The sequence below is a fragment of the Paenibacillus sp. MSJ-34 genome (genome assembly GCF_018918005.1).
Lineage (GTDB): Bacteria > Bacillota > Bacilli > Paenibacillales > Paenibacillaceae > MSJ-34.
The window spans coordinates 1-52,006 of sequence record NZ_JAHLPR010000048.1 but is presented as its reverse complement, the minus strand read 5'-3'; the positions used below and the strand labels follow the sequence as shown (position 1 = coordinate 52,006).

Genomic DNA, 52,006 nt, shown 5'->3' with positions numbered 1-52,006 from the left:
TCGGGTTCTTTAGCATACGCATTTTTGAAAATTGCTTTCAAAAACACGTTTACATCGATAATTTTAACTCAAGCACCCCAAATTGAGCCTCAATCGCCCGGTTTATTCCGAGATCCTATAAATAGTGCTTTTCCCATTCGTCTTTGGTAGAATAGGGGAGTCGAAAAATTACATATTCTAAAGTATCGCTTCACAACCGCAGACGACAAAACTAGGCGAACATCGATGATGTAGGTTTTGCTCGAAGCGATTCGATGGAGCGCAGCTCACAAAACTTTTAGGGGGTTGGCGAATGAGATTACACGGCCGAAAAACGGATCAGCTTCGACCGGTTACCATTATAACGAATCCGAACAAATATGCGGAAGGTTCGGTGCTTATTGAGGTGGGGGACACGAAAGTGCTCTGCACCGCCACAGTGGATGAGAAGGTGCCTCCATTTATGAAAGGGCAAGGCAAAGGATGGGTAACGGCGGAGTATTCGATGCTTCCCCGCGCCACGCAAGTCCGCAACCAACGCGAGGCCGCTCGAGGCAAACTGTCGGGCAGAACGATGGAAATTCAAAGATTGATCGGCAGAGCGCTGCGCTCGGTCGTCGATTTGCACGCGCTCGGCGAGCGGACGATTACGCTTGATTGCGATGTGTTGCAAGCGGACGGAGGAACGAGAACGACATCGATTACCGGTTCGTTCGTGGCGATGGCGATGGCGATCAACAAAATTGCGGAACAGCATCAGTTAGCCCGGTTTCCTATTGCCGATTTTTTGGCGTCGGTCAGCGTTGGCGTTATTCATAACCAAACATTGCTTGACTTGAATTACGAAGAAGATTCGAAAGCCAAAGTCGACATGAATATTGTTATGACAGGCAACGGGAAGTTCGTCGAAGTGCAAGGAACGGGGGAGGAAGCGCCGTTTGCCCGCGAAGAATTAAATCGGTTGCTTGAATTGGCCGAACTGGGCATTCTTGAACTGGTCGAAATCCAAAAAGAAGCTTTAGGCCCGGTCGCCGCAAAAATCGGAGCAAAATAAATATATTTGAAACGAAGAACGACAGTTGAATATCCATGTTAAGGAGTTGGAACGAGCTATGAATTTGCAAAAAGACGTTATTGTAGTCGCGACAAGAAACCAAGGAAAAGTGAAAGAATTCGCGCATGCGTTCGCTCCTTTCGGCAAGCGTGTTGAGAGCATGTTCGACTATCCGGACATCCCCGATGTGGTCGAGGATGGCGAGACCTTTGAAGAGAATGCCATGAAAAAAGCCAAGACGGTAGCCAAGGCGCTGCGGCTTCCCGTATTGGCCGACGATTCCGGTCTATGCGTCGATAAGTTGAACGGCGCGCCGGGCGTCTATTCCGCGCGCTATGCCGGGGAGCATCATAACGATGCCGACAATAACAAAAAGTTATTGGAAGAACTCGGCAAAATGCGCGATGATGAGTCGAACCCGCTGTTAAGCGCGGCTCAATTCGTTTGCACGCTCGTATTGTACGATCCGGATAGCGAAGAATCGATTACGGCAACCGGTTCCGTCGATGGTTATATTACGGTCGAACCGAGAGGAACCGGCGGCTTCGGCTACGATCCGTTGTTTTATTTGCCGGATTTGCACAAGACGATGGCCGAGCTGTCGGTTGAAGAGAAGCAGGCGATCAGCCATCGCGGACAGGCGCTCAAGCAATTGACAGGACTCCTGTCCCGTTAAATCCGTGTCGCCATACCCATGAAAACAAGCATCTCATCCGGAATAAGGATGGGGTGCTTGTTTGGCGTCGAGGCTATTCTTCGTTTCCGGTCCTTCCGCTATACATATGAACATGCGGCGTGCTTCCGTTCACGGTCGTAGTGCCCTCGAAATAATGGATATGCCCCCCGCCGGGCAAAGGCTCGGCAGGGCCGGTCACGCCGCGAATGACATGATGATGTCCCGCATCGAACGAAGTGACGGTATGATACTCGTGGACGTGCGGAACGCCCGAAGGCGCCGGTTCCGTCGTGCCGGCATACCGGTGCTGGTGACCGACGTCGAAGGAAGTCACTCCGGAGAACGAATGGACGTGCACCGGTCTGCCGTCCCAACTTGTAATGTAAAGCGTGTGCGAATGCAACGGGTCGTCTGCGCCGTTATGAACGACGAACCCTGTAACGGGTATTTCCATAAAAACGTTCACTCCTCATTATGATCGCTTGCTACAATCATCATATGTGGCAAGAACGAATAGGAAGCTTGGTGATATTATCTTATTTTCACGCGATACGTTTTCAACCATGTGTCCACTTGCGCCAAATAGGCGAATAACTGCGGTCCGCTCATCAGTTGGCCGAACCATGGCAAATTGGAATTGGCCGCGTCCGAATCGAGCAACTCCCGCACTTTACGCACATTGATCAACGGAAGAAGCGGGGAATTGGAATCGTCCAATATATTGCTCAACCATGTTTTGACGGCCGCCAAATAGTTGGGATGATGCGTTTTCGGATAAGGGCTTTTTTTGCGGTGAAGGACATCCTCCGGCAAGACGCCTTTCAGCGCTTTGCGCAATATTCCTTTTTCCCTGCCGCCCGCCGTTTTGATTTCCCAGGGAATATTCCACACGTACTCCACGAGCCGGTGATCGCAGAACGGAACGCGAACCTCCAGTCCGGCTCCCATGCTCATTCGGTCTTTGCGGTCGAGCAGCGTAGGCATGAAGCGGGTGATGTTCAAATAAGACATTTCGCGCATCCGCTGTTTATTCGCGTCTTCCCCCGGGAGGCGGGGCACTTCATCGAGCGCTTCCGCATACCGCTTCGCAATATATTCTAGCGGGCGAATCCAATCCGCGATTTCCGGCGAGAGCAGGTCGGCGCGATGTTGGGAATAAAGCGCCCAAGGGAACGTATCGGCCCGCAGCGATTCATCCCGGTAAAACCACGGATAACCGCCGAATATTTCATCCGCCGCCTCGCCCGAGATGGCGACGGTCGCGCTCTTTTTAATTTCCCGGCAAAATAATAGGAGGGAAGCGTCGATATCCGCCATCCCCGGCAAATCCCTTGCTTGCATGGCCGGAATAAGAGCCTCGACCAATTCCGGCATATCGAATTGCACGTTGCGATGCTCCGTTCCTAGATAGCCGCTCATCCGCTCGATCCAGGGCGTATCCGAATTCGGTTGAAATACGTTTGCCGTAAAATGCTTATCGTTATCGACGTAATCGACCGAATACGTACTCATCGCCTCTTGTTTCGTTCTGTCGTAATAGCCGACCGCTAGAGCCGTCAGCGCGCTTGAATCCAACCCGCCGGATAACAGCGAACATACCGGCACGTCGGATACCAATTGCCGTTCTACCGTATCTTGCAGCAAATCGCGAACATGCGCTGCGGTTTTCTCTATGTCGTCTTCATGGGGCCTGCTTTCCAATTTCCAATAGGCGTTCATTTTTAAACCGCTTCGACGAAACAACAGGCAGCATCCCGGACGCAATTCGGAAAGCTCCCGGTACACGGCATGGCCGGGCGTACGTGCGGGCCCGACGATGAATATTTCCGCAAGCCCTTCCGGTCCGACCGTCGGTTCCACCTTCGGATGAGCCAAAATCGCCTTCGGCTCGGAGCCGAAGATGAACGCGCCGCCGGCCGTCGCATAGAACAAAGGCTTGACGCCAAGCCTGTCGCGGGCCAGAAACAAATGCTGTTCCGATTCGTCCCAGACGGCAAAGGCGAAAATCCCGTTTAACCGTTCCACGCAAGATGGCCCCCACTCTATATAGGAAACAAGCAGCACTTCCGTATCGCATGACGTGCGGAACCGATGGCCGCGCGCTTCCAACTCCCCTCGAAGCTCCGCCGCGTTATACAATTCTCCGTTATACACGATCGAATAGGTATGATCGCCGGCAAAGCGCACCATCGGTTGAGCTCCGTTCTGCGGATCGATGACGCTTAAGCGGCGATGCCCGAGAGCGCATGATCCGGAGATCCACGTTCCGGAAGCATCCGGTCCCCGTAAAGCCAGCGATTCTGTCATATTCTCCAGGATGGATGAATCTTGCGTCAAATCTCTCTCCCAGTCAATCCAACCTGTTATTCCACACATCGAGCTCATCTCCTTCCCGCATGATTCGACAGACAGTCCACCGAACATATAGCGATGATAAAAGGTATATGCGGAAAAAGGGCATAAAATGTATGTCCGGAGGGGAACCTACGAAAAAGGCAAAAGAGGAGAATGCGATGTATTCCATTGACAGCGTGAAATATAGCGGCATAACGGAACGGGGCGGCAGACGCTGTGCGGCGGTTCAAGTGACGCCGCTCGGCGATGGCGATGTTCCTTTGGTCGCATATTTTGTCAAAACGGGAATCGATCAATACGAAATGGTGGAGGTCGTGCGCAACGACTCCGATTTGGCGATCGACTGGTTTGAGAACAATCTTCATGAAGCATACCAACAAATAAGCGACGAGGCGTTCGCCTCCGGAGGACGAACGGACGCGCGATGGCAGCGGGAAACGTTCAAGCAGGAAATATTGGCGTATAGCGGCATACGCGAGCAACTCAAATCGAATTTGTAACGGAGGATAACGATGGCTGAACGGTATAAACCGAATAAAGGAAATAAATATTCGCATCAGGCCGAATTCGCGGAAGAAGTAATCGCGAAGAACGCCAAACAACCGGCGCAAAACAATCCGAGCGAAAGCGTAAAAAAATAAACCTTTCTTGCAAGCGATCGAGCGGCTCCCCTTTCAAGGGGAGTTTTTTTCGGCAAAAATCAGTCACCCTCTAGGCATTCGCTCAATACTATGAATATGGGTATATGACTAAACGCACATACGGGAGGGGGTGGACTGCAATGGCCGTCATCAATACGAACTCCGAACACGAGAAGCTGCTGGCGCGTTTGATGCGCGCGGAGGCCGAAGGGGAAGGGGAATTAGGGATGCTGATGGTCGGGAATGTCGGCGTCAATCGCGTTCTCTCGAATTGCTTGGATTTTCAGGGCATTCGAAATTTGGAGCAAATGGTGTTTCAGAGCCCGGGAGGCTTTGAAGCGACGCAGAAAGGATATTTCTATCAAAGGGCGAGAGACAGGGATATTCGTCTGGCCCGGAGAGTCATTAGCGGAGAACGGGTATGGCCCGCCAGCAACTCACTATGGTTTTTTCGGCCGGGCGGCGCCTGTCCCGCTACATGGTACGATCAGCAAAATTCCGGCGTTTATAAGAATCATTGTTTTTTTCAACCTACTTATGAAGATTGCCCAGGAGTCTATTAATTCAAAAAACTTGAAGTTTCTGAGGAGGAACCTATGAGTGGAATGAACTATAATTATGGGACGATGACGGGGATGGGAACCCCCTATCCTTATGGCTATCAAATGCAGGCGGCGCCCGGTACGGCGAAATATCCGGAAGGGGTGATCCCATCTTATCCTACGACGGCTCCCGGCACGACCGGAGGCGGCAATGTGCAAGGATTTCCGTTCGCGCCGGGAACGGTGGGCGCACCGAATATTCCGGCAACGCCTTCCGTACCGAATTTGCCTTTTCCGCCTGTCGGGACGTCGCCTGCCGCCGGCGGAGCTTGCCCGCCGCAAGTAACCAGCGGAGGGGTGATCACGCCTCAGGGAACGGTTTTGCCCTCATCCGTACTTACGGGCCAACAATCCTACATTGAAAATATTTTGCGGCTGAACTTGGGAAAAGTCGGTACGTTCTATATGACATACGAGAACAACTGCGAATGGAACGCGAAAGTGTTTCGAGGGGTCGTGGAAGCGGCGGGACGCGATCATATCATTATAAGCGACCCGAATACGGGCATGCGCACGATTCTGCTGATGGTCAATCTCGACTATGCAACGTTCGACGAACCGCTCACATACCTGTATCCCGGCGTGATCGGCAATCCGCCAACCCGCAAGCAGCAATCGAGCTGATGAATCGAAAAGCGGACGAATTCGCGATCGTAACGGCGTAAATTCGTCCGCCTGCGCTTTTATTCGTTTACATAGGTCGAGACGCGGTTTTGAACAGTCAACTTTTGCTTCGCTTCGTCGAACTTTTGTCCGGCAGGCCCTTGATGAATCGGAAAGCCGCTTCATTCCGGGGAAGACTGTCGCAAGACCATGCCGGTTCATCGAATTAAGCCTAGCGGCGGCTTTGGCGTAGGCAGCGTTTCCTTTGCCGGCTAAATTGCGCCGAGAGCGACCGCGGCATAGGACGGAAGCTGTCATCGATCATTGCCGTTGGATTTTGTCCAATATTTTCACCGTTTTTCCCCGGCATAACGTCCTTTCATTGGATTTCATCCAATAGACGATTCCCAAAATGGGGTTGAATAGGGGAAATTGCGGAAATCCATTGGAGGTTTTCCAACGGAATCTTGGCAGAATCTATAAATCCGCCATTTTCGTTGGACATTTTCCAATGGACGCCCAAACGGGGCCGGGAATCGATCCATAACAAATGAAAAAGCCCGAATCGTTCATAGCAACGATCCGGGCTGTATGTACATTTTATACTAAATAAAAACTGGCGTCCCAGGAGGGATTCGAACCCCCGACCGACGGCTTAGAAGGCCGTTGCTCTATCCAGCTGAGCTACTGGGACAAGAGAAAATATTTTTTTGACGAAACATGAATTATAATATCATAGGGAAAATAGAAAATCAACAACTTTTTTTTAGAAACTTTTTGATTCCGGGCGGCGTTGCGTCGGAACCTTCAACTGGTTATAATCTGTAATTAATTGCGGCATACGTGAGCAGACGAAAGTTGGTGTACCTATTACAAAACCTTCTGTACCTCAAAAGGACAATATCATTTTATTTCCGAAGACGCTCGATTATTACCAAATCCGGCTGACGCGCTGTTTGGAAACGGAACGTTACGGGGAAGCGATGGAATTGCTCGAATTTTTGCTGCGTTGCCAAGGCGAGAGCGAGCGGTACAAGGATGAATGGACCGCATTGCTCGAATGGATGCGGGCCGAGTTCCCGGATGCGGCTGCGCCGCCTGTGGAAAGCGACGAAGAGGACGAAGCCGGCGAAGCCGAACTGATGAAGCGGCATATACAGGAGAAGATCGAACGCGACAGCGATTATGTCGCCAAAACGTTGGAATCGGTCACGAGCGGCCCGTTAACCGCTCAGAAACTGCTGGCGCTCGAACAGTTGACATATTTCGACCATCCGCAAATCGACGATACGCTGAAGCGGTGGTTGAAGACGGAAAAGCTGCATCCGCTGCAACAGTTCCACATCCTGCAAACGCTTAAGAAGCGGAGGGCTTCCGGCGTCGTGGAATTTCATCGGGGGGAGGAGCTGGTCAAGCTCGAAATCGAGGCCGTTCCCGTTCGTTTCGAAGAATTTCCCCCGTCGATCTTGACGGTGCCGGAGAGGGTGAGGCTGCAAACCGAAATCAACGATCCTACCGTATCTTTGCTTGCGGAGGAATTGTGGGAACAATTCGCGATGGGGGCGTACGGCACTGCAGTATATGAGACCATGCTCGACGATGACGATCGCTCGATCGACATTTGGGCCGCCGCGCTGCATCAAGCGATGAACGATTCTTTATCCGGCGGGGATCGTTCCGAGCGGGAAGCCGTTCTCGAAGCTTACGGCATTACGGACGAACTGCGTTTTCGTTTTGAACAGGCCTACAGGCATATGCATGATTTTATGAAGAGTACGACGCCGGGAGGGGGGGATTGACCCGGCATGATAACGTTTTTTTCTAAATCCGGTTGACGGGATTGAAAAAACATGCCATGTTGTATATAATGTAATGGTTGTTTGGAACGATTTTTTTCGCTCCGTGCGAGAGCCGGATAAAATCATACATCGTGTTTACTATTGTTGGATCGTGCTATGAGATCATGTTCGCAAGATTCATACGCATGAACCCACGTTAATTATTTGGAGGGGAATGCATAAAATGAAAGCAAGTTGGGAAAAAATAGAGAAGAACGTTGGGGTACTTGAGGTCGAAGTCGATGCGGACCGCGTTGCCGACGCTTTGGACAAGGCTTTCAAAAAAGTCGTCAAAAAAGTAAACGTGCCAGGATTCCGCAAAGGGAAAGTGCCTCGTCCGATTTTCGAAGCAAGATATGGCGTTGAGAGCTTGTACCAAGACGCGATCGATATTTTGCTTCCTGGAGCGTATACCGAAGCGGTGCAAGAAACGAAAATCGAGCCGGTAGATCGTCCCGAAGTCGATGTCGAGCAATTCGGGAAAGGCCAAAGCTTTATCTTCAAAGCGAAAGTCACGGTCAAACCGGAAGTGAAACTTGGGGAATACAAAGGAATCGAAGTTCCTGCGAAGGATGCCGAAGTAACCGAAGAAGAAGTGAACGCCGAACTGGAACGCTTGCAGCAGCGCCATGCGGAATTGACCGTCATTGACGAAGATACCGCGAAATCCGGCGATACGGTTGTGATCGATTTCGAAGGCTCCGTCGACGGCGAGAAGTTCGAAGGAGGGACGGCTGAACGTTATTCGCTGGAATTGGGATCGAACAGCTTTATTCCAGGGTTTGAAGATCAATTGATCGGCTTGGGCACCGGCGACTTTAAAGACGTCGAAGTAACGTTCCCTGAGAACTACCATGCCGAAGAATTGGCCGGCAAAGCTGCGGTATTCAAGGTAAAAGTTCATGAAATCAAACGCAAGCAGCTTCCGGCTCTCGACGACGAGTTTGCCAAAGATGTGAGCGAATTCGATACATTGGAAGAGTACAAGCAAGATTTAACGAAACAAATGAAAGAACGCAAAGAAAAAGAAAATGAAGCGGCCCGCGAAGCGGAAATCGTCGAAAAAGTAGCCGAAGCGGCTGAAATCGATATTCCGGAAGCGATGATCGAGACGGAAACGGATCATATGATGCGCGATTTCGACAACCGCCTTCGTTCGCAGGGAATGAATTTGGACATGTTCCTGAGCTTCTCGGGTCAATCTCAGGACGATATGAAGAACCAAATGCGCGCCGATGCGGAAAAACGCGTTCGCAACAACTTGGTGCTCGAACAAATTGCGAAAGACGAAAATATCGAAGTAACCGAAGAAGATATCAATGAAGAGCTTGAAAAAATGGCCGAGATGTATAAACGTTCGGTGGACGAAATCCGCAATATTTTGGCCGCTAACGGCTCGCTTGACAGCTTGAAGGAAGAAGTTTCGCTGCGCAAAACGATCAAGTTCCTCGTTGACAACAGCAAAAATTAAAAAGTAACCGGCTTCCCATAAGGCACGTATATTAGCTGCGTGCCTTATTTTTTCCTTCGTATATCCATTGCATCTCCCCGTGTGGCATAAGATTGACGCGCATTTCGAATTCTATTTCCGTTTCCATGCTTCATAAACTGTACCACTTGGAAAAATGACATGGCAATCGGAACGTGTTAAAATAGGATGAAACAGCTTATAAAGAAAAGAGGTTGGTTGCATGAATCTGGTACCTATGGTTGTAGAACAGACAAATCGCGGTGAACGGTCATATGATATATATTCAAGATTGCTGAAGGACCGTATCATTTTTTTGGGGAGCGCGATTGATGACGATGTTGCCAATCTCGTGATTGCGCAATTGTTGTTTCTAGACGCGGAAGATCCGGAGAAAGACATCAGCTTGTATATCAATTCACCTGGCGGGTCGGTTACGGCGGGGCTTGGCATTTTAGATACGATGCGTTTCATTAAATCGGACGTGTCGACCATTTGTGTAGGAATGGCGGCCAGTATGGGTTCCTTGTTGCTTACGGCCGGCGCGAAAGGCAAACGATACGTGCTGCCGAACAGCGAAGTGATGATCCATCAGCCTTTGGGCGGCGTACGCGGGCAGGCGGCCGATATTAAAATTCATGCCGACTGGATTCTGAAAACAAAACAGAAGCTGAACCAAATCTACGTGGATTGTACGGGACAGCCCCTTGAGAAAATAGAACGCGATACGGATCGTGACAATTTCATGAGTGCGGAAGAAGCGAAAGCTTACGGCTTGGTCGACGAAATTCTCACTCGTCCCATTATGAATAAGGGGTGATACGAATGTTTAAATTCAATGATGAAAAAGGGCAATTAAAATGCTCCTTCTGCGGCAAATCGCAGGAGCAGGTGCGCAAGCTGGTCGCAGGACCCGGCGTATATATTTGCGACGAATGCATAGAGCTTTGCACGGAAATCGTGGAGGAAGAACTCGGGCACGACGAGGATCTCGATCTGAAGGATATTCCGAAACCGAAAGAAATCCGCAATATTCTGGATCAATACGTGATCGGGCAAGACCAAGCGAAAAAATCGCTTTCCGTAGCGATGTACAATCATTATAAACGGATCAACTCGCAGAGCAAGATCGAAGACGTCGAACTTCAGAAGAGCAATATTTTGCTTGTCGGACCGACCGGTTCGGGGAAAACATTGCTCGCGCAAACGATGGCCAAAATTTTGAACGTGCCGTTCGCCATCGCCGACGCCACCTCGCTCACCGAAGCGGGCTATGTCGGCGAGGACGTCGAGAATATTTTGTTGAAGCTGATTCAGGCTGCCGATTACGATGTGGAGAAGGCGGAACGCGGCATCATCTACATCGATGAAATCGATAAAGTGGCGCGCAAATCGGAGAACCCTTCGATTACGCGCGACGTGTCGGGCGAAGGCGTGCAGCAAGCGCTGCTCAAAATATTGGAAGGGACGGTCGCATCGGTGCCGCCGCAAGGCGGGCGGAAGCATCCGCATCAGGAATTCATCCAGATCGATACGACGAATATTTTGTTCATTTGCGGCGGGGCTTTCGACGGCCTCGAGCAATTGATTAAACGCCGGATCGGCAAAAAAGTGATCGGCTTCAACGCTGCAGGCGACAGCCATAAGGAATTGAAGCCGGGCGAATATTTGTCGATGGTGCTGCCGGAAGATTTGCTCAAATTCGGATTGATTCCCGAATTCGTCGGCCGCTTGCCGATCATTTCGACACTGGAGCCGCTCGACGAGAAGACGTTGGTCCGCATTTTGTCCGAGCCGAAGAACGCGCTTGTGAAGCAGTACCAGAAACTGCTTGAAATGGACAACGTGAAGCTGGAATTCGATATGGAGGCGCTGGAAGCGATCGCGAAGGAAGCGATCAATCGGAACACGGGCGCCCGCGGATTGCGTTCGATAATCGAAGGCATTATGCTAGACGTCATGTACGAAGTGCCTTCCCGCGAAGATGTGACCAGTTGCGTCATTACGGAAAAAGTCGTCAAAGACAAAATCGTTCCGGAATTGATGACCAAAAAAAGCAAGAAAAAAGAAGAGAGCGCCTGATCGAGGCGGCGCCTAAAATAAAAGTATCTGTCAATCACTCCACCCGATCTCTATGCCGAGATGCGGCTTCCCGCCGCTGCATCGGTTGGAGGGGTGGAGCTTTGGCGTTCACGGGAGAGGAAAATCTATGTACCTGAGGAAAGATACAAGACCAGTTAAAGTAGGCAACGTAACGATTGGCGGCAGCGACGAGGTCATCATTCAAAGCATGTGTACGACCAAAACGGCGGATGTAAAGGCGACGGTGGAGGAAATTTTGCGTTTGGAGGAAGCCGGCTGCCAAATTGTCAGGGTCACGGTAAATAACCAGGACGCCGCCGCGGCGATCAAGGAGATCAAGAAGCAGATCCATATTCCGCTTGTGGCCGACATCCATTTCGATTACCGATTGGCATTGGCGGCAATCGAGAACGGCATCGATAAAGTACGCATCAATCCCGGCAATATCGGGCGGCGCGACAGAGTCGAAGCCGTCGTCAAGGCGTGCAAAGAGCGCGGCATTCCGATTCGCATCGGCGTCAATGCGGGATCGCTCGAACATCATTTGATCGAGAAATACGGTTATCCTACGGCAGAGGCGATGGTGGAAAGCGCGTTGTTCCATATCGGCATTTTGGAGGAACTGGATTTTCACGATATTATCGTGTCGTTGAAAGCGTCCGACGTGCCGATGGCAATCAAGGCTTATTCGATGGCGGCCGCCAAATTCAACTATCCGCTGCATTTGGGCATTACAGAGGCGGGTACGCTGTTCTCCGGAACGGTCAAAAGCTCTGCCGGCTTGGGGGCGCTCCTTTCGATGGGCATCGGCTCGACGATTCGGATCTCGTTAAGCGCCGATCCGGTAGAAGAAGTGAAAGTGGCGCGGGAACTGCTCAAAACGTTCGGGCTGATTTCCAATGCGGCTACGCTCGTTTCTTGCCCGACTTGCGGACGGCTTGACATCGATCTGTTCTCGCTCGCCAATGAGGTGGAAGCGTACATTGCGAACGTGAAGGCCCCGATCAAGGTGTCGGTATTAGGCTGCGCCGTCAACGGGCCGGGGGAAGCGCGCGAAGCGGATATCGGCATCGCAGGCGCGCGCGGCGAAGGGCTGCTGTTCCGGCACGGCGAAATCGTGCGCAAAGTACCGGAGGCGGAATTGCTAGACGCGCTTAAACAAGAGATCGACCGGATCGTCGAAGTATACGAAAAAACGGGCGTAATCCCCGGACGCAAGCATTGAGTGCGGGCTTTCCCGCCAAAAACGCGAAAATATTCGTCCCTCACGGTTATCGCAACCGGTAAAAGGCAATACTACCACGTATTAGACTTTTGCCGGTTTTTTTTGCGTTCTGCGGGAAAAACCGGCGTCGAGGAGGAATAGCGGGATGAATTTAAGTATCGTTTTAATGTTGATTCAAGTGTTTTTTGCCATCGTAATCGGTCTGTATTTCTGGAATTTACTGCGTTCGCAGAAAACGAACAGAACGGCCGTGGACCGGGAATCGCGCAAAGAAATGGACAAATTGCGCAAAATGCGCTCGATTTCATTGACGAAACCGCTGGCGGAGAAAACCCGGCCGAATACGATGCAGGATATCGTCGGCCAGAAGGACGGTCTGCGCGCGTTGAAGGCGGCGCTATGCAGCGCCAATCCGCAGCATGTCATCATATACGGCCCCCCGGGCGTCGGCAAAACGGCGGCAGCGCGGGTCGTACTGGAGGAAGCGAAGAAAAATCCGAATTCCCCGTTCACGTCCGAGTCCAAATTCACGGAAATCGACGCGACCACGGCGCGTTTTGACGAGCGGGGCATCGCCGACCCGTTAATCGGTTCTGTTCACGATCCGATCTATCAAGGCGCGGGAGCGATGGGCGTAGCGGGCATACCGCAGCCGAAACCGGGCGCCGTTACGAAAGCGCATGGCGGCATTTTATTTATCGACGAAATCGGGGAATTGCATCCCGTCCAAATGAATAAATTATTAAAGGTGCTGGAAGACCGCAAGGTTTTTTTGGAAAGCGCCTATTACAACTCCGAAGATACGAATATTCCCGTTTACATTCACGATATTTTCCAGAATGGATTGCCGGCCGATTTCCGGCTGGTCGGGGCGACAACGCGCTTGCCGCAAGAAATTTCGCCCGCCCTTCGATCCCGTTGCATGGAAATTTACTTTCGGCCGCTGCTTGCCGAAGAGATCGGCTTGATCGCAACGGACGCCGTAAGGAAAATCGGCTTTCCTCCGTGTCCCGAAGCGGTGGAAGTGGTCAAGCGCTACGCGACGAACGGACGGGAGGCGGTCAACGTCATTCAGTTGGCCGCAGGCTTGGCGTTATCCGAGAAACGGGATACGATTCAAGCGGCCGACATCGAATGGGTCGTCAACAGCAGCCAAATTCCGCCCCGCCCGGATCGCAAAGTGCCGTCCGAGCCGCGCGTCGGCTTCGTCAACGGACTAGCCGTATACGGTCCGAATATGGGCACGCTGCTTGAGATCGAAGTGACGGCGATTCGCGTCAAGCCGGGCCAAGGGAAATATAATATTACGGGCGTGGTCGACGAAGAGGAATTAGGCGGAGGTTCCCGCACCTTGCGGAGAAAAAGCATGGCGAAAGGCTCCGTGGAAAATGTGCTGACGGTCCTGCGCACGATTGGCCTGGATCCGTACAGCTACGATCTTCATATTAATTTCCCCGGCGGGACGCCGATTGACGGCCCCTCCGCGGGCATCGCCATGGCCACGGCGATCGCTTCCGCGATGACCCAGCTGCCGGTGGACAACGAAACGGCGATGACGGGCGAAGCGAGCATTCACGGCAAAGTGAAGCCGGTCGGCGGCATTATCGCCAAGGTCGAAGCGGCGTTTCAATCGGGCGCGACGAAGGTGATCATACCGAAGGAGAACTGGCAGGAAATATTCGCCGATTTGGGCGACTTGCAAGTCATTCCCGTAGAGACGATCGATGAAGTGTTCCGCCATGTGTTCGGCAGCGTTGCGGAACAATTGTTATGCCATGTGCCGAAGGACAAGGAACGATTCGCAGGTTCGCCGTTGCCGCTGCTGCACGCGGATTCGGCGGAGCAGGCGCGGAACGCGGAATCCGGCATGTAGGGCGCATGATACCCCATAGTTGGTTTTTTATTGAAACATTTGATAAAATGTTAGAAACATCTTATTGCGAGCCACTGGAGGTGCCGAAGTATGGGGCCAAAACAAGCGAAAGGCCGCCGATTCCCTTTGCTGCCTTTAAGGGGACTGCTAGTTTATCCGAGCATGGTGCTGCATTTGGACGTAGGGCGGGATAAATCGGTCAAGGCTTTGGAAAAAGCGATGGTTGAAGATAACCTGATCCTTCTTTGCTCCCAATCCGAAGTGAACATCGAAGATCCGGGGCAAGACGATATTTTCCGGTTCGGAACGGTGGCCAAAGTGCGTCAAATGCTGAAGCTGCCGAACGGAACGATCCGGGTACTGATCGAAGGAGTCGTCCGCGCGGAAGTATTGGATTATACGGCAAACGAAGAATTTTACGAAGTGATCGCCAAGGAACTTCCCGAACAGGAGACGAGCGATCCGGAGACCGATGCGCTGATGCGCACCGTATTGAATCAGTTCGAGTATTATATTAGCCTGTCGAAGAAGGTGACCCCGGAGACGCTGGCCGCCGTTGCGGACATTGATGAACCGGGGCGATTGGCCGATGTCATTACGAGCCATCTCTCTCTCAAAATAAAAGACAAGCAGGAAATTCTCGAAACGATCGATGTGACGAAACGGCTGGAGAAGCTGCTTGACATTTTGAACAACGAACGCGAAGTGCTCGAGTTGGAACGGAAAATTAGCCAACGCGTCAAAAAGCAGATGGAAAAGACGCAAAAAGAGTACTACTTGCGCGAACAGATGAAGGCGATCCAAAAAGAGCTGGGCGAAAAAGAAGGACGCACCGGCGAAATCGAAGAATTGCGCGGCCAATTGGAAGACAAGAACGTGCCGGAGAAGGTGCGCGAGAAAATAACGAAAGAAATCGACCGGCTGGAAAAAACGCCGGCCACGTCGGCGGAGAGCGGCGTCATCCGCAACTATATCGATTGGCTGCTCGCCTTGCCGTGGTCCGAGCAAACCGAAGACGACCTGGATATTCAAAAGGCGGAGAACATTCTGAATGAGGATCATTACGGGCTTGAGAAACCGAAGGAACGCGTTCTGGAATATCTCGCCGTCCAGAAGCTGGTCAAGAAGCTGAAAGGGCCGATTCTATGCCTTGTCGGGCCTCCGGGTGTCGGCAAAACGTCGCTCGCCCGTTCGATTGCCAGATCGCTCGGAAGAGAGTTCGTGCGCATATCGCTCGGCGGCGTCCGCGACGAAGCGGAAATTCGCGGCCATCGCCGCACATACGTCGGCGCAATGCCGGGCCGAATCATTCAAGGAATGAAGACGGCAGGAACGCTCAATCCGGTGTTTCTGCTTGATGAAATCGACAAGATGGCGTCCGATTTCCGCGGGGATCCTTCGGCTGCGTTGCTCGAAGTATTGGATCCCGAACAAAACGGCACTTTTAGCGATCATTTTATCGAGCTTCCGTTCGACCTGTCCCGTGTCATGTTCGTCACGACGGCCAATGCGGTGCATAATATTCCCCGCCCGCTGCTGGACCGGATGGAGATGCTCTATATTCCGGGGTATACCGAGCTGGAGAAGCTGCAAATCGCTTCGCGCTATTTGTTGCCGAAGCAGAAGAAAGAACACGGTTTGGAGCCGGATCAGCTGGAAGTCGGCGAAGATACGCTCCTTCGAATCATTCGCGAATATACGCGGGAATCCGGCGTGCGCAATTTGGAGCAGCAGGTGGCGTCTTTATGCCGCAAAGTGGCCAAACAAATCGTGGTCGGGGGCGGCGATAGCATCTCGATCGCTCCGGAAGAGCTGAAAGATTATTTAGGCATCGCGAAATACAGATACGGTTTGGCGGAAAGCGAAGACCAGATCGGAACCGTAACGGGACTTGCGTGGACCGAAGTAGGGGGCGATACGCTGGCTGTGGAGGTAACCGTTGTGCCGGGAAGCGGCAAGCTGACGCTCACGGGCAAACTCGGCGACGTAATGAAAGAATCGGCGCAGGCCGCATTCAGCTATACCCGTTCCAAAGCGGCGGAACTTGGCATCGCGCCCGATTTTCACGAGAAGAACGATATTCATATTCATGTGCCGGAAGGCGCCATTCCGAAAGACGGACCTTCCGCGGGCATAACGATTGCGACCGCGCTCGTCTCCGCCCTCACGAACCGTTACGTTTCGAAGGAAGTCGCGATGACCGGCGAAATTACGCTGCGCGGCCGGGTACTGCCGATCGGCGGGTTGAAAGAGAAGGCGCTCGCCGCGCATCGCGCAGGCATTACCAAAATATTATGTCCGAAAGACAACGAACGCGATTTGCGCGATATTCCGGAAAGCGTCCGAAACGATCTGACGTTTGTGCTTGCTTCCCATATGGATCAAGTGCTGGATCATGCGCTTGTCAAGCCGGTAGAGACGCATTAAGAGGCCGTTTCGGCCTTACGCCTCCGCCGGCGACCTTTGACGGAATTCGCGTACGGGAAAGGGTTAACCGAGTATGAAAATAAATCAAGCTGAATTCGTGATCAGCGCCGTCGGGCCTGACCAATATCCTGAAGATGCCTTGCCGGAAATCGCTCTGGCAGGGCGTTCTAATGTCGGGAAATCGTCGCTCATCAACCGGATGATCAATCGTAAAAATTTGGCGCGAACGAGCGGCCAGCCCGGAAAAACGCAGCATTTGAATTATTACCGCATTAACGGGGAACTGTATTTCGTCGATTTCCCCGGATACGGATTTGCCAAAGTCTCCAAAAGTTTGCGCCAGGAATGGGGCAAAATGATCGAGCGGTATTTGCTGGAACGCGAACCGCTGAAGCTGGTGCTGCTCATCGTCGATGTGCGCCACGCGCCGTCCAAGGACGACGTCATGATGCGTGAATGGCTCGCTCATTATGAAGTGCCTACATGCGTCGTGGCGACAAAAGCGGATAAAATATCGCGCAATCAATGGCCGAAGCATACGAAAGTCATTAAAGAGGCTTTCGGGCTCGATCCGCAAGAGCCTTTCGTCTTATTTTCGTCCGAGCTAGGCATCGGCCGGGACGAGCTTTGGGAGATCGTCGGACGTTATGCCGGAGAGGAAAATGAGGCAGGGAATGCGGAAAATTGATATCGAAATGCGAGTATGGCAAGAAAAAGTTGCGTTTCTTGCGCCATAAATCCGATTTTTTATGAAAAATGGAGAAAAATCATAAAAAAGCCGGGAGGAATAATATAAAGTTATATAGTATAATAAAGTTAAGGTTTAAAATCAACAGGTGGAAATTAAAGAATTGAGGAGATTTTTATGGCTCAGCGGTTAGCCACAGAATATGTCAAAGCCAGTTTGCAGTTAACGGAAGCTCAAATGACCGATTTTTTGCAAAGTTTTGCGAAACAACATGTTCAGCTTCAAGTGAAGGTGCTGGACAACGGAAATCAGGACATCGTTCTTGAGGATGGTACAGGAGAGGAGTTGCATTTGCCGTTTGCAAGAAAGGACGGACAATATGTCTGTGAAATGTCTTGCCGCTTGGTAAACCCTAAGTTGACGGATGTCATGCGCAAAACGGTCGCCGCATTTAAGGGCGACGCTATCGTGAACCGGATCTACTCGGCCTATACGATGGAATACCGTTATGCCAAAGGGGCTGTCAACAAAATTATCGAGCATGCCGCCGGACGGGATAAAACCGTGTTCGAACTTCGGGATACCGCCGGGCAGTTGCAGAGGATGTTCGATCAATTGCAAGTCGAGCAAGAGATTGAGCGTACCCAGTCTGAAGTTGACGCGTTGCTCGATTTACGCAATCTTGCCGACAATCCGGAGCAAGTGGCGCAGATCGACCGGAAGCTGAAAGATTATACGAAGCGCTTGTTTATTCTCGAAGCATAATGGGCATCATTTTGATAAACGCGTTTTCCTATCCAGCCTTCAACCTGCCGCGACTTTAAGCGGCAGGTTTTTTATAAGCGGAAAGCTTGGCGAAGTGAAACAACGTATTAGGCTATGCACAAATGTATAGAATTCGCCATATGTTGTATACGAGTCCGGCAATTTTCGATTTCATTTCTGCTTTCCCAAAAAAAACTATTGCATTTCCGGGCAATAGATGTTATTTTTAGTTTCGTTGAACAAAATATTAGGAACCAGGATTCACTCAGGACATTGAATGTTGCGAGAGATTATTCCCTCGAGAAGTGAATGACGTAGGTCCTAGCGGATGAAATTTTTTCAAACATTTTATTCCTAGGAAGGGGGAACCGAAAGATGGAATACTCAACTTTCGGAAGACACGTTGCTGTTGATACTTGGGGCGTCGATTTTGGATTATTGAACAATGCTGAATTATTAGAAGCGCAATTGGTGGAAGCTGCCGAGGCGTGCGGCGCGACCGTATTGTCTGTGCAATCGAAGCAATTCGAACCGCAAGGTGCAACGGTCCTTGTTTTGTTGTCAGAGAGTCATCTCTCCATCCACACTTATCCTGAAAGAGGTTTTGCTGCGATCGACTGCTATACGTGCGGCGAGACGGTAGACCCGCAATTAGCGATTGACTACCTGGTGTCCGTATTAAAACCGGAAAAAACGTATGCGAAAAAGCTTGTTCGCGGCTTAGGCGAATTAAAGGTTGAAGAACCGGCCATGAAACAAGCGGAACTCGTGTAATTGAACGACAAATACAATTGATGAATGAATGGCCATGGACGATCCATGGTCATTTGTTTTGTCCAACCCCCATAAAATGTTAGAAGAGAAGCATAGGGGGGAGGAGAAGGAATGAGCAGGGGACATCGGCGCGGAAAACCTCTAATCGTTGTGATCGTCGTATTGCTTATCGTTTGGCCGGCCTATCAAATTTACGCTTTTTTGACGCCGGGCGTGCAGAAGGCCGACGCGCAGCGGATGTTGTACGAGGTTTCGCTGTTTCAGATGGGAATCGTGAACAGTTCCTTGAACGAATCCGGTCATGCGCGGGTTACGAAAGAATTGGATTCGTTGAAATTGGCCGTATACTCGGCGGCTTACACCCATGAGCGGCTCGCAAAGACGGTCGGCGGAGGGCGGCTGCAATCGCTCTCTTCGTTAAACAAGATGGTCGAGTTCATTACCGCTTTGCAAATCGGCGGAGACAGGCCGGTATCGGATCAGGAGAGGGAGACGCTGCTTTCGTTTCAACGGCAGTTCGGCGACATGCTGAACGCTTACGGGCAGTTGTTCTCATCGGGCGGTCAGGTCGTCGGCTCGAAGAACAATACGCTGACCAAAACCGATGCCGATCTTGCGAAATTGCTTGAGGAGCAGCTCTCGCCATAATAAAATCGGCATCAGCCTTCGCAGGAACGGAGTATAACAGGCAATCGAACCGCCAACACTAGAGATGGCGGTTCATTTTCATAATATTTTCAAAATTCATCATAATCGGATCATGGAACTGTGATATAATAATCACTGACAAAAAAACGATGAGGCAGGTGAGGAATCATGCACATTATCGTAGTCGGATTAAATTACCGGACGACTCCGCTGGAAGTGAGGGAGAAGTTCGCATTTTCCGAGAAGGTGCTGCCCGAAGCATTGCGTCAATTGAAACAAACGAAGAGCGTTCTGGAATGCGTCATCGTTTCCACCTGCAATCGGACGGAACTGTACGTTGTTGTGGATCGCCTGCATATGTGCGGACATTTCGTGCGAAGCTTTATGGAGCAATGGTTTCAAATTCCGCGCCGGGAGTTCACTCATCATTTATATATATACGAGGACGAACAAGCGATCGAGCATCTGTTTCGCGTCGCAAGCGGCTTGGATTCGATGGTGATCGGCGAAACGCAAATTTTGGGACAGGTGAAGAACGCGCTCGCCCTTGCCCAGCAAAGCCAAACGACCGGCGCCTGGTTTAATACGCTGTTTAAACAGGCCATTACGATGGCGAAGCGCGCGCACGCGGAGACGGCCATCGGCGAAGCGGCCGTATCGGTCAGCTATGCGGCCGTCGAGCTGGGGAAAAGGATTTTCGGCAAATTCGCGGGCAAAAAAGTACTCATCTTGGGCGCAGGCAAAATGAGCGAGTTGACCGTGAAGCATTTATACGCCGGCGGAGCCGAGGAAGTGACCGTGGCGAACCGGACGTTGCCGCGCGCGGAACAGCTTGCGGTCAAATTGGGCGGGAAAGCATGCACCCTCCGCGAAGGGCTGGGGCGATTGCATGAGATGGACATTGTCATCAGCTCGACAGGATCGGAGCAATTCGTTTTAATGCAAGACGAAGTGAAGGCGGCCATGAATAAGCGCAGAGGGCGCCCGCTATTTATGATCGATATCGCGGTGCCGCGCGACCTGGACCCGAACATTTCGCAAATACCGAATGTTTTCCTGTACGATATCGACGATTTGCAAGGCATTGTGGAAAGCAATCTCGAACAACGCCGCAAAGAATCGGCCAAGATCGAGGCAATGATCGCGGCGGAAATGGAAGCGTTCCGGCAATGGCTGAAAACGCTCGGCGTCAGCCCGCTCATTCGCGCGCTGCAGGAGAAGTCGGCCCATATCCATGAAGAAACGATGGAAAGCTTGCTTAACAAACTTCCCGAATTGGACGAGCGTCAAGTCAAAGTGATACGCAAACTAACCAAAAGCATTGTGAACCAGATGATGCGCGACCCGATCGCAAGAGTGAAAGAAATGGCTTCGGAGAAACACGCGGACGAAGCGCTTGACATGTTTGTCAAGCTGTTCGCGCTGGAAGAGCAGCTCGCCGAAGCGGAGCTGGATGCCGAGAAGCATATATCTTCGATGCGCGAGGAAACGCCGTCTTCGCATGCCGTTCGGGAAGACAGAGCCGCAGCCGAAGCGAAAGGCGCTCTATCCTGGGCGGCGGCAACGCTGAATTAGGCGGTGGCCGGCATGGTTTCGCAAAGTTGGATATACGATGTCATTATTTATATGTACGCCCTGAGCCTTCTGTTTTTTTTCCCGGACTTCGTCGGCAGAAATCCGAGATCGAAGCGGATGGGTACAGGGCTGCTTGCTTTCGTATGGGTGCTGCAAACGGCCTTGCTTGTCTGGAGGGTGTTCGGACAGTCGGGGCCTTTTGAATTATCCAGGCTCGAATTTATGTTTGCCTTCTCCTGGGTGCTCGTCACCGTATCGCTGGCGATCACTCTTTTATTTCGCATCGATTACAGCGTTTTTTTAATCAATATCGTAGGGTTTGCCATGTTAGTTTTGAATTTGTTCAGCGGGCCGATCGGCGAAGAAAGGCTGGAAAGTTGGGAAATCGCACAAAATTTCCTTGTTTTTCACGTCGCTTTGGCCGTCTGCAGTTTTGCGGCGTTAACGGTCGGGACGATATTCGCCGGAATGTACGTCTATCTGCACCGGAAATTGAAAGGGAAGCAATGGTCCGACCCGGTGCGCAGGCTGCCCAGCCTGGAGAAGATCGACCGTTATTGCTACTTGTCGCTCGTTATCGGAACGCCGTTATTGATTATGTCGCTCGTCGTAGCCGTCGCTTCCGTCTTTTCGGCAGGCCGGTTGGAGCTGCTGCTCGACCTGAAAGTGTTATCGACCTTGGCGGCACTTATTTTATATCTTTTTTACTTTTTGAAACGGTTTTATTTGCGGCTTCCCGGCAATCGATTAGCCTATTGGACGTTTATCTGTTATGCGGTTATGGTGATGAACGTTGGAATTAACGCGTTGTCGACGTTTCATCATTGGATGGGAGAGTGAGCGAATTGAGCGGTAAATCGGAAAGCGCGCCGTTGTACCCCGTTATGCTGCAGCTCAAGCATCGGCGGTGCGTCGTCGTTGGCGGAGGGGCGGTGGCGGAACGGAAAATCGAAGGGTTGCTTGCCGCGCAAGCCGATATTGTCGTCATTAGTCCCCGGTTCACTGAGCGGATCATTGGCTGGATCGAAGAAGGAGCCGTTCAAGGAATTGCGAAGCGTTACGAATCGAAAGACGTCGCAGGCGCCGCCCTTGTGTTCGCCGCGACCGACGACGGCGAAGTAAACCGGGCCGTTGCGGCGGATAGCCGCGCATCTGGCATTTTCGTCAATGTCGCCAGCGAGGCGGACGACGGCAATTTTACGAATCCGTACGTCATGCGGCGGGGAAAGCTCGTCATTTCCGTCTCCACGTCAGGCGCGAGCCCGATCGCCGCGCGGCGCATTTGCGAAGACTTGGAGGAAAGGGACGCTGCGGATTACGAGACGTACATCGCGGTTGCGGAGCGGTTTCGAACCGTCGCAAGGCGGACGGTGGGCGATGCGCAGCTGCGCAGGCGATTGGCGAGAACGTTTATGCAAATCGATTGGCTTGGCCAAATCCGCGAAGGCCTGTATCGTCCGTGGACGGACGCGGAGATGCGGCGCTGGATTGCGGAACGGCTCGATGAATGATATCGTAAACGAAACAGTACAATGAAGCTATGGCTTTTCAGGAGGAATAGGATGCGGACGATCGTTGTAGGTACAAGGCAAAGCGCCCTGGCGCTTACGCAAACGGGGCAAATGGTGGAGCGATTGCAAGAGATATGCGAGCAGGCGGGACTTTCTTTTCGGTTTGAGACTCGCAAAATCGTAACGAAAGGCGATCGTATTCTGGACGTTACGTTGTCCAAAGTCGGAGGCAAAGGATTGTTCGTGAAAGAAATCGAACAAGCGCTGCTCAGCGGCGAGATCGATATGGCGGTACATAGTATGAAGGATATGCCGTGGGAGCGGCAAGAAGGGCTGACGAACGGAGCGGTGCCGCGGCGCGTCGATCCGCGCGACTGCCTTATCGCCAGAGACGGACGACCGCTCCAGGACCTGCCGCAGGGGGCAAAGGTCGGCACGAGCAGCTTGCGGCGGGCGAGCCAATTGAAGCATTACCGTCCCGATTTGCAGATCGAGTCGATCCGGGGCAACATCGATTCCCGGCTGCGCAAGCTGGAGACGGAAGGATTCGACGCGATCGTGCTTGCGGCGGCAGGGCTGTTGCGCATGGGCTGGCAGGAGCGCATTACGCAATATTTGCCGGAAGATATTTGCCTGCCGGCCGTCGGACAAGGCGCGCTCGGCATCGAATGCCGCAGCGATGATACGGAAGCGCTCGATTTGCTGCATCGCTTGAACGATCCGGTTACGGAACGGACGGTACGGGCGGAAAGAAGCTTTCTCGGCGTGCTGAACGGGGGATGCCAAGTGCCTATCGGCGCGTATGCGACGATCGTAGGCGACTCGGCCGACTCGGCGCTTGAATTGACGGGAATGGTCGGCACGGCGGACGGCGGGATCATCCTGAAAGAAACGCTCCGGGGCGGCGATCCGGAGAAGCTTGGCGAGCAGGTGGCCTCCCGATTGATCGCGCAAGGAGCGGATCGCATATTGGCCGAATTGAGGGGATAACGGGAAATGAATAAGGGGAAAGTTTATCTCGTCGGCGCAGGTCCCGGAGATGCCAAACTGATTACTGTGAAGGGCCTGCAATGTATTGAGCGGGCGGATGTCGTCGTCTATGACCGGTTGGCATCGCCGCGGCTGCTGAAGCATATGAAGCCGGGCGCCGACAAAATTTACGTGGGCAAGCTGCCGGACAGGCATACGATGAAGCAGGAGGAAATTAACCGGCTGCTTGTCGATTTGGCATTGCAAGGGAAGACGGTAACCCGGCTGAAGGGGGGGGACCCGTCGATCTTCGGCCGGGTCGGCGAAGAAGCGGAGTTGCTGGCGGAACATGGCGTGCCCTTCGAAATCGTCCCGGGAGTGACATCGGCCGTCGCCGTTCCCGCCTATGCGGGAATTCCGGTGACGCACCGTGACCTTGCCTCTTCTTTATCGATTATTACTGGGCATGAAAGTCCCGATAAATTGGATCGGTCGATTTATTGGGAGAAAGTGACGAACGCGACCGGGACGCTCGTGTTTCTGATGGGCGTCGCCAAAATCGGATATATAAGCGAACAGCTTATGCGCCACGGAAGGCCGCCGCATACGCCCATAGCGCTTATTCGCTGGGGAACGAGGGCGGAGCAGTCGACGCTCGTCGGAACGCTCGAAACGATCGCGGATCAGGTGAGGGAGGCTCGCTTCCAGCCGCCGGCCGTCATCGTCGTCGGCGATGTCGTACTGCAGCGCGAGAAGATGCAATGGTACGAGCGTATGCCGCTATTCGGCAAGCGCGTGCTTGTCACGCGCGCACGCGAGCAAGCAAGCGAGCTCGCGCAGCTCATCGAAGATTTGGGCGGCGAGCCGGTGGAATATCCGGTCATTGCGACCCGCCCTCCCTCGCGGGAAGAGGCGAGACGTTCGCTGCAAGAGGCGTTGGGGCGTTTGGATCGATATGATTGGGTTATTTTTACTAGCGTTAACGGTGTCGACTATTTTTTCCGCCATTTGCGGGAACAAAGGGCCGATATCCGGGCGCTGCACAAAGCGCGAATCGTTGCGGTCGGTCCCAAAACGGCCGAAGCGCTTGAGGAGCGCGGCTTGACGATCGAGGAGCTGCCGCAGCGGTATCAGGCGGAAGGCATATACGACGCTCTCGCCCCAAACTTGCGTCCGGGGCAGCATGTATTGCTGCCGCGCGGCGATTTGGCGCGGGCATGGTTGCCGGAACGGCTGCGGGAGGCGGGACTATTCCCTGTAGAAGCGCAAACGTACGAAACGGTCATCACGGACGAGAACGACGAGGAAGTATTGGAATTGTTGCGCAACCGCGACATTCATATTATTACGTTTACAAGTTCTTCAACCGTCAAAAATTTGCTTGCCGTATTGAGACGAATGGGCGTCGACCGTCCCGCGGAACTGCTGGCGGGCATCGACATCGCCTGCATCGGGCCGGTTACGGCGCAGACGGCGGCGGAAGCCGGGCTGAGAGTGACGGCAACCGCAAGGGAATCCACCGTGCCGGCGCTTGCGGAAGCGTTATGCGCTATAGGAAGGAACTAAACCATTAGGAGGAATGACAGATATGAGCTTTCCGATTGTGAGACATCGCCGTTTGCGCCAAACGGCGGCCATTCGCCGCATGGTGCGCGAAACGACGCTGACGGTGGACGATTTCGTCGCGCCGTTGTTCGTTACCCATGGCAGCGGCGTTCGAGAAGAAATACCGTCCATGCCCGGAGTGTACCATTGGTCGCTCGACCGGATGGATCAAGAGTTGAAGGAAATTGTCGAATTGGGCATTTCCGCCGTTCTGTTGTTCGGAGTGCCCGAATCGAAAGATGCGCAAGGATCGTCCGCCTTCGCGGAGAACGGCATCGTACAACAGGCGACGCGCCGCATCAAATCGTTGTATCCCGACCTGCTCGTCATCGCGGATACATGCCTGTGCCAGTTTACCGACCACGGTCATTGCGGGCTCGTTCATGTGCATGACGTCAACGGCCGGCCGCACGGCGAAGTGCTTAACGACGCCTCGCTCGAATTGCTGGTTCGGACGGCCGTTTCGCAAGCGAAGGCGGGAGCGGACATCATCGCGCCGTCGAATATGATGGACGGCTTCGTGCAAGCGATACGCGCCGGATTGGACGAAGCCGGCTACGATCATGTGCCGATCATGTCCTACTCGGTGAAGTACGCGTCCGCATTTTACGGCCCGTTTCGCGAAGCGGCTCATTCTGCGCCGCAATTCGGCGATCGGAAATCGTACCAGATGGATCCCGCCAACGCACGCGAAGCGTTGCGCGAATCGGAATCGGATGTGCGGGAGGGCGCGGATTTCCTTATGGTTAAGCCGGCCATGGCTTACATGGACATTATTCGCATGCTTAAGGATCAGTTCGATCTGCCGGTCGTGGCGTATAACGTCAGCGGCGAATATTCCATGGTAAAGGCGGCGGCGCTGCAAGGATGGATCGACGAAGAAGCGGTTGTGCTCGAAATGCTGACCGGCTTGAAACGCGCCGGCGCAGACGTGATCATTACGTATTTCGCGAAAGACGCGGCGAAATGGTTGAACCAATAGACGGACAAGGAGGAGGTAAGGATGAGTATGCAGAAACGGAAAGACGAACGTTCCAAAGCGGCGTTTGCCGAAGCGAAGCGCTATATTCCCGGAGGGGTTAACTCTCCTGTCCGCGCCTTCAAATCGGTCGGCTTAACGCCGGTATATATGGACCGCGGCGAAGGATCGCATGTTTACGATATTGACGGCAACCGATTTATCGATTATATCGCTTCATGGGGCCCGTTGATTATGGGACATGCCCATCCGGAAGTCGTGGAAGCGATCCAGCGGACGGCCGCGAAAGGGACCAGCTTCGGCGCGCCGACCGAATTGGAGACGCTGATGGCGAAGTTAGTCTGCGAGCGGGTGCCTTCGGCCGATATCGTGAGGATGGTAAACTCAGGCACGGAGGCGACGTTAAGCGCGATTCGCCTCGCCCGCGGATATACGGGCCGAAGCAAAATCGTCAAATTCGAAGGCTCGTATCACGGACACTCGGACAGCCTGCTTATAAAAGCGGGCTCGGGCGTAGCAACGCTTGGGCTGCCGGATAGCCCCGGCGTCCCCGAAAGCGTGGCCGCCCAGACGATTACGGTGCCGTATAACGATATAGAAGCCGTCAAGATCGCGTTCGAGCGATTCGGCGAGGAAATCGCCTGCGTCATCGTTGAGCCGATCGCCGGCAATATGGGCGTAGTGCCGCCGCTGCCCGGCTTCCTTGCCGGATTGCGCGACATTACGACGAGATACGGCAGCTTGCTTATTTTTGACGAAGTGATGACAGGGTTCCGCGTGCATATTCATTGCGCGCAAGGATTGTACGGCATAACGCCGGATTTGACCTGTCTCGGCAAGGTAATCGGCGGCGGGCTGCCGGTAGGCGCTTATGGAGGCAAACGCGAGATCATGGAGCAAATCGCTCCGGCCGGGCCGATTTATCAAGCGGGCACGTTAAGCGGCAATCCGCTCGCGATGGTTGCCGGCTATACGACGCTGCAATTGCTTCAGCCGGACGTATACGAACGTTTGGAACGATTGTCGGCAAGATTGCAATTGGGATTCGAACGCAATGCGCGGGAACTCGGCGTTCCTTGCACAATCAACCGCGTCGGTTCCATGGTCTGCCCGTTTTTCACCGATATTCATGTCATCAATTACGATACGGCGAAAACTTCGGATTTGAATCGTTTCCGCGCTTACTTCGCGGGCATGCTCGATGCGGGAATAAGCCTCGCTCCGTCGCAATACGAAGGAATGTTCGTCTCGGCCGCGCATAGCGAGGAAGATATCGATGCTACGATCGAAGCGCATTATTACGCTTTGAAAAACTTATGAAACCGATGAGCGGCGTAAGAAAAGGAGAATGGTTCGAAACGGCCGCGGGGCATACGATCGCGCTGCCGGAACGGCTCCTACATAAACTGCGGCATAACGGCGGAATTCAAACGACGGGAACGCGGACGCGCTATAAGCTGTTTCCGGCGGAATCGGATGGGATTCCGCCGTTTTGGCATGAGCTGGACATTCTGTACGAAGACGATTTTTGTCTGGTTGTCAACAAGCCGGCGAATATGCTCGTTCATCCGGCGGTTCCGGAGCAGCGGCGAACGCTTGCGAACGCAATCGCTTCGTACTACGAGTGCACGGGACAGCAATTGAAAGTGCGGCATATCCACCGGCTTGACGAGAATACGACCGGCCCAGTGCTCTATGCCAAGAACGAATTCGCCCAGCTTCGACTGGACGAGGCGATGCGCTTGAAAGCGGTGGAGCGGATCTATATCGCATTCGTACAAGGGCAAGTCGCCGGCCATCTTCGCACGATTGACGCTCCGATCGGCAAAGATCGGCATCATCGCAATCGGCGCCGCGTCTCGCGGACCGGCGCGCAGGCGGTGACGCATCTGGAAGTGCTGGAGACGTACCGCACCGCTTCGCTTGTCCGGCTGCGGCTGGAAACGGGGCGTACGCACCAGATACGCGTCCATGCAAGCTATATCGGACATCCGATTATCGGCGACGAACTGTACGGCGGCTCCGCCGAGCTTTATCCCGCGCAAGCGCTGCACGGAGAAGCATTGCATTTCGCGCATCCGCTCTCCGGCGAACGGTTGCATGTCGACGCGCCATGGCCGGAATCGCTGCGTACTTTGCAATTGCGGTTGAAAGATTGAAAAAAGATGGCATGCTCCTCCCTTCCGGGCATATAGATAAATAGTAGCGATGATAAGAGGTTGCTCCGTCCGAAAGCGACTCGTCGCTGAAAACGGGCAATATCCAGTTTGATATGCAGAAGGGAGGACTCCGTATTGTTTGATCAATCTTACGGATTGCGATTTGACATTTATGAACGGGTGCATCTGTCGGAAGATGTAGTAGGGATCGAGGAACTCGAAGAGATCGAACTTGTGCCCCACATTCAGGTGGTTCCGCTCGGAGAACAGGCGACATTGCGCGGTAATTTGCTGCTTGCGACCGTTTATAAAGGCAACGACGAGGAGAAGAGTACGCAGACGTTGGAACATTGGATTCCCGTGGAAATAACGCTGCCGATGAATCGTGTGCACCAATTGGAAGATATTTCGGTTGAAATCGAGAACTTCGATGTCGATTTGTTGTCTAACCGAACATTAAACATTACCGGCGTGCTTTCGCTCAAAGGAATCGAGATGATCCAGCACGAAACGCCCGCATGGGCCCCGGAAGAGTTTACCGTATACCATCAAACGGCCCAGACGGATCAGGCGGAACAGGCAGAAAAGGCAGAACAATCCGAACACGCGGAACAGCCCCATTCGCAACCTCCGATCGAGAGCTTTGCCGCGGAGACACGTCCCTCGTTCGAACCGCAATGGGAAACCGAAACTTTCTCCTATTCGGATCAAGCTTTCGTGCAAGAAGAGCCGTCTCAGGCGGAATTCCCGGACCCGTACGCAGCCGTTCAGCGGACCGAGGATCGTATGGAAGAGCAAATCAAGTTCGGATTCGAAGCGGAACCCGAACCCGAACCCGTTCTGCACACGCATTCCTTTCAACCGGACAAGGAATGGCCGAGGGACTTGATCGCGGAGGAGGCCGGCAGAAATGCCGAGGAGCCGGAGGAAGCCGCAGTGGCCGAGTTTGCTGCGATTCCGGAACCCGAGCCGGAACCTGTCGAGATCCGGGAACCGGAACAGGAAGATGCGAAGAGCGAAGCGATCGTGGAAGCCGCTGCGCCGCCGGAAGAAAAGAAAGAAATGAAAGTGGCGCTGAGCGCGAAAAAAGAGCCGCAAGGCGAATCGGAACAACAAATCGGACTGATGACATTGCTGCACTCCAGCAATGCGCAAAAACAGTTGGAAACCCGAAACGCCGTGGAAGAGTTGGAAGCTCAAGCGGAGCAGCTCAAATCCGCTTCTTCAGGGGACGATTTGGAATGGAAAAATTTATTTTTAAGCAAACAAGATGAGAAAAGCGCTTTCCGTAAAGTGAAAATGTGCATCGTCCAGCGGGAAGAAACGCTCGATATGATCGCGAGCCGATATCATCTGAACCCGCGCGAAATTATGCTGTACAATCGTTTAGACGAGCAAAACTTGTCGGAAGGACAAGTAATTTATATTCCGTAACGAAGCGAAAAACCTCCTGCCGCCTTGCGTACGTGAGCGTACCCGGGGCAGGAGGTTTTTTTTTGCCGATATTGCGGATCATTAGTACATGTCGAGGAGAAAGCCCAAATAGATCAGAAACAGAATGAATAAAATAAAAACATCCAGTCCGGTCGGCAGCAGCAGCGTTCTTACGAATTGTATGCATATTAACGGAAAAATAACGCCTTTCACCGAATAACGGATTTTCCACCACCAGCGTTCCATGTTCACCACCACCTTAAAGTGAAGGTTCAAAAAGCCGGCAAGCCGACTTTTTCAGCAACCTCTTATAAAAAGTTTATGAATGGGACAAGATGGGATATGACACTCCTTAAAGAGGTTGTTCAAAAAGTCCCCTTTTGATCACGAAGATAAGCTGGGAGCCGACTCGACATCGAATCTTGCGTTCACCCTCGAAGAGCGTATGCTTACGAAGGATGTTTCCTCCGGAAACATTGCAGGTGCTCATGTAGGTTTTGCCTACACTCCGCTCCTCCTGAAAGTTTTGCGCAGCAAAACTCGCTTCGGAAGCATGGGCCTCGGGTTCTCGCAACCTTCTCGGTGCTGAAAAGTTGACTTTTTGAACACGCATTTGTACAAACATTTGCCATAGATCATTCATATACTGCTCATACATTGTATTGACTCCTTGGATAAAGAAAGCTATGATATAAGATGATTTATTGCTAAAAACGTTGAAAGGGAATAGTAGGCAATCAACCCTTCAGAGAGCGGAACCGGTACGCTGTGAAGTTCCGCAGGATGTAGTTGCCGAAGTCGCCCCGGAGTTGTTTGCTCGATCCTTGTTCCACGGCAGCGCGCAAAAATCGAAGGCGTTGAAATAGCAAGGCGAAAGCGAACCGGCCGCAGCCGTTATCTGTAAGAGTGTCGCGTGCATCGGCGATTTGCGCCCCTTACTCGCATGCGAAACAAAGGTGGTACCACGGAAGATAGCCTTTCGTCCTTTGAGACGAGGGGCTTTTTGTATTTTTTGAAGCTTGCTCAATGATGAAAACGGAGGTAGTTATCATGTCAGAAGCGAATCAAACCCAATCGACAACCGCCATGCCGACGACGTACGATCCGAAAGCGGCGGAGCGCAAATGGTACGAGTATTGGCTGAAGGGACAATACTTCAACGCGGGCCGGCGCCCGGACGCCGAAACGTATACGATCGTCATTCCGCCGCCGAACGTAACGGGAATGCTGCATATCGGGCATGCGCTCGACTTTACATTACAGGATATTCTGATCCGCACGAAACGGATGCAGGGATATGACGCGTTATGGCTGCCCGGTTCCGATCACGCCGGCATCGCCACGCAAACAAAAGTGGAGCAGAAGCTGCGCGAGGAAGGAAAAAGCCGCTACGATCTCGGCCGCGAGAAATTTCTCGAGAACGTATGGCAATGGAAGGAGCTTTATGCGAACACGATTCGCGAGCAATGGGCCAAGATGGGCTTCTCGCTCGATTATTCGAGAGAGCGGTTTACGCTCGACGAAGGGCTGTCGCGCGCCGTGCGGGAAGTGTTCGTCAAGCTGTACGAAAAAGGATTGATCTACCGCGGCAAATATATTATTAACTGGGATCCCGCGGCACGCACCGCGTTGTCGGACATCGAAGTGGAATATAAGGAAGTTCAAGGCCATTTGTATCATTTGCAATATCCGCTGAAAGACGGAAGCGGTTCGATTACGGTAGCGACGACGCGTCCGGAGACGATGCTCGGCGATACGGCGGTTGCCGTTCATCCGGAGGACGAGCGCTACAAGCATATGATCGGCCGCATGCTCGTGTTGCCGATCGTCGGCAGAGAAATTCCGGTGATCGCGGATGAATATGTCGACAAGGAGTTCGGAAGCGGCGCTGTGAAAATCACTCCCGCCCACGATCCGAACGATTTCGAAGTCGGGCTGCGGCATGATCTTCCGCAAATTACCGTAATGGACGAGAGCGGAACGATGAACGAGCATGCCGGCAAATACAACGGCCTGGACCGTTCGGAATGCCGCAAGCAAATCGTCAAGGATTTGCAAGAGCAAGGCGTGTTGATCAAAATCGAAGACCATCTTCATCAAGTGGGGCATAGCGAACGAAGCGGGGCTGTCGTCGAGCCTTATTTGTCCACGCAATGGTTCGTCAAAATGAAGCCGCTCGCGCAAAAAGCGATCGAGGCGCAAAAATCCGGGCAAGGAGTCCGCTTCATACCGGACCGTTTTGAGAAAATTTATTTGCATTGGATCGAAAATGTGCGCGATTGGTGCATCTCCCGCCAATTGTGGTGGGGGCACCGAATACCGGCATGGTATTGCAACGATTGCGGAGAGATGCATGTGTCTATAGGCGATGCGGCCGTTTGCGCCAAATGCGGAGGCAGCAGCCTGAGGCAGGACGAGGACGTGCTCGATACGTGGTTCAGTTCGGCGCTATGGCCGTTTTCCACGCTTGGATGGCCGGACCGAACGGACGATTTCAAACGTTATTATCCGACGAACGTGCTCGTGACCGGATATGATATTATTTATTTCTGGGTTGCGCGTATGATCTTTACCGCATTGGAGTTCACGGAACAGATTCCGTTTAAGGACGTCATGATTCACGGACTCGTGCGCGACGCCGAAGGCCGCAAAATGTCGAAATCGCTCGGCAACGGCATAGATCCGCTTGAAGTGATCGACAAATACGGCGCCGACGCCATGCGTTATATGATTTCCACCAGCAGCACGCCTGGGCAAGATTTACGTTTCCGCCTTGAAAAGGTGGAACAGGCGCGCAATTTCGCCAACAAAATTTGGAATGCGTCGCGGTTCGCCTTAATGAATTTGGACGGATTCACTTACGGCCAAATCGACATCGGCGGCGAACTCGGTACGGCCGACCGCTGGATTTTGCATCGGTTGAACGAGACGGCGCGCGACATTACCCGGTTGATCGACAGCTATGAGTTCGGAGAAACCGGCCGGTTGTTGTATAATTTCATTTGGGACGATCTATGCGACTGGTATATCGAATTCGCCAAGCTTCGCCTTTACGGCGAAGACGCCGATGCGAAGAAGAAAACGCAATCCGTACTCGCCTACGTGCTCGACCGTACGCTGCGTATGATCCATCCTTTCATGCCGTTTATTTCGGAAGAAATTTGGCAGCATTTGCCGCATGAGGGCGAAACGATTACGCTCGCTCCATGGCCGGTATACGATGCGGCGCTGGAGGCTCCTTCCGCGGTGCGCGAGATGAATCTGCTCATGGATATCATTCGCGCGGTACGCAATATTCGGGCCGAGGTTAACGTTCCGATGAGCAAGAAAATCGAATTGATCGTCAAACCTTCGGACGAGGAAACGAACCGCATTATTTCTCGCAACGCGGAATATGTTCGCCGTTTCTGCAACACGTCCAAATTCGAGGTCGATCCGGGCGTTGCCGCGCCGGATAAAGCGATGACCGCGGTCGTCACTGGGTTGGAACTGTATTTGCCGCTGTCCGGATTAATCGATATCGAGCAAGAGATCGCCCGTCTGGAGAAAGAATTGGCCCATTTGAACAGCGAAGTCGAACGGGTCGACAAAAAATTGGCGAACGCCGGATTTGTCGCGAAGGCGCCGGCGAAAGTGATCGAGGAAGAAAGGGCGAAGCAAAAAGATTATTCGGATAAACGCGATAAGGTGTTGGCGCGTATCGCAGAATTGCGCGGGTAATGCCGCAAGACGAAAAGGATGGGGTAACAATGGCTGACATCAACGGGGCTGTCGCGGCAGCCCCTTTTCAAACCTATGAAGAAGCGGTACGTTGGATCAACGGATTAATACCGTTCGGCATTCGCCCAGGCTTGGCGCGAATAGAAATGTTGATGGATTTAATGGGAAACCCGCATCGCAGATTGAAGTTTATTCATGTTGCCGGGACGAACGGCAAAGGATCGACATGCGCTTTTTTGACGCGAATTTTATGCCAGAGCGGCTACGATGTAGGGACGTTCACCTCGCCTTACATCGAGAAATTTACGAACCGGTTTCAATATAACGGCCAGGATATCCCTGAGGAAACGCTCCTGCGCCTAACGAACGAATTGAAGCCGTATGTGGACGAAGTGGCCGCTACCGAATTGGGATCGCCCACGATGTTTGAAGTGTCGACGGCTCTTGCCGTATTATATTTCGCCAAGGCAACTTTTCCCGATTATGTAGTTTGGGAGACGGGTCTTGGTGGAAGACTGGATGTAACGAACATCGTCGTTCCCGTGATTTCCGTCATTACGAATATCGGTCACGATCATATGGATGTGCTGGGCGATACGATCGAAGAAATCGCGGCCGAGAAAGCGGGAATCATTAAAGCCGGCGTGCCGGTCGTCAGCAGCGCGGAACAGCCGGAAGCGATCCGCGTGCTGCGCGAAACGGCGCAAAGCCGCAAATCTACGCTTTACTTGGCGGAAGAACAATATCGTTTCGAAACGATCCGTTCGCAAGAGAACGAGCAAGTTTTCACTTTTGTCGGTCCGTTCCGCAAACTGGATCATGTCGTCATCCGCATGAACGGGGAACATCAGATCAAAAACGCCGCCGCAGCGTTAATGGCGATTGAAGTGCTGCGGCAATATTACGCGCTTATCGTGGAAGACGACGATTTGTACAAAGCGCTTGCGGAGACGGCCTGGGCGGGACGCTTGGAAATGCTCGGGACGCGGCCGCGTCTGCTTGTGGACGGCGCGCATAATCCCGAGGGCGCGGAAACGCTGGCCAAGGCGCTCCAAAGCACGTACCGTTATAACAAATTGCATCTGATGCTAGGGATGTTGTCGACGAAGAATCATATTGATGTTTTACGGCATATACTACCTATAGTGGATACGCTTATCATAACCGAGCCCGATTTCCGCAAAAAGATGAAGGCCGAAGATTTGCTGGCGATCGTCCGGAACGTAGCGGACGAGATTTCGCGCCCGGATCTGAACGTGACAGTTGAACCGGACTGGAAAGAAGCGTTGCGAAAGTTGACGGAAATAACGTCCGACGAAGATTTGGCGGTCGTAACCGGAACGCTATACTTAATCGCCGATGTTCGTTCGCATATCTTGTATCAGACCGATTCTGAAAAAGGTTGGTGAGTCTTTGTTGAATACAGTAGAACATGTTCATTTTATCGGCATCGGGGGCTACGGGATGAGCGCCATTGCTCGGGTTATGCTGGAAATGGGATATACGGTTACGGGTTCCGACGTAGCCGCGCAAGATTTAACGGAGAAATTGGCGGCCAAAGGGGCGAAAATTTATATAGGACATACGGCGGGCAACGTGCAAGGCGCCGATCTGGTCGTTTATTCGACCGCGCTCGCAGGAGACAATGTGGAAAGAGTGGAGGCCGAGAAACAGGGCATCCCGATATTGCATCGTTCGCAAATGCTGGCCCGTTTGCTGAATTCGCGCAATGGGGTCGCTGTGGCGGGCGCCCACGGCAAGACGACGACTTCGTCGATGATCGCCCTTGTGATGGAGGAATGCAATTACGATCCGACCTATATTATCGGGGGAGAAATTATGAACGTCGGCACAAACGCGAAAGCGGGGAAAGGCGATTATGTCGTGGCTGAAGCGGACGAGAGCGACGGATCCTTTCTGCAATATCATCCGACGCTGGCTATCGTAACCAACATCGAAGCCGATCATCTGGAAAACTACGGCGGAGATTTCGCGAAGTTGAAGCAGGCCTATGTCCGGTTTCTGAATCAAGTGAAAGAAGGCGGCAAAGCGATCGTATGCGCGGACGACGAGACGCTGCAGGAAATGCTTCCTACGGTCAAAGGCGAATATATAACGTACGGAATCGACCGGCAAGCGGATTACACGGCAACAGACGTCGTTCTGGGCGATAGAAAGGTTAATTTCACGTTCTGCTACCAGGGCGTTCCGCTCGGTCCGATCGAATTGTCCGTGCCGGGCCGCCATAACGTGTATAACGCCATGGCTACGGTCATTACTTGCATGCAGGCGGGCATTCCGTTTTATGCGATTCAAGGCGCGATCAAGCTGTTTCGCGGCGCAAAGCGCAGATTTCAAGTGCTGGGCGAAGTGAACGATATATTGGTCATCGACGACTACGCCCATCATCCGACGGAAATTCAAGCGACCATCCAAGCGGCGAAGGCGACGGGCAAACGGATTGTCGCCGTATTTCAGCCGCAGCGCTATTCCCGCACCTTCTTTTTGCTGGATCAATTCAGCCGCGCCTTTGCGGACGCGGATGAAGTCATCATAACGGACATCTACTCCCCCGCGGGAGAAAAGCAGATCGAAGGCGTCCATAGCGCCAAATTGGTCGAATTGATCGTGCAGAACAGCAATCGAAATACGAAATATATTCCGACCAAAGAAGAGGTGCTGAGCTATTTGAGCGACAGCGTGCGTCCCGGCGACCTGGTGATTACCATGGGAGCGGGCGATATTTGGAAAGCCGCGGACGGGCTCGCCAAAACGCTGAGAGCGCAAATGGACGGCAAGCAGCTTCAGTAATTCAAATGGACGGTCCCCATCGTTGAACGAAAGGGGGCGGTCCTTTTTTTGTTGGTTTTCACGCCGCTGTTCAACCGAAGCGCCGATGTCCGGCAGGCGGTCCCGAATGCAGCGTATTGCGGTTCAAACAGCATAGTCCGGTTACGATTCCGCCGACGAATATCGTAACGACGGACAGCAGAAACGTTTCCGCGGAGAAAAGCATGCCGCCCAAAGTGACGATCATCCCGTCGATAATAAAAATCGTAAAGCCGACATTGACCAAATAATAGTCGGCAATAAATTTGGCGACCAAGTCCGTCCCCCCGGTACTGGTTTCGTAACGAAGCATCACGCCGAGGCCGCCCCCCATGAAGATGCCGCCGATCGCGGCGCTCATCAACGGACTTAGTTTCACATAGTACGTAAAGTAATAAAGCGACGGATAGAGCGCATCCGTAAACAGCGAGGAGATGAGCATGCCCGGGAAGCTTAAATAAAAATAAGGACGGTACCGGAACCATGCCAGCATAAAAATCGGAATGCTGCATACGATCATCGTCAGTCCGACTTTGGCGCCCCATAAATATTTGGCAATTAAGGCGATTCCGATAATTCCTCCGTCCAAAATGCTGAAAGGAATCAGAAAATAATTAATTCCGATCGCGATCATTAAGCTCCCCGCAATGATCGCCAACCACCTTTTGAGCGATCGCAACAAACATCAGCCCCCGTCCCGAAAATGCAGGATGAATTCCCTATTGCATACTTGTCTATTTATATGCAGTCAAGCGTCCGCATATTCGATGGACACCGCATGTGCGATGCAAGGAATGGTTTCCCCTTGCTGGTATGACAGGGGAGACAGCAGCGCCCCGGTTGCCACGACGAGAATTCGCTTCAATTCGCCGGCGAGCAGCCGGCGAATCAGATGGCCGTAAGTGACGACGGCCGAACAAGCGCATCCGCTCGCCCCCGCCTGCACCATTTGCTTCTCGTAGTCGTAGATCATCATGCCGCAATCCTGATACGTCGTTTGGTTCATCGGAACGTTATGTTTTTTCAACAAATCGCAGGCGATCGCATAGCCCACTTTCGATAGATCTCCGGTAACGATCAAGTCGTAATGCCCCGGTTGGATTTGCAAATCCCTGAAATGCGCTTGTATCGTGTCGACCGCCGCAGGAGCCATCGCCGCGCCCATATTGAACGGATCGCTAATTCCCATATCGACGACCCGGCCGATCGTAGCCGATGTTACGGCCGGTCCCTCTCCTTTGAGCGATACGACGGCCGCCCCTGCCCCCGTTACAGTGAATTGAGCGGTCGGAGGCTTCTGCGAGCCGTATTCCGTCGGATAGCGGAATTGTTTTTCGATGCCTGCGTTATGGCTGCAAGTGCCGGCAAGCGCGTATTTCGCCGAACCTGTGTTGACCATAAGCGAAGCGAGGGCCAAGCTTTCCATCGAGGTCGAACAAGCGCCGAAGACGCCGAGATAAGGAATGCCGAGCGTTCTGGCGCTAAAGCTGCTGCTGATGATTTGATTGTTCAAGTCGCCGCCGACATAAAATTGGACTTGCTCTTTCGTTAACCCGGCATTCTCGATCGCCAACGTCGCCGCTTCTTCCATCAATTTCTTCTCCGCTTTTTCCCAACTTTTTTGCCCCATCATCAACTCGCCGTGGATGATGTCGAAATCGTCGGCAAGCGGGCCTTGACCTTCGAAGGGGCCGACAACCGTAGCCGTTCCGACAATTCTCGGTTTATTCTCGAAACGCCAGCTTTGATGCCCTTTTAACGTCATTTGGTTATCCCCCCATATTCGGATTGAAAATCCAGTGGAGAATGCCGACGATAAATGCGGCTACGGTGCCGAAGACGATAACGGGTCCGGCGATTTTGAACATTTTGCCGCCCACGCCGAGCACAACCCCTTCGCTGCGATGCTCGATCGCCGCGGAAGCCATCGAATTGGCGAAGCCCGTAACCGGAACGGCTGTGCCGGCGCCCGCCCACTGCGCAATTTTATCGTACACCCCTAGGCTGGTAAGGATGACGGAGATAATGACGAGCACGGCAACGGTCGGATTGCCCGCTTCCTTCTCGCTAAACCCGCCCCATTTGATGAACATCTGCTGTATCGCTTGCCCGATCAGGCAGATCGTTCCGCCCGACAGAAACGCCAGCAAACAATTTTTGAGCACCGGACGCGGAGGTTCGTTGCGCTTGGCCAGTTCTTTATATTCTTGCTGCACGGGCGTTAAATCTTTATTTTTGCTTGACATTGGATTTCCTCCTTAAGTATTCGCGATGCCGCTTACCGTGTAAGCAACGGTTTCATATCTTCAATGACGCCTTGCATTTGCTCCGAACATTGCCGGTATAGCTCTTTCACGCTCGCTTCGTCCGTCGACAATCCGTACAGTTCGAGATCCGCTTCGCATTTTTTCAGCGTCGCGTAGAGCGAAGCTTTTTGCATCGGCTCCGGAACCTTAATTTGGTCGTCGTACAAATCGGCATAGAATTGGCCGTAACTGTCGACTTGGCCGACAAAAACGTTATCGAGCGATACCCCCAGCTTTTTTAATTCGGTATGAAGCCATCTTCGGTTCAATCCCAACGTTGCGAGCGGTTCGTCCAATATTTTGCCGTCCATAATAACGGCTTGCGGCTCTTGTTCCGGCCCGACTTTAATTCCGAGATGTTTCGGCGTTAGAGGCTGATTCTCTTTCTTCAGCATTACGTTGAGTTCTCCGCTTGGCTCCATGACCGCAAATTCGACATCCGCCGCTTTAAATGCATTTTTTTTACGCAACAGTTCGAGCAGTTCGTCGCTGGTAATCCTCTCTTTTTTCATATTGTCGTCCATGATTTTGCCGTCTTTGATGAGAACGGTACCTTTGCCGTCAACAAAATCGCGTATTTTTTTGCTTTTTAATTGAACAAATTCGATCGCTAAAGAGACTCCTACCCATACGACCAACGATACGATGCCGAGTACCCAATGCTTTTCCAGGTCCATTGATACATAAGCTGTCAAGCTCCCGATCGTAATGCCGGTAATGTATTCGAACAGGGAGAGCTGCGAAACTTGTCTTTTTCCCAATAACTTCGTCAAGGTAAATAGCACCGCAACGGACAATAAGGTGCGCAGAGCCGTCGCTAACCATTCGGGCATGCTGATCACTCGCCTTTCGTACATGAATGTCGATGAATTCCGCTACCAGCAGTCAATAGAAAAGGTACCCTCTTTCGCCAAAGATTATTCTTGCGGCGGTGCATCGAAGTGAAATCCGCATCGCGTAAGGTTTGTCCGAACCCATCGTATGAATTGCCGCCATTACGGTTACATTATGTTTCGTTACGTGAAGAGAGGAGGTGTGAATCAATGACCGTTGGATCCCAAGTCAAAACGACGCTGGCCTCGCTGAAAGGCGCACAGGCAGACCTTGAAACGTTTGCGCTGAGCACGCAAAATCAAGAAGCGAAAACGCTGTTCGAGAATGCGGCGAAAACGACGCAGCAAATCGTTCAACAAGTGGAAAGCCGCGTTCAACAGTTGGAAAACGAGGAGCCGCAATACAAAGGGTTTTAATGCGCCGACGAATCCCGACGTCATGGATTGCAAAGATGTCGGGATTTTTGCGTTCCCAAATCTATCATAATTTCTTCGACTCTATCATAGAGTGAAAATAGAAGAATGGACATGGAAGAGAGGGATTTGCATGAATAAAGCAAAGATGACGTTCCGCTTTGACGAGCCGAACCGCAAGCCTGCGAATAACGCGGCGATGCAGGAACAATCCGAGACGAAAGTCGTTTCCTTGAACGAATATAAGAGCGATTACGGTGTATGGAGCTCTCCGCAAGACGAGCTCGATGCGATCGAGCGGGAAATCCGCGAGTCCGATCGGATGCCGCAAATTCCTGCCGGGAAAGAGCGGCCGGAACAAGACGGGAAAGAAGAGGCGGACACGATTGTTTGGGATGGCGAGACGGGCTATGTCGAGGTGGACGAAACGTGGAAGGGGGGCAGCTACCGGACGCCGGGAAGCCCTTCATGGTTCAAAATATTCATATCGGTAACCGGCGCAATCGCGACAGGCGCCATATTCGGATTCGTCGTATTATCGCTGTTTAACGGGGACGTGCAAATTCCGGGGTTGGACAAGCTCGTCGCCGACGATGTGAAAACCGGCGCAGCAATTGCGCCAAGCGGCCGGACGGATGTGAAACAGGCCGATCCCGAGGCGAAGGAAGCCGCAACCGTACAGACGCAGCCGCTAAGCGTCGCCGTCGACATTCCGGCCCAAAACTATTATATGCTCCAATACGGCGTCTTCAGCGGCTTAGAGGGCGTCAATCAGGCGAAGCAAGAGCTGCAGCAGAAGGGACTTGCGGCATACGCCGATACGGGAGACAAAAACAGGGTATACGCCGGCGTCGCCGTGGCGCGGGAAGACGCGATGCTGCTTACCCAGCAATTTAAAGCGCAAGGAATCGAATTTTACGTACGGACGGTCGAACTGCCGGCCATAAGCCAAATGACTTATGCGGGAGACGCAAAGCAAGTGTCCCAATATTTCGAGCAGTCCGCGGGCATGGTTCGATTGTTGAACGATGTGGCGATCGCGCGGCTCATGGAGAAGGAACCGAAGGCGTTAAGCGAATCCCAACTGCAAGCGATCCGTAACGAGCATCAGCGCTGGACCGAGCTCGAGAGCAAGGCGCAGAGCGGATTGCCGGCCGAAGCGAAGGAACTATGGTCGCAAATGACGAAAGCGATGAACAGCGCCGTCGTTGCGATGAACGAATATAACAAAAAAACGTCGGAAACCCATTTATGGGAAGTTCAATCCGCGATGATGGATTATATTATGCTGGAAAAATCTTTCCTGGAGACGATCGGGACGTAAACATGCCTGTCATCCTCCGCAAAATGCCGGGGAATGCGGAAAATCCGGCAGTGTACCGCTTAATGTACGCTGTCGGATTTTCGTTTGTGTTGTCGCAAAATACAAAGTATAATAGACAAAGGTGTAAAAAATTGGCGAAGGAGTTATCCGTTTGAACCATTGGAACAGTCATCTGCTAATATTAGCTTCTTCTTCTCCACGAAGGCAAGAGCTCATTCGTTCATTGGGATTGCCATTTGAAATTGTGGCAAGCGATGTCGACGAATCGACGCCTCCCGACTGGACGCCCGCGCATACGGTGGAGCAATTGGCATTGCGCAAAGCGCAAGCCGTCAGCGAACGGCTTGCGCCGCCGAACGAATCGATCGTCATCGGCGCCGATACGGTTGTCGTACTGGACGACGAAGTGCTCGGCAAGCCGAAGGACCGCGAGGATGCGGCGTCGATGCTGCGCCGGTTGCAAGGAAGATCCCATCAAGTATTTACCGGGGTCGTCTGCATCGATATGCGAACAGGACGCACCGAAGCGTCCCACCGTATGACGCATGTACGGATGAAGCCGCTCACTGAACGGCAAATCGCAGCCTACGCCGCAAGCGGAGAGCCTGACGACAAAGCGGGGGCTTACGCGATTCAAGGCTTGGGAGCGACGATCGTGGAATCGATCGAAGGATGTTATTTCAACGTCGTCGGTTTGCCGTTGTCGCTGCTCAGCGACATGCTTGCTTCATTCGGCATCGAAGTCTTATAAACGCACTATTTTGAGAAAAGAGGGTTTTGGATGGAAGCGCATAGTTATACTTTGCGCGATCTCCCCCGCGAAGAACGTCCGAGAGAGCGCTTGATGCAGTACGGGGCGAGTTCGCTCAGCCACGCGGAATTGCTTGCAATATTGCTGCGAACCGGAACGAGGCGGGAATCCGCCGTACATATGGCACAACGCATGCTGCGCCAAATCGGAGGACTACGCAATTTAGTCGATATAAGCATCGAAGAAATGACGGAAATGAAAGGAATGGGACTTGCTAAGGCGATTCAATTGAAAGCCGGAATCGAGCTTGGCCGAAGGCTTGCGCAATCGCGTCTCAACGAGACGATAACGATACGCAAGCCGCAAGACGCGGCCGATCTGCTCTCGGAACAAATGCGTTATTTGCAGAAGGAGCATTTCGTATGCCTCTTTCTAAATACGAAAAACCATCTTATTGCACAAGAGACGCTGTCTATGGGCAGCTTGAACGCCTCCATCGTGCATCCGCGCGAAATTTTTCGCGCGGCGATCAAATGCAGCAGCGCTTCGGTGATATGCGCGCATAACCATCCGAGCGGCGATCCGACGCCAAGCGCGGAAGACATCGGGTTAACCCGGCGGTTGGTTGAAGCGGGCGAGATTATCGGAATCGACGTGCTCGATCACCTGATTATCGGAGATGGCAGTTTTATCAGTTTGAAGGAACAAGGGCTTATGTAATATAATTGAAAAGATATGAGGAACATTGATAGAGGAAAAGGAGATAAACAGCATGTTTGGTAGCTTCACGAAAGATTTGGGCATCGATTTGGGTACAGCGAATACGCTTGTTTATGTAAGAGGAAAAGGAGTTGTCGTAAGAGAGCCTTCCGTGGTCGCTCTGCGTACAGATACAAAAACGATCGAAGCGGTCGGAGAATCCGCGAAGAAAATGATCGGCAGAACGCCGGGGAATATTCGAGCCATTCGCCCGATGAAGGACGGGGTTATCGCCGATTTCGACACAACGGCGACGATGATCAAATATTTTATTCGTCAGGCGCAGAATAACCGGTCTATTTTTCCCCGGCATCCGAATGTGATGGTTTGCGTGCCTTCGGGGATTACGGCGGTAGAACAACGCGCGGTTGAAGACGCGACGAAGCAGGCGGGAGCGCGTGAAGCTTATACGATCGAAGAGCCGTTCGCTGCGGCGATCGGCGCGGATTTGCCCGTATGGGAGCCAACCGGGAGCATGGTCGTCGACATCGGCGGCGGTACGACGGAAGTGGCGGTCATCTCGCTCGGCGGCATCGTAACCAGCAGGTCGGTGCGTGTGGCCGGAGATGAGATGGACGATTCGATCATTCAATACATTAAACGGTCGTATAATTTAATGATCGGCGAAAGAACGTCGGAACAATTAAAGATGGATATCGGATCGGCGCTGCCGCTCGACCAAGTGGAGTCTGTCGAAATTCGCGGACGGGACCTCGTTACCGGCTTGCCGAAAACGCTTAGCATCACATCCGATGAAATTACGGACGCTTTAACCGATACGGTGACGGCGATCGTCGAGGCGGTGAAAGTGACGTTGGAGAAATGTCCTCCGGAGCTTGCCGCAGATATTATGGACCGCGGCATTGTGCTGACAGGCGGAGGCGCGCTGCTGCGCAATTTGGACAAATTGCTCGCGCGGGAAACCGGAATGCCGGTGCTCGTGGCGGACGATCCGCTCGATTGCGTGGCAAAAGGCACGGGGCGCGCGCTTGAGAACATTCATTTGTTTAAATCGAAGAGCAGTTCGGCCGTTCGTTCCAAACGATAAGAGGTGTTTAAACTGTTCAAGCTACTGGGGAATAAACGTTTATTCATTTTGTTGTTGGGGCTAATCTTATTTATCGCTCTTATGGGTTTTACGCTTGGCAAGAGAAGCCAATTGTCATGGCCCGAGAAGTTTATTAACGATACGGTAGCGTTCGCGCAGAACATTTTTTACAAGCCCGCTGGCTTTATAGCGGGCTTGTTTGAAGATATCGCCAATATGCGTAAGGTATACGAGGAGAATGAGCAGCTGAAAATCGCGGTCTCACATTATATCCGCGATAAAGCGAAATACAATTTTATCGAAGCGGACAACGAACGGCTGCAAAACGAGCTCCATTTTACCGAAAACCAGAAGAAAATGTACAAATACGAATATAAAATCGCCCAGGTCGTCAGCGCGAGTCCGGATCCGCTGAATCGGACGATTACGATTAATATCGGGGAGAAGAACGGAGTGAAGAACAATATGGCGGTCATTTCCGTCGAGGGACTCGTCGGAACGGTCAGCCAGGTGAGCCCGTTCTCGTCGACCGTCAAGCTGCTTACCGATTTGGACGAACGCAACCCGAATTCGAATGCGATCGCCGCCACGGTCCTCGGCAAAGAGAACGAGTCGTTCGGAATGGTGGAAAGCTACGATGAAGAAACCGGCACCTTTCTAATGACCAAAATCGCGGAGAAGGATAAGCTGGACAAAGGCGATATCGTCGTTTCTTCCGGACTGGGAGAAGCTTTCCCGCGCGGGATGATTATCGGTAAGGTCATTTCGCGCCAGGTCGGTGATTTCGGCTTGACGCATACGGCAACGATCGAACCCGCGGCCACGTTCGGCAATTGGAAGGAATTATTCGTCGTTGTGCCGGAAATAGAGGAGTAATGGCGATGCAGCGTAGATGGTTGATCCTCCTGTTAATCGTACTCTTTTTGATCGAAGGAACGGTCATGCCGTGGATCATCCCCGACGCATGGCAGACGAGAATCGTTCCTCATTTCGTTTTCGTGGTTATATTGTTTTATGCCGTATACAGGCATCGGTATGTCGGACTCGGTTTGGGACTTATTTTCGGTATATTGCATGATATCGTTTATTACGGACATATGATTGGAGTTTATTCTTTCAGCATGGGAATTTCGGCTTATTTGATCGGGCGGCTGACAGGCGGCAAACGGATCATGCTCGGCTGGATGATGTTTATCGTCTTGCTTGGCAATTGGCTGTTCGATACGGTCGTATTCGCCGTCTATACGCTATTTCGCGTTACACACCAGCCGTATGATTGGGCGCTGCTCCATCATATTATACCAAGTCTGTTCCTTCAGCTTTTATTTGCACTCATCGTATACGTTCCTGTGCGCCGCGCTTTGGACGGGGATCGCAAAAAGCCGGAAGAAGAACAATAGGAAAGATTCCCGCGCTGCTTCAAACGCGCTCCTACATACGGATTTTCTCGGCATGCAGGAACTTTGCGGTGTCAGCACGAATTGAATAGATAGGAGGGACAGCCGTTTATGAGGACAAAGCATCGCGTCACGATTAAAGGAATCAAAGACGGCCTGGTGTTCCTGTTGGACGATCAATGCGAGTTTTCCGAACTGTTGGAAGAACTGAAATATAAACTGGAACATTCGCATCAAAATATATTAACCGGGCCGATTATGCATGTCGATGTGAAATGCGGTTCGCGTGAAATGTCCGAGAACCAGCGTGAAGAGATCATAAATATTTTGAAGCAAAAAGGGAATTTGTTGATCCGTTCGGTCGAGTCGGACGCGGCCGCGCCCGCGGAGGATTCCGGGGACCGTATTACAATTATGACGGGAATGGTCCGATCCGGACAAGTTATGCATCATGACGGCCATTTGCTGTTTCTCGGCGATGTCAATCCGGGGGGAACCGTTACATGTACGGGCGACATTTATATTATGGGAAAGCTCCGGGGAATGGCGCATGCCGGGTATAACGGCAACGAAGACGCGATTATCGCCGCTTCCCAATTAACGCCGACACAGCTTCGAATTGCCGACGTGATCAGCCGCCCGCCGGACGAGTGGGGCGACGCCGACTCGAATATGGAGTTCGCTTATTTGAAAGACGGGGCTATGGAAATCGACAAACTTACGAATATCACTCGCTTGCGTCGCAATAGCCAACTTTTTAAAGGGGTGTAGAACGAATGGGAGAGGCAATAGTCATCACTTCAGGCAAAGGCGGAGTGGGAAAAACGACGACATCCGCGAATTTGGGCACCGCTCTGGCGTTGCTTGAAAAGAAAGTATGCATGGTCGATACCGATATCGGACTGCGAAACTTGGATGTCGTGATGGGATTGGAAAATCGAATTATTTACGATCTGTGCGACGTGGCGGACGGCCGCTGCCGTCTGCAGCAGGCGCTCGTAAAAGATAAGCGTTTCGAGGAGCTTTATATGCTGCCCGCCGCGCAAACGAAAGATAAGAACGCCATTTCCCCGGAACAGGTGAAAGATATCGTACTGGAATTGAAGAAAGAATTCGAATACGTTATTATCGATTGCCCGGCAGGCATTGAGCAAGGGTTCAAAAATGCGATCGCCGGAGCCGATCGCGCTATCGTCGTCACGACGCCGGAGAATGCCGCCGTGCGCGACGCCGACCGGATCATCGGCTTGTTGGAAAACTCCCATATCGGAGCGCCGAAACTCGTCGTCAACCGGATTCGCTCCAATATGGTCAAATCGGGCGATATGCTTGACATCGACGAGATATTGCAAGTGCTGGCCATCGACTTGATCGGCATTGTGCCGGACGACGAGATGGTGATCAAAGCCGCGAATTCCGGCGAGCCAACCGTAATGAATCCGGATTCCCGCGCGGCGATCGCCTACCGGAATATCGCCCGCCGCATTTTGGGCGATACGGTTCCGCTTATGCAGCTTGATCAGAAATCGGGGATGCTCCACCGGATGAAGAAGTTTTTTGGAATGGGTTGATGCAAGTGCTGAACAAGCTGAAAAAAATAGATTGGAGCATTATATTATTACTGATCGTATTTATGTTTATCAGTTTCGTCGTCGTTCGCAGCGCGACGTTTGACGATCCGAAATTTCCGAATTACGACATCAAGACGCTTTTGTTTTACGGCGTCGGGTTTGTCATCATTTTTGCCTTAACGATGTTCGATTACCGGATTTTTCTGAAAGGATGGCTTTTCTTATTCGGGTTCGGGATCGCGCTCCTCGTACTGGTCTTTTTTTTCGGCTCGAAGGTGAACGGAGCGATCGGCTGGTTCGTACTGCCTGGCGGATTGCTCCAATTCCAGCCTGCGGAAATGATGAAGATTGCGATTATAATCGCTGTCGCTTATTTGATGGGCAGGCGCGACGGGGACCCGCTTCGCTTCCGCCGGGACGTCATTCCGATCGGGGTGCTCGTTTTCGTCCCGTTTGTGCTCGTGCTCGTGCAGCCGGATCTCGGAAACGCCATTATTTATGTTTTCATCTTGCTCGGCATGTTCTGGATCGGCAACGTGAAATATACCCATGTGCTCATCGGTCTTGCGGTCATTATCGCCGGCATGGTGCTGTTTATCTTTCTGTTTAATACCTTTAATTCGGAAATTAAAGATTATTTGGACAGCAAAAATAAAGTGCATTGGTATCAACGGATTAATACGTTCATTAATCCGGAGAGCGCGACCGTCGACGAGAAGCATCAATCCGAAAATGCGATGATCGCGATCGGTTCGGGCGGCTTGTCCGGGGACGGATATATGAAAGGCCAAATGAAAAGCAAAAAATTTATCCCGTACCCGTATTCGGACTCCATCTTCGTCGTCATCGGCGAAGAGTTCGGATTCCAAGGCGCTTCCATTTTGCTGCTGCTTTATTTTTTGCTTATATACAGGATGATTTTGATCGCCTTTCAGTGCAACGACAGGCGAGGCTCGTATATTATTATCGGTATCGTCTCGATGTTCGTGTTCCAAATCTTCGAAAATATCGGGATGATGATCGGGTTAATGCCGATTACGGGCATTACGCTGCCTTTCGTCAGTTACGGCGGAACTTCGTTAATGCTCAATATGATCTGTATCGGAATCGTACTCAGCATTAAAATTCATCAAGTCAAATACGAACTAAACGATTAAGCCGGCGCGCATTCGCGCCGGCTTTTTGCTTGCGCTTCGCGTTCATAAACAGGCCGGGCTTGTCATAATTATGTACAAACAGGAAAAAGAGTAGAAGGGGAACGTCCTTATGCACATTAAAGACAATGTCCGGGAACGCCGTCAGCGCAAAATTCGAAGTTTATTGGAATCGCAGCCGGAAAGGCAGGAAGAGAAAACTTTCCCGCCGCGTTCGAATTCGGCGCATCGGCCGATATCCGAATTGCCGCTTTCGAATGCGCCCGAACCGGATCCGGAACAAGTGTGGAAGCAGCAGCGCAACCAGCTATGGAACAGCCCGCCGGCGGCGGGAGGCGGCGAGGACCCGGAAACGCCCGAAAGGAACGGTTCTTCGGCCATCCGCTCGTTTGGCGTCAAATTGGCCGTTTGCGCGTTGCTCTTTGCCGCGGTGTGGGGCTTGTTTCAAGTGCAGAAGCCTTGGGCCGGGCCCGCCAAGTCGTTTATCGCCCAAGCTCTGACCGAAGAGATGAATTTCCAGGCGATTGCCGCATGGTATGAGCAAACGTTCGGCGGAGCGCCTTCGTTTATTCCGATATTTCAAACGACGGACAATCGGGCGGAGAAAGCGAATTCGACGGTAGCGTTTGTCGTCCCGCTCGACGGATCTGTCGTTCAATCGTTTGCGATGACGTTGAAAGGAATCGAAATCGCCTCATCCTCTTCCAACCATGATTATTCCGTGAAAGCCGTCGATACCGGCCGCGTCGTTCAAGTTTCCCGCGATCCGGAGCTTGGATTGACGGTTGCGATTCAGCATGCGGGTCAATATTTGTCGGTGTACGGAAGGCTGGGCGAGGCCGAAGTCAAGGTAAACGACTGGGTGCAGGCCGGCCATGAAATCGGGACGCTGTCCGAATCGAGGGAGGCGAGCGGCGCCGCGCCCATGTTGTATTTTGCCCTGAAAAAGGACGGGCGTTACGTGGACCCTGCGGATGTGATCGCATTTGATTAAATGGGGCGGTATCGAGTTTTCGCTGCATCCTCTGTTTATCATGGTCATGCTGGCTTCCATTTTCACCGGTCATTTCATTGAAATGATTACATTATTCGCGATCGTGCTCGTTCATGAATTAGGACATGCGGCGGCGGCCAGAAGCTTCGGATGGGAAGTGAAAGAAATCAAGCTGCTGCCTTTCGGCGGCGTGGCGGTGATGGACGAATCGGGACGAGGCTCGGCTTGGGAGGAAATTGCAATCGCCATCGCCGGCCCTTTGCAGAACGCCCTTATGATCATCGTCGGCTGGGCCGCATTCCGCCTTGGTTGGTGGGATGCCGAGTGGACGAGCTATTTCATCAAGGCGAACGCGGTCATCGCGCTATTCAATTTGTTGCCCGTATTGCCGCTCGACGGAGGGCGAATCGTTCATTCGCTGTTCAGCTTATGGTTTCCGTATCATCGGACGATGATATGGAGTTTTCGGTTGAGCGTGGCGTTTAGCGGGCTGATTGTGGGATATGCGGTTTTGCCTTTATTTCGCCACGGAGAGATCGAGTTGAATTTGTTGGTGATCGGCTTATTTTTGCTGTATTCGAACTGGTATGACTACCGCAACATCCCTTACCGGTTCGTCCGTTTTATGGTGGGCCGCGAGCGTCTCGCTTCGGCCCAAATTAGGCGCGGCGTGGCCGCGGTGCCGATTGTTGTCCATGCAGCGCAACCTTTGCAGGATGTATTGCGTCTATTTATGAGGGGGAAGTATCATGTCGTGTACGTGATGAACGGTCATGGGAAAATCGTTGCGGTCTTGCCGGAACAGCGCTTGATCGACTCCTATTTTGCAAAGGAAATCTAATCTGTTATGAATTTACGCTTGGGACTGGGGTGAGACCGTGCAGCAAATGGTTGTTCACTGCGAACGGGATAAGACGCAAATGGCGTTGTTGGAAGACGGGCGATTGGTCGAATTCGCGGTGGAACGCGTTCAAGGAAAGCAATTGGTCGGCGGTTTTTATAAAGGCCGTGTCGTCAATGTGCTGCCTGGTATGCAAGCGGCATTTGTAGATATCGGCTTGAAGAAAAACGCCTTTTTATATGTTGATGATGTATTGCATCCGCATTTGGAAAAGCAGCCGAAGGAGAAACCTTCGATCGACAGCTTGCTTGACGTTGGCCAAGAATTGGTCGTGCAAGTGATGAAGGAGCCGTTTGGCGGCAAAGGAGCGCGCGTGACGACGCATTATTCGTTGCCCGGCCGCACGATCGTGTATATGCCGCATGCGGATTATGTCGGTGTCTCCAAAAAAATCGAGAATGAAACGGAGCGCGGCAGGTTAAAGGTAATAGGAGACCATCTGCGGCAGCCGGGCGAAGGACTGATCATGCGCACCGTAGCGGAAGGAGCGAGCCGGGATGCGGTCGCGGACGATCTCGCGCATTTGCGCGAGCAATGGCGGCGGATCGAGCAGCGCGCGGAGACAAGCCCCGCTCCGCTGGAGATTCATCATGACCTAAGCATGGTGGAGCGGCTAGTGCGCGATATTTTTACGCCTCAAACGGAAGAGTTGTTCGTCGACGATAAGGAAATATACGGGCAAATCGTTTCGCTGCTGCGGAATATGGAGCCGCTGCTCGTTCCGCGAATTCGTTACTACAAGGAGGCGGAGCCGATATTTCAACATTTCCGGATACAGGAACAGCTCGACCGGGCGTTCCAGCGCAAAATTTGGCTCGATAACGGCGCGTATCTCGTTCTGGACCATACGGAAGCGCTCACGGTGATCGATGTCAATACCGGCAAATATATCGGCAATCACGACCTTGAAGATACCGTGTTTGCGGCGAATGTGGAGGCGGCGGAGGAAATCGCGAGACTGGTGCGGCTGCGGGATATCGGCGGCATCATCATCGTCGATTTCATCGATATGGAACAAGAAGAGCACAGGCAGTACATTATCGACAGACTGGAGCAATTGTTGAAGAAGGACCGCACCAAATGCTTGGTCGTCGGTTGGACAAGACTCGGCTTGCTCGAAATGACCCGCAAAAAAGTGCGCGATCATGTTCTGTACGAGCCGTGTGCGGCTTGCCGGGGGACGGGCAGAATAAATGCGTAGTATGATAAAGTTAAAAACTTATGATTCACAATTCTAAAGTAAATGAAAAATTGATATACTATTCTTATAATTGGAACTTTTTTATATCATAAAAGAAAAAGATTGACTAAGCTATCATTGTTTTAGGAGGTGTGAGTATGAAATATGAAGTAAGTTCATATTTATTGCTCAATGGTTTTTTAATAGTAATATTTCTTATTTTACTTTTTATCCTAATTAGGAAAATAGTTAGATTTTTCGTTGGGATAAATAAATCTTTACAGCGAATTGAAAGGCAATTACTTGAAATAAAAGAGAATAATAATACTTAAGTTGGTTTCGATTTATTTCATAATCCAAGACATATCAAGTTAATTATAAAATTTTATCAAAAGTAACAGAAATATAGGACAATAATATGAATTGAGAATTGATAACTTTAGTAATTTGGGGTTCTATCATTTGGAGACTTATCTAAATGGGGGAGCCCCCTTTTTATAAACGGGACCTCATTTTTAATTGATTTGGAAGGTAGCTTTGTTCAAAGAGTAAACTCTAGTTAAATTTACCTAATATTAGTTGAAATAATAGGTATTATATGGTAGAATGTAAATCAAATGGAGGATGACGAATAAAAAGGAGATGATATTTATGAAGAAGAGATTCCCTTTATTTATTATTACTTTACTTTTATTGTTAACTCCTAATGCTGTTTTTGCAAATTATTCTGAAACGAATCTTAGTAAAGAAGAGATGCAACGACAATATGAAATAATCCTAAATTTCGAAAGTACCGTTCATTGAAAACATAAAAAAGTGCCCAAATCTTTGGTAGAATGGTGTTTGTCGAGAACACTACACCCAAAGAGAGGAGCACCTTTTAGGTGAAGTCTAC

General features: G+C 52.0%; 51 protein-coding genes, 1 tRNA gene and 1 other annotated feature. Of the genes, 43 read left to right on the top strand and 9 right to left on the bottom strand.

Annotated elements, in window-relative coordinates; all coding sequences use genetic code 11:
* The first annotated feature begins 292 nt into the window (after nt 1-292).
* Nucleotides 293-1,033, top strand: a complete 741-nt coding sequence (rph, locus tag KQI79_RS22045) for a ribonuclease PH (protein WP_216540464.1) — start codon at nt 293-295, stop codon at nt 1,031-1,033.
* Nucleotides 1,034-1,091: 58 nt separating this feature from the next.
* A complete protein-coding gene (locus KQI79_RS22040) occupies nt 1,092-1,709 on the top strand; it encodes an XTP/dITP diphosphatase (RefSeq protein WP_216540463.1) in 618 nt (205 codons plus the stop codon).
* A gap of 73 nt (nt 1,710-1,782) precedes the next feature.
* On the opposite strand, the gene KQI79_RS22035 is transcribed toward KQI79_RS22040, so the two are convergent.
* Nucleotides 1,783-2,163 carry a YmaF family protein gene (locus KQI79_RS22035; RefSeq protein WP_216540462.1) on the bottom strand — a complete coding sequence of 127 codons (381 nt, stop codon included), beginning with the start codon at nt 2,161-2,163 and terminating at the stop codon, nt 1,783-1,785.
* 77 nt (nt 2,164-2,240) lie between these two features.
* Nucleotides 2,241-4,085 (bottom strand): asparagine synthase (glutamine-hydrolyzing), encoded by a 1,845-nt coding sequence (asnB, locus tag KQI79_RS22030; protein ID WP_216540461.1) that lies wholly within the window; start codon nt 4,083-4,085, stop codon nt 2,241-2,243.
* 137 nt (nt 4,086-4,222) lie between these two features.
* Here asnB and KQI79_RS22025 point away from each other — a divergent pair, with 137 nt between their 5' ends.
* The 4 genes from KQI79_RS22025 (at nt 4,223) to gerQ (ending at nt 5,931) form a co-directional block, all read left to right on the top strand.
* The gene (locus KQI79_RS22025) at nt 4,223-4,564 is read left to right on the top strand and encodes a hypothetical protein (RefSeq protein WP_216540460.1); all 342 of its coding nucleotides are present in this window, start codon (nt 4,223-4,225) and stop codon (nt 4,562-4,564) included.
* A 12-nt stretch (nt 4,565-4,576) separates the two neighbouring features.
* A complete protein-coding gene (locus KQI79_RS28060; RefSeq protein ID WP_290370023.1) occupies nt 4,577-4,705 on the top strand; it encodes a hypothetical protein in 129 nt (42 codons plus the stop codon).
* Nucleotides 4,706-4,845: 140 nt separating this feature from the next.
* Nucleotides 4,846-5,268, top strand: a complete 423-nt coding sequence (locus KQI79_RS22020; protein ID WP_216540459.1) for a cell wall hydrolase — start codon at nt 4,846-4,848, stop codon at nt 5,266-5,268.
* A 102-nt stretch (nt 5,269-5,370) separates the two neighbouring features.
* A complete protein-coding gene (gerQ, locus tag KQI79_RS22015) occupies nt 5,371-5,931 on the top strand; it encodes a spore coat protein GerQ (protein ID WP_483311407.1) in 561 nt (186 codons plus the stop codon).
* Between the two features lie 596 nt (nt 5,932-6,527).
* On the opposite strand, the gene KQI79_RS22010 is transcribed toward gerQ, so the two are convergent.
* Nucleotides 6,528-6,604: transfer RNA gene (locus tag KQI79_RS22010), tRNA-Arg, on the bottom strand.
* A 262-nt stretch (nt 6,605-6,866) separates the two neighbouring features.
* Here KQI79_RS22010 and KQI79_RS22005 point away from each other — a divergent pair.
* The 20 genes from KQI79_RS22005 (at nt 6,867) to KQI79_RS21910 (ending at nt 29,930) form a co-directional block, all read left to right on the top strand.
* The gene (locus KQI79_RS22005) at nt 6,867-7,709 is read left to right on the top strand and encodes a hypothetical protein (RefSeq protein ID WP_230191388.1); all 843 of its coding nucleotides are present in this window, start codon (nt 6,867-6,869) and stop codon (nt 7,707-7,709) included.
* 223 nt (nt 7,710-7,932) lie between these two features.
* Nucleotides 7,933-9,219, top strand: coding sequence for a trigger factor (gene tig, locus KQI79_RS22000; protein ID WP_216540458.1), 1,287 nt, complete (start codon nt 7,933-7,935; stop codon nt 9,217-9,219).
* A gap of 220 nt (nt 9,220-9,439) precedes the next feature.
* Entirely contained in the window at nt 9,440-10,036 is a 597-nt protein-coding gene (clpP, locus tag KQI79_RS21995) for an ATP-dependent Clp endopeptidase proteolytic subunit ClpP (RefSeq protein WP_216540457.1), read from the top strand.
* A 5-nt stretch (nt 10,037-10,041) separates the two neighbouring features.
* Complete coding sequence (gene clpX / locus KQI79_RS21990; RefSeq protein WP_216540456.1) at nt 10,042-11,298, top strand: ATP-dependent protease ATP-binding subunit ClpX; 1,257 nt, start codon at nt 10,042-10,044, stop codon at nt 11,296-11,298.
* A gap of 127 nt (nt 11,299-11,425) precedes the next feature.
* Nucleotides 11,426-12,523: a flavodoxin-dependent (E)-4-hydroxy-3-methylbut-2-enyl-diphosphate synthase gene (gene ispG / locus KQI79_RS21985; protein ID WP_216540455.1), complete on the top strand. Its 1,098-nt coding sequence runs from the start codon at nt 11,426-11,428 to the stop codon at nt 12,521-12,523.
* 145 nt (nt 12,524-12,668) lie between these two features.
* Nucleotides 12,669-14,396, top strand: coding sequence for an ATP-dependent protease LonB (gene lonB / locus KQI79_RS21980; protein WP_216540454.1), 1,728 nt, complete (start codon nt 12,669-12,671; stop codon nt 14,394-14,396).
* Between the two features lie 90 nt (nt 14,397-14,486).
* Nucleotides 14,487-16,823 (top strand): endopeptidase La, encoded by a 2,337-nt coding sequence (gene lon, locus KQI79_RS21975; RefSeq protein ID WP_216540453.1) that lies wholly within the window; start codon nt 14,487-14,489, stop codon nt 16,821-16,823.
* Between the two features lie 73 nt (nt 16,824-16,896).
* Nucleotides 16,897-17,511 (top strand): ribosome biogenesis GTP-binding protein YihA/YsxC, encoded by a 615-nt coding sequence (gene yihA / locus KQI79_RS21970; RefSeq protein ID WP_216540452.1) that lies wholly within the window; start codon nt 16,897-16,899, stop codon nt 17,509-17,511.
* A gap of 177 nt (nt 17,512-17,688) precedes the next feature.
* Entirely contained in the window at nt 17,689-18,276 is a 588-nt protein-coding gene (locus KQI79_RS21965; protein WP_216540451.1) for a non-ribosomal peptide synthetase module, read from the top strand.
* A 375-nt stretch (nt 18,277-18,651) separates the two neighbouring features.
* Nucleotides 18,652-19,050 carry an adenosylmethionine decarboxylase gene (gene speD, locus KQI79_RS21960; RefSeq protein ID WP_216540450.1) on the top strand — a complete coding sequence of 133 codons (399 nt, stop codon included), beginning with the start codon at nt 18,652-18,654 and terminating at the stop codon, nt 19,048-19,050.
* A 111-nt stretch (nt 19,051-19,161) separates the two neighbouring features.
* A complete protein-coding gene (locus KQI79_RS21955; RefSeq protein WP_216540449.1) occupies nt 19,162-19,698 on the top strand; it encodes an S-adenosylmethionine decarboxylase in 537 nt (178 codons plus the stop codon).
* Nucleotides 19,699-19,866: 168 nt separating this feature from the next.
* Nucleotides 19,867-21,273 carry a glutamyl-tRNA reductase gene (gene hemA, locus KQI79_RS21950; protein ID WP_216540448.1) on the top strand — a complete coding sequence of 469 codons (1,407 nt, stop codon included), beginning with the start codon at nt 19,867-19,869 and terminating at the stop codon, nt 21,271-21,273.
* A gap of 12 nt (nt 21,274-21,285) precedes the next feature.
* Nucleotides 21,286-22,113 (top strand): cytochrome c biogenesis protein CcsA, encoded by an 828-nt coding sequence (gene ccsA / locus KQI79_RS21945; protein WP_216540447.1) that lies wholly within the window; start codon nt 21,286-21,288, stop codon nt 22,111-22,113.
* A 5-nt stretch (nt 22,114-22,118) separates the two neighbouring features.
* Nucleotides 22,119-22,784 (top strand): precorrin-2 dehydrogenase/sirohydrochlorin ferrochelatase family protein, encoded by a 666-nt coding sequence (locus tag KQI79_RS21940; RefSeq protein WP_216540446.1) that lies wholly within the window; start codon nt 22,119-22,121, stop codon nt 22,782-22,784.
* A gap of 51 nt (nt 22,785-22,835) precedes the next feature.
* The gene (gene hemC, locus KQI79_RS21935; protein ID WP_216540445.1) at nt 22,836-23,774 is read left to right on the top strand and encodes a hydroxymethylbilane synthase; all 939 of its coding nucleotides are present in this window, start codon (nt 22,836-22,838) and stop codon (nt 23,772-23,774) included.
* 6 nt (nt 23,775-23,780) lie between these two features.
* Complete coding sequence (cobA, locus tag KQI79_RS21930; RefSeq protein ID WP_216540444.1) at nt 23,781-25,319, top strand: uroporphyrinogen-III C-methyltransferase; 1,539 nt, start codon at nt 23,781-23,783, stop codon at nt 25,317-25,319.
* Nucleotides 25,320-25,341: 22 nt separating this feature from the next.
* Nucleotides 25,342-26,340, top strand: coding sequence for a porphobilinogen synthase (hemB, locus tag KQI79_RS21925; RefSeq protein ID WP_216540443.1), 999 nt, complete (start codon nt 25,342-25,344; stop codon nt 26,338-26,340).
* Between the two features lie 21 nt (nt 26,341-26,361).
* A complete protein-coding gene (hemL, locus tag KQI79_RS21920) occupies nt 26,362-27,657 on the top strand; it encodes a glutamate-1-semialdehyde 2,1-aminomutase (RefSeq protein ID WP_216540442.1) in 1,296 nt (431 codons plus the stop codon).
* 5 nt (nt 27,658-27,662) lie between these two features.
* Nucleotides 27,663-28,496 (top strand): RluA family pseudouridine synthase, encoded by an 834-nt coding sequence (locus tag KQI79_RS21915; RefSeq protein ID WP_216540468.1) that lies wholly within the window; start codon nt 27,663-27,665, stop codon nt 28,494-28,496.
* Between the two features lie 135 nt (nt 28,497-28,631).
* Nucleotides 28,632-29,930: a LysM peptidoglycan-binding domain-containing protein gene (locus KQI79_RS21910; protein WP_216540441.1), complete on the top strand. Its 1,299-nt coding sequence runs from the start codon at nt 28,632-28,634 to the stop codon at nt 29,928-29,930.
* Between the two features lie 81 nt (nt 29,931-30,011).
* On the opposite strand, the gene KQI79_RS21905 is transcribed toward KQI79_RS21910, so the two are convergent.
* Nucleotides 30,012-30,176 (bottom strand): hypothetical protein, encoded by a 165-nt coding sequence (locus KQI79_RS21905; RefSeq protein ID WP_216540440.1) that lies wholly within the window; start codon nt 30,174-30,176, stop codon nt 30,012-30,014.
* 106 nt (nt 30,177-30,282) lie between these two features.
* Complete coding sequence (locus tag KQI79_RS21900; protein ID WP_216540439.1) at nt 30,283-30,588, bottom strand: hypothetical protein; 306 nt, start codon at nt 30,586-30,588, stop codon at nt 30,283-30,285.
* A 49-nt stretch (nt 30,589-30,637) separates the two neighbouring features.
* Nucleotides 30,638-30,920 (top strand) — a binding site (T-box leader).
* A gap of 60 nt (nt 30,921-30,980) precedes the next feature.
* Between KQI79_RS21900 and KQI79_RS21895 the strand changes: the two genes are divergently transcribed.
* From KQI79_RS21895 to murC, 3 genes are read left to right on the top strand one after another with little or no spacing between them, the layout of a single operon-like run.
* Nucleotides 30,981-33,650 carry a valine--tRNA ligase gene (locus KQI79_RS21895; protein WP_216540438.1) on the top strand — a complete coding sequence of 890 codons (2,670 nt, stop codon included), beginning with the start codon at nt 30,981-30,983 and terminating at the stop codon, nt 33,648-33,650.
* Nucleotides 33,651-33,679: 29 nt separating this feature from the next.
* Nucleotides 33,680-35,059: a bifunctional folylpolyglutamate synthase/dihydrofolate synthase gene (locus KQI79_RS21890; RefSeq protein WP_230191385.1), complete on the top strand. Its 1,380-nt coding sequence runs from the start codon at nt 33,680-33,682 to the stop codon at nt 35,057-35,059.
* 4 nt (nt 35,060-35,063) lie between these two features.
* Nucleotides 35,064-36,461 (top strand): UDP-N-acetylmuramate--L-alanine ligase, encoded by a 1,398-nt coding sequence (gene murC, locus KQI79_RS21885; protein ID WP_483311406.1) that lies wholly within the window; start codon nt 35,064-35,066, stop codon nt 36,459-36,461.
* Between the two features lie 70 nt (nt 36,462-36,531).
* Here murC and KQI79_RS21880 read toward each other — a convergent pair whose 3' ends face one another.
* The 4 genes from KQI79_RS21880 to KQI79_RS21865 form a co-directional block, all read right to left on the bottom strand.
* Nucleotides 36,532-37,161: a YitT family protein gene (locus KQI79_RS21880; RefSeq protein WP_356710033.1), complete on the bottom strand. Its 630-nt coding sequence runs from the start codon at nt 37,159-37,161 to the stop codon at nt 36,532-36,534.
* Nucleotides 37,162-37,227: 66 nt separating this feature from the next.
* Complete coding sequence (spoVAD, locus tag KQI79_RS21875; RefSeq protein WP_216540435.1) at nt 37,228-38,244, bottom strand: stage V sporulation protein AD; 1,017 nt, start codon at nt 38,242-38,244, stop codon at nt 37,228-37,230.
* Nucleotides 38,245-38,248: 4 nt separating this feature from the next.
* On the bottom strand, nt 38,249-38,725 hold the full coding sequence (gene spoVAC / locus KQI79_RS21870; protein ID WP_216540434.1) for a stage V sporulation protein AC: 477 nt from the start codon (nt 38,723-38,725) through the stop codon (nt 38,249-38,251).
* A gap of 32 nt (nt 38,726-38,757) precedes the next feature.
* Nucleotides 38,758-39,618: a DUF421 domain-containing protein gene (locus KQI79_RS21865; RefSeq protein ID WP_216540433.1), complete on the bottom strand. Its 861-nt coding sequence runs from the start codon at nt 39,616-39,618 to the stop codon at nt 38,758-38,760.
* A gap of 210 nt (nt 39,619-39,828) precedes the next feature.
* On the opposite strand from KQI79_RS21865, the gene KQI79_RS21860 reads away from it, so the two are divergent.
* The 14 genes from KQI79_RS21860 (at nt 39,829) to KQI79_RS21795 (ending at nt 51,443) form a co-directional block, all read left to right on the top strand.
* Nucleotides 39,829-40,035 (top strand): DUF1657 domain-containing protein, encoded by a 207-nt coding sequence (locus KQI79_RS21860; protein ID WP_216540432.1) that lies wholly within the window; start codon nt 39,829-39,831, stop codon nt 40,033-40,035.
* 130 nt (nt 40,036-40,165) lie between these two features.
* Nucleotides 40,166-41,356 (top strand): SPOR domain-containing protein, encoded by a 1,191-nt coding sequence (locus KQI79_RS21855; protein WP_216540431.1) that lies wholly within the window; start codon nt 40,166-40,168, stop codon nt 41,354-41,356.
* Between the two features lie 151 nt (nt 41,357-41,507).
* Nucleotides 41,508-42,107: a Maf family protein gene (locus KQI79_RS21850; protein ID WP_216540430.1), complete on the top strand. Its 600-nt coding sequence runs from the start codon at nt 41,508-41,510 to the stop codon at nt 42,105-42,107.
* Nucleotides 42,108-42,137: 30 nt separating this feature from the next.
* The gene (gene radC, locus KQI79_RS21845) at nt 42,138-42,827 is read left to right on the top strand and encodes a RadC family protein (RefSeq protein WP_216540429.1); all 690 of its coding nucleotides are present in this window, start codon (nt 42,138-42,140) and stop codon (nt 42,825-42,827) included.
* Between the two features lie 52 nt (nt 42,828-42,879).
* A complete protein-coding gene (locus tag KQI79_RS21840) occupies nt 42,880-43,914 on the top strand; it encodes a rod shape-determining protein (protein ID WP_216540428.1) in 1,035 nt (344 codons plus the stop codon).
* A gap of 3 nt (nt 43,915-43,917) precedes the next feature.
* On the top strand, nt 43,918-44,790 hold the full coding sequence (gene mreC, locus KQI79_RS21835) for a rod shape-determining protein MreC (protein WP_216540427.1): 873 nt from the start codon (nt 43,918-43,920) through the stop codon (nt 44,788-44,790).
* A 5-nt stretch (nt 44,791-44,795) separates the two neighbouring features.
* Nucleotides 44,796-45,314 (top strand): rod shape-determining protein MreD, encoded by a 519-nt coding sequence (mreD, locus tag KQI79_RS21830; protein ID WP_367398227.1) that lies wholly within the window; start codon nt 44,796-44,798, stop codon nt 45,312-45,314.
* A gap of 108 nt (nt 45,315-45,422) precedes the next feature.
* Entirely contained in the window at nt 45,423-46,082 is a 660-nt protein-coding gene (gene minC, locus KQI79_RS21825) for a septum site-determining protein MinC (protein ID WP_216540425.1), read from the top strand.
* A 5-nt stretch (nt 46,083-46,087) separates the two neighbouring features.
* Nucleotides 46,088-46,882: a septum site-determining protein MinD gene (gene minD / locus KQI79_RS21820; RefSeq protein WP_216540424.1), complete on the top strand. Its 795-nt coding sequence runs from the start codon at nt 46,088-46,090 to the stop codon at nt 46,880-46,882.
* A 5-nt stretch (nt 46,883-46,887) separates the two neighbouring features.
* Complete coding sequence (locus tag KQI79_RS21815) at nt 46,888-48,039, top strand: FtsW/RodA/SpoVE family cell cycle protein (protein WP_216540465.1); 1,152 nt, start codon at nt 46,888-46,890, stop codon at nt 48,037-48,039.
* 109 nt (nt 48,040-48,148) lie between these two features.
* The gene (locus KQI79_RS21810) at nt 48,149-49,030 is read left to right on the top strand and encodes a M23 family metallopeptidase (protein WP_216540423.1); all 882 of its coding nucleotides are present in this window, start codon (nt 48,149-48,151) and stop codon (nt 49,028-49,030) included.
* Nucleotides 49,023-49,871 (top strand): M50 family metallopeptidase, encoded by an 849-nt coding sequence (locus tag KQI79_RS21805; protein WP_216540422.1) that lies wholly within the window; start codon nt 49,023-49,025, stop codon nt 49,869-49,871. The genes KQI79_RS21810 and KQI79_RS21805 overlap by 8 nt, the downstream gene beginning before the upstream one ends.
* Before the next feature lie 37 nt (nt 49,872-49,908).
* Complete coding sequence (locus tag KQI79_RS21800; protein ID WP_216540421.1) at nt 49,909-51,132, top strand: Rne/Rng family ribonuclease; 1,224 nt, start codon at nt 49,909-49,911, stop codon at nt 51,130-51,132.
* Between the two features lie 137 nt (nt 51,133-51,269).
* Nucleotides 51,270-51,443, top strand: coding sequence for a hypothetical protein (locus KQI79_RS21795; RefSeq protein ID WP_216540420.1), 174 nt, complete (start codon nt 51,270-51,272; stop codon nt 51,441-51,443).
* Nucleotides 51,444-52,006: the final 563 nt, after the last annotated feature.

Bases quoted from the DNA above. Each gene is read 5' to 3' on its own strand.
- rph (WP_216540464.1), top strand. From the start codon at position 293: ATGAGATTACACGGCCGAAAAACGGATCAGCTTCGACCGGTTACCATT.
- KQI79_RS22040 (WP_216540463.1), top strand. From the start codon at position 1,092: ATGAATTTGCAAAAAGACGTTATTGTAGTCGCGACAAGAAACCAAGGA.
- KQI79_RS22035 (WP_216540462.1), bottom strand. From the start codon at position 2,163: ATGGAAATACCCGTTACAGGGTTCGTCGTTCATAACGGCGCAGACGAC.
- asnB (WP_216540461.1), bottom strand. From the start codon at position 4,085: ATGTGTGGAATAACAGGTTGGATTGACTGGGAGAGAGATTTGACGCAA.
- KQI79_RS22025 (WP_216540460.1), top strand. From the start codon at position 4,223: ATGTATTCCATTGACAGCGTGAAATATAGCGGCATAACGGAACGGGGC.
- KQI79_RS28060 (WP_290370023.1), top strand. From the start codon at position 4,577: ATGGCTGAACGGTATAAACCGAATAAAGGAAATAAATATTCGCATCAG.
- KQI79_RS22020 (WP_216540459.1), top strand. From the start codon at position 4,846: ATGGCCGTCATCAATACGAACTCCGAACACGAGAAGCTGCTGGCGCGT.
- gerQ (WP_483311407.1), top strand. From the start codon at position 5,371: ATGCAGGCGGCGCCCGGTACGGCGAAATATCCGGAAGGGGTGATCCCA.
- tig (WP_216540458.1), top strand. From the start codon at position 7,933: ATGAAAGCAAGTTGGGAAAAAATAGAGAAGAACGTTGGGGTACTTGAG.
- clpP (WP_216540457.1), top strand. From the start codon at position 9,440: ATGAATCTGGTACCTATGGTTGTAGAACAGACAAATCGCGGTGAACGG.
- clpX (WP_216540456.1), top strand. From the start codon at position 10,042: ATGTTTAAATTCAATGATGAAAAAGGGCAATTAAAATGCTCCTTCTGC.
- ispG (WP_216540455.1), top strand. From the start codon at position 11,426: ATGTACCTGAGGAAAGATACAAGACCAGTTAAAGTAGGCAACGTAACG.
- lonB (WP_216540454.1), top strand. From the start codon at position 12,669: ATGAATTTAAGTATCGTTTTAATGTTGATTCAAGTGTTTTTTGCCATC.
- lon (WP_216540453.1), top strand. From the start codon at position 14,487: ATGGGGCCAAAACAAGCGAAAGGCCGCCGATTCCCTTTGCTGCCTTTA.
- yihA (WP_216540452.1), top strand. From the start codon at position 16,897: ATGAAAATAAATCAAGCTGAATTCGTGATCAGCGCCGTCGGGCCTGAC.
- KQI79_RS21965 (WP_216540451.1), top strand. From the start codon at position 17,689: ATGGCTCAGCGGTTAGCCACAGAATATGTCAAAGCCAGTTTGCAGTTA.
- speD (WP_216540450.1), top strand. From the start codon at position 18,652: ATGGAATACTCAACTTTCGGAAGACACGTTGCTGTTGATACTTGGGGC.
- KQI79_RS21955 (WP_216540449.1), top strand. From the start codon at position 19,162: ATGAGCAGGGGACATCGGCGCGGAAAACCTCTAATCGTTGTGATCGTC.
- hemA (WP_216540448.1), top strand. From the start codon at position 19,867: ATGCACATTATCGTAGTCGGATTAAATTACCGGACGACTCCGCTGGAA.
- ccsA (WP_216540447.1), top strand. From the start codon at position 21,286: ATGGTTTCGCAAAGTTGGATATACGATGTCATTATTTATATGTACGCC.
- hemC (WP_216540445.1), top strand. From the start codon at position 22,836: ATGCGGACGATCGTTGTAGGTACAAGGCAAAGCGCCCTGGCGCTTACG.
- cobA (WP_216540444.1), top strand. From the start codon at position 23,781: ATGAATAAGGGGAAAGTTTATCTCGTCGGCGCAGGTCCCGGAGATGCC.
- hemB (WP_216540443.1), top strand. From the start codon at position 25,342: ATGAGCTTTCCGATTGTGAGACATCGCCGTTTGCGCCAAACGGCGGCC.
- hemL (WP_216540442.1), top strand. From the start codon at position 26,362: ATGAGTATGCAGAAACGGAAAGACGAACGTTCCAAAGCGGCGTTTGCC.
- KQI79_RS21915 (WP_216540468.1), top strand. From the start codon at position 27,663: ATGAGCGGCGTAAGAAAAGGAGAATGGTTCGAAACGGCCGCGGGGCAT.
- KQI79_RS21905 (WP_216540440.1), bottom strand. From the start codon at position 30,176: ATGGAACGCTGGTGGTGGAAAATCCGTTATTCGGTGAAAGGCGTTATT.
- KQI79_RS21900 (WP_216540439.1), bottom strand. From the start codon at position 30,588: ATGTATGAGCAGTATATGAATGATCTATGGCAAATGTTTGTACAAATG.
- KQI79_RS21895 (WP_216540438.1), top strand. From the start codon at position 30,981: ATGTCAGAAGCGAATCAAACCCAATCGACAACCGCCATGCCGACGACG.
- KQI79_RS21890 (WP_230191385.1), top strand. From the start codon at position 33,680: ATGGCTGACATCAACGGGGCTGTCGCGGCAGCCCCTTTTCAAACCTAT.
- spoVAD (WP_216540435.1), bottom strand. From the start codon at position 38,244: ATGACGTTAAAAGGGCATCAAAGCTGGCGTTTCGAGAATAAACCGAGA.
- spoVAC (WP_216540434.1), bottom strand. From the start codon at position 38,725: ATGTCAAGCAAAAATAAAGATTTAACGCCCGTGCAGCAAGAATATAAA.
- KQI79_RS21865 (WP_216540433.1), bottom strand. From the start codon at position 39,618: ATGCCCGAATGGTTAGCGACGGCTCTGCGCACCTTATTGTCCGTTGCG.
- KQI79_RS21860 (WP_216540432.1), top strand. From the start codon at position 39,829: ATGACCGTTGGATCCCAAGTCAAAACGACGCTGGCCTCGCTGAAAGGC.
- KQI79_RS21855 (WP_216540431.1), top strand. From the start codon at position 40,166: ATGAATAAAGCAAAGATGACGTTCCGCTTTGACGAGCCGAACCGCAAG.
- radC (WP_216540429.1), top strand. From the start codon at position 42,138: ATGGAAGCGCATAGTTATACTTTGCGCGATCTCCCCCGCGAAGAACGT.
- KQI79_RS21840 (WP_216540428.1), top strand. From the start codon at position 42,880: ATGTTTGGTAGCTTCACGAAAGATTTGGGCATCGATTTGGGTACAGCG.
- mreD (WP_367398227.1), top strand. From the start codon at position 44,796: ATGCAGCGTAGATGGTTGATCCTCCTGTTAATCGTACTCTTTTTGATC.
- minC (WP_216540425.1), top strand. From the start codon at position 45,423: ATGAGGACAAAGCATCGCGTCACGATTAAAGGAATCAAAGACGGCCTG.
- minD (WP_216540424.1), top strand. From the start codon at position 46,088: ATGGGAGAGGCAATAGTCATCACTTCAGGCAAAGGCGGAGTGGGAAAA.
- KQI79_RS21810 (WP_216540423.1), top strand. From the start codon at position 48,149: ATGCACATTAAAGACAATGTCCGGGAACGCCGTCAGCGCAAAATTCGA.
- KQI79_RS21795 (WP_216540420.1), top strand. From the start codon at position 51,270: ATGAAATATGAAGTAAGTTCATATTTATTGCTCAATGGTTTTTTAATA.